The organism is Actinomadura nitritigenes (assembly GCF_017573545.1).
Lineage (GTDB): Bacteria > Actinomycetota > Actinomycetes > Streptosporangiales > Streptosporangiaceae > Spirillospora > Spirillospora nitritigenes.
Genome location: NZ_JAGEOK010000053.1, coordinates 1 through 48,872, shown reverse-complemented (window position 1 = coordinate 48,872; position 48,872 = coordinate 1). Strand labels below are relative to the sequence as shown.

The following is a 48,872-nucleotide window of genomic DNA, read 5'->3' as shown; positions in this document are numbered from 1 at the left end:
CACCGGCACCCGCGCCCGCGGCCCCGCCCCCGGCCCGCGCCGCGGCCGCACGTGCCGTCCGGACCGCGCACCGCGCGCCCGGCCGCGCCGTCGTGGATCGGCCCGGAGTGCCGCCGCAGGTTCCCCGGCGACCCGGCCCGCCAGGGCGCCTGCGTCGCCGCCCTCACCCGCTACTACGCGAAATGATCGCGATCACGGGAACCCCGGCGGCCCGGGACGGGTCGTACATGACCATGAACCCGAACGACGCCATCGCCGCCGCCCTCATCGACGCCTTCGCACGGCGCGGATACCCGTGCTCGCTGCCCGACCCGAACACGCTCGCCATCACGTTCAAGGACGGCTCGCAGGCGCGCGCGGACATCTCCGAGTGGCGGGCCCACGCCGGCCGCAACTCGCGCGCCGACCTGCCCGGCCTCGCCGCGCAGTACGCCGACCGGGCCGTCCAGGCGTTCGAGCGCGGGCCCGCCGCCGCGCCCGCCGGCGGGGGCGCGCGGCGCATGCTGGAGCAGGGGAGCCTGCGCGTCCGCCTCTACCCGGAGAGCGCGCTCGACGAGCGGATGCGGGCCGCGCTGGTGACCCGGCCGCTCGCCCCCGGGCTGCTGGAGACGGTCGTCGCCGACCTGCCCGACTCGATCGTCCCGCTGAACCGGGCCGACCTCGGCGACGTGCCCGAGCACGAGGCGTTCGGCGCCGCGCTGGCCCGTTCCATCGAGGCCGAGCCGCACTACGTGCAGGCCACCGACATCGACGGGGTGAAGATCGCGCACATCGGCGAGCAGCACCGCTACATCGGCGCCCACGCGCACGTGCTGCGCCGCCACTTCCCGGGGCCGCTGCCGTTCGGCGCCCTCGTCGCCTTCCCGCTGCCCGAGTACGTCGCGGTGCACGAGATCGGCGGCGACCAGCACCTCGTCCTCGCGCTCAAGACGATGCAGGAGGCGGCGGCCCGGCTCGCCGGGAGCGGGGAGCGGCCGATCAGCCCGCAGGTCTACTGGTGGCGGCCGGGGGAGTACGAGCGGATGGAGGAGCGCGCCGGCCTCTACAGCGGCCGCGTCCCCGACCTGCGGCCGGTCGGGGTCCAGGTCGAGCAGGGCGAGGACGGGCGGCTGAGGGTCGGGCTGCTCGGCGACGCGACCGCCGAGCTGGTCCAGGGCTGGGAGGCGGCGCGCGGCTGAACCGGCCGCGAGGCGCCGGCCGCCTCCCGCCGCGCCCGGCTCAGGGCGTCCCGAACACCTTGCCCGGGTTGAAGACGCCCGCCGGGTCCAGCGCGTCCTTGACCGCGCGGTGCATGGCGATCACCGCCGGCTCCAGTTCGGCGTGCAGGCCGCGCCGCTTGAGCAGGCCCACCCCGTGCTCGCCGGTGACGGTGCCGCCGAGGTCGAGGGCGTCCGCCACGATCCGGTCGAACGCCCGCTGGGCCCGCACCCGCGCGTCGTCGTCGCCCGCCGGCGCGATGATCAGCGGGTGCAAGTTGCCGTCGCCGGCGTGCGCGATGTTGGCGATGTGGGTGCCGGTATCGGACGCGGCGGCCTCGATGCGGACCAGCATCTCCGGGACGAGCGCGCGCGGCACGCACACGTCCTCGGTGAGCACGGGGCCGAGCCGCTCCAGCGCCGGGTAGGCGAGCCGCCGCGCGGCGAACAGCGCCTCGGCCTCCGCCTCGTCGGACGAGCGGGCGCTCCAGGTCGCGCCGGCCTCCTTGAACAGGGCGACCATCGCGTCGGCCTCCGCCTCGCCGGCCTCGCCGGGAAGGTCGGTGCGGCCGAGGAGCAGCACGTTCGCGTCGGCGGACAGCCCCATGTTCCGCCACGCGTCGACCGCCTCCAGGCAGTGCCGGTCGACCAGCTCCAGCGCGCTCGGCACGATCCCGGCGGCGGTGACGCGGCTGACCGCCTCGCCCGCGTCCCGCAGCGCGTCGAAGTACCCGACGACGGTGTGCTCGGGGGAGCGGGCGCCGCGCAGCCGCACCGTGACCTCGGTGATCACGCCGAGCGTGCCCTCCGAGCCGACCATCAGCCCGCACAGGTCGTACCCGGCGACGCCCTTGGCGGTGCGGCGGCCCAGCCGCACCACCTCGCCGCGCCCGACCACGGCCTGCACGGCCAGCACGTAGTCGCGGGTCACGCCGTACTTGACGCAGCAGACGCCGCCGGCGTTGGTCGCCACGTTGCCGCCGATCGTGGACCACGGCGAGCTGGCCGGGTCCGGCGGGTACCACAGGCCCCGCTCGGCGGCGGCGAGCCGCAGCGCGTCGTTGACCACGCCGGGCTGGACGACCGCGAGCCGCTCGGCGGCGTCGATCTCGACGATCTCGTTCATCGCCTCCAGCGACAGCAGCACGCACCCGTCCAGGGCGTTGGCGCCGCCGGACAGCCCCGTGCCGGCGCCGCGCGGGACGACCGGGACGCCGTGCTCGGCGCACGCCGCCACCACGGCCCGGACGTCCTCGGTGGACCCGGCGCGGACGAGCGCGGCGGGCGTCCCGTGCGGCGCCCACTCCGCCTCGTCGTGCGCGTAGGAGGCGACCACGTCCGGGTCGGTGACGAGCCGGGCGGCGGGGACGGCGGTGCGGAGGGCGTCCAGAAAAGCGGGCATGTCCCCACGAAATCACATCATCAGGCGCGGGCGGGCGCGTGATCACGCCGCCTCGGCGGTCAGCAGCCGAGTGATGTCGGCGCGCAGTCCCGGGACGTCGACGCCCGCCTCGGTCGCCAGCCGCACCGCCAGGAAGTCCTCGTCGTGCAGGACGCCGAGCAGGATGTGGCCGCTGCGGATCTGCTTCTGCTTGAGCCGGACCGCGTGCCGCAGGCTCAGCTCCAGGGCCTTCTTGGCCTTCGGCGTGAACGGGATGTGGCCGGTCGGACGGCCCCGGCGCCCGGGCGGGGCGTCGAGGGCGCCCTCGCCGAACGCCTCCTCCGTCGCCTCTCGGACGGCGTCGAGGTCGATGCCGAGGGTGCGCAGGGCCTCGGGGTCGAGGCCGCCGCCGTGGCGGGCGATCCGGGCCCGCAGGTCGGACGCCTCCAGCCCGTGCGCCCGCAGCGTCCCGCTCAGGGCGTGGCCGTGCGTGCAGAACGCGAGCAGCAGGTGTTCGGTGCCGATGTGGTGGTCGTTCAGCATGCGGGCGTCCTCCTGGGCGAGGACGACGACCCGCCGCGCGTCCTCGGTGAAGCGCTCGAACATCTCCTACTGCTCCTTCTTCGCTTGTCCGAGGGGGGACGACCCCCCACGCCCCCCTGCCGACTTCGTCGGCAGGGAGAGGCGGCGCCCGCCGCCGTGCTTCTTGTGGACGGCCTGCCTGCTCACGCCGAGGCAGACCGCGATGTCCTGCCAGGACCAGCCCTGGTCCCGGGCGCTGGCCACCTGCAGCGCCTCCAGCCGCTCGGCCAGCTCGCGCAGCGCGCGGACGGCCCGCAGGCCGACCGCCGGGTCCCTGCTGCTCGCCTCCTGGGCGAGCGTCACTCCATCGCTCATGCTGTCAATGTAGGTTGACACTCCGGACGCTGTCAACCCATGTTGACGTACGACCCGTGGCGCGACCCCGCCCCGACCGGCGCGGCCTCGGCGCCGGGACCGGATCAGGCGAGCTTCAGCAGCGTGGTGAGCAGGTCGTCGAGGCTGACCAGCCCCGCCACCTGCCCGTCCGGCCCGACCGCCAGGCCCAGCTGGCTGTGCCGCGCCCGCAGCGTCGCGACGGCCTCGCCGACCGGCGTGCCCACCGGCATCGCCGGCACCGGATGCGCCAGCTCCCCGGCCGTGGTGTCCCGGCCGCGCGCCCGCGCCAGGTAGGCGTCGCGGACGTGCACCATCCGCGCCTGCCCCCGGCCGGAGTCGCGCAGCATGATCCGGATCCGGCCGGTGCGCGCGGCGGTGTCGATGACCTCCTGCGGGGACGCCCCGGGCGGCACCGACACGATCTCCGACACCGGGACCACCAGCCCCGACAGCGGCGCGCGCGGCGCGTCCAGCGCGGCCGTCAGCAGGGTCAGGTCGCGCTGCCCGATCAGGCCGAGCCGCCGCGAGTCCTCGGCGATGCTGCGCAGCTGCTCCGGCGTCCGCGACACCTCCCGCGTCTCGCCCGGATGCACGCCCGCCGCGCGCAGCAGCAGGTTCGTCGCGCCGTTCAGCGCCGCCAGCAGCGGCCGCACGACCGCCGTGAACGCCCGGAACGGCAGCGCCAGCACCGTCGCCGACCGCTCCGGCCCCGCGATCGAGAACGACTTCGGTGCCATCTCCCCGACGACCATGTGCAGGAACGTCACCACGCCGAGCGCGATCACGAACCCGAACACGTGCGCCACGCCGCCCGACAGGCCCGCGGCGTGGAACAGCGGCGCCAGCGCCTCGGTGAACACCGGCTCGGACACCACGCCCAGCCCCAGCGAGCACATCGTGATGCCGAGCTGCGCGCCCGCGAGCGTCAGCGACAGCTCGCCGATCCCCGCGACCGCCGCCCCCGCGGCCCGGCTCCCGCGCGCGGCGGCCCGCTCCAGCCGCGGCCGCTTCGCCGCCACCAGCGCGAACTCCGTCGCGACGAAGAACCCGTTGCCGGCCAGCAGCGCCAGCGTCACCGGGACGCCCAGGGTCAGGTTCACCGGTCCCCGCCGTCCCGCCCGCCGGGCGCCGTGACGACGGTCCGGATCCGGATCAGCTCCGGGACGTGCCGGTGCACGGTCAGCACCTCCACCACGGCCGTGCGCGGCGGCTCGTCCAGCCGGGACTGCTCCAGCTCCACCCGCACCACGTCGCCCGGGCGCGCCACCCGGCCGAGCCGCTGCAGCAGCAGGCCCGCGACGGTCTCGTAGTCGCCCTCCGGCAGCGCGATCCCGGTCTCGTGCGCCACCTCGTCCACCCGCAGCCCCGCGTCGGTCGTCCACCACTCGCCGCGCCGGATCGCCAGGTCCTCGTCCGGGTCGTGCTCGTCGGCGATCTCCCCGACCAGCTCCTCCGCGACGTCCTCCCAGGTGATCAGCCCGGCGAAGCCGCCGTACTCGTCGACCACGCACGCCACGGGCGCGTCGGCGGCGCGCAGCCGCGCCACCACGTCCGGCAGCGGCAGCGACGACGGCACCAGCAGCGGCGGCCGGGCGATCGCGCCCACCGGCGTCCGCTCGGACTCCTCCGGGCCGAGCAGGATCAGCTCGTCCAGCCCGACGATCCCGACCACGTCGTCGACCCCCTCCCCGACGACCGGGTAGCGGGAGTGCCCGCTCGCGGTGATGACCTCGCTCAGCTCCGACGCGCGCGCCGCCGCGGGCACCGTCACCACGTCCACCCGCGGCACCATGACCTCCTCGGCGTCCCGCTCGGAGAACACCAGCGCCCGCTCCAGCAGGTCGGCGTGCGCCTCCTGGAACTGCTCGCCGGACTCGCCGATGATGTGCCCGAGCTCCTCCAGCGTCGCGCCGTGGTGCAGCTCCTCGACAGGCTCGATCCCGACGGCCCGGACGAGGCGGTTCGCCGCCGCGTCGAACAGCCGGATCACCGGCGCCGCCACCATCAGGTACACCAGCGTGGACCCGGCCAGCCACCGTGCCATCGGCTCCGCCCGCGCCAGCGCCAGGTTCTTCGGGAACAGCTCGCCCAGCACCATCTGCAGCACCGTCGCCAGCACGAACCCGAGCGCGACCGCGACGCCGCCGGCCGCGCCGCGCGGCACCCCCGCCGCGGACAGCACCGGCGAGATCAGGTCGGCCAGCGCCGGCTTGGCGATGAACCCCACCACCAGCGCGGTCACGGTGATGCCGAGCTGCGCGCCCGACAGCATGAACGACAGCCGCTCCATCACCCGGACGGCGCGCGCCGCCGCGCGGTCGCCCTCCGCCGCCCGCTGGTCCAGCAGCGGGCGGTCCGCGGTGACGAACGCGAACTCCTGCGCCACGAAGTAGCCCGTCGCGGCGGTCAGCACCAGCACCGCGAGGAGGCCCAGCGCACCGTTCACCGGCCCCCCGCGCCGTCCGGGACCGAACCGTCGGCCGGCGGCCCGCTCTGCCCGGGCACCATTCCCCCTCCACGCGTCCCTGCAAGATCCCTTCTACCCTGCCAGGAGCCGGCATGCGCCGCGAGACCCGCCCGCCCGTCCGGTTCGGCGGGCGGGCCGCACGGCCCGTCTACCGGGCGGTGATGAGGACGACGCCCGCCGCGACCACGCAGGCCGCCGCGATCCGGCGCGGGCCGAGCCGCTCGGCGAAGAACACCGCGCCGATGACCGCGCCGGAGATCACCCCGGTCTCGCGCAGCGCCGCCACGGACGCCAGCGTGCCGCGGGTCTGCGCCCACAGCACGATCCCGTACGCCGCCATCGAGATGAGGCCGCCCGCCAGGCCGCGCAGCGCGGCGGCCCGGTCCAGCCGGGTGAGCGTCGCGCGGCCGCGCAGGGCCAGCACGAGCGCGACCGTCACCGGCGCCTGGATGCCGAACATCCACGACGTGTACGACAGCGATCCGCCCGCGTGCCGCACCCCCATGCCGTCCAAGAGCGTGTAGCCCGCGATGGACACGCCGGTCAGCAGCGCCGCCGCGACGGCGCGCGGGTCGCGCTCCCGCGTCACGCCGGCTTCCCCGTCCGCGCCTGCCTCCCCGTCCGCGCCGCCTTTGCCGGCGCCGTCGCGGCGGCCCGCGAGGGCCAGCACGCCGAGCCCGCCGCATACCGCCGCGACGCCCGCGTCCTGCGCCCACGTGAGCCGCTCGCCGAGCGCCGCCGCCGCCACGGCCGCCACCAGCAGCGGCGCGCTGCCTCGCGCCAGCGGGTACACCTGGCTGAAGTCGCCGAGCTGGTACGCCACGAGCAGCAGCCCCATGTAGACGATATGGACGGCGACCGACGCCAGGAGCCACGGCCACGCCGCCCGGTCCGGCGGGCCGACGACCGCGCCCATCGGGACCACGACCAGCGCCTCCCCGAGGCCGATCAGCGCGAACGAGGCCCACCGGTCGGGAGCGCCCTTCGCGATCGCGTTCCAGACGGCGTGCAGCACTCCGGCGAAGATCACGGCGAGGGCGACGGTCATGCGCCCACCCCACCGCGAACGGGCCGTCACCGGCATCGATTTAGGTGAGGGCTAAAGGGTCTCAGAGCCCCGCCGGGGGCCCGAATTTCCGGATCTCGTGACATTCCGGGGATGGCTGGGCACAAGTGATAGCAAGTGATGGAAGGCAGAACGGGCAGATCTCCCGCGGGGCGGCACCGCCCGGCCGCGGGACGTCCTGAGGCGGTGGGGAGCGCCGATGAACGATGAGAGCCGTCCCCGTCCGGTGTTCGACCCGGGCATTCCCGTCGCGGACCGCGCCGTGCTCGCCGCCGCCCCGGAGCGGCTGGTCGCGGCGAGCCTGCCGGCGCCCGCGCCGCCGGCCGTGACCGCCGCCACCGTCGCCGCCCGGGTGCTGTGGATCCCGGCGTTCGCCGTCTTCTACGGCGTGCTCCCCGGCGGCTGGCTGCGGGTGTTCTTCCTCGCGTCGCTCGACCAGGACGACCTCGTCGGCGGCGCGCTGCGGTGGGGGAGGCTCCCCGTCCTGGCGATGATGCTCACCCCGGCGCTGCAGGTCCTCCTGCTGCTGCTCGGGCAGCAGGAGGCCGCCGTGCTGCTGGCCGCCGTCAGCTTCACCGGCTGGGTCATCGGCGCGCTGCGGCATCTGCGCGAGCCCGCCGCCGCCCGCGCCGCCCGCGAGCATCACGGCCGCTACCTGCTGCCCGCCGACTTCGACCGGCCCGCGGCGCGGCTGCTGGTCCGCGCCCAGCGCGCCGTCGACGCCGTCCTCCGGTCGCAGTCGCACCGCACCGGGCTGCTGGACGACGTCGGCAACACGGTCGTGCTGCCCCGGCAGGAGTGGGCGATCGCGTCCACGCTCGCCGAGCACACCCGGCTGCGCCGGGAGCGCGTCGTGCAGCAGACCGAGCGGCTGTCCCCGCGGGTCCGGGCCCTCCTCGAACCGCAGGAGCGCGCGCTCGCGCTGTCGGCCCGGTCCGTCACCGTCCGGATCGAGGCGCTGGAGGCGTACGCGCGCCGCGCCGGCGAGGCCGACGACGCGTTCCACGAGTCGCGGGTCCTGGCCGCGCTGCCGGAGCAGAACGCCCGCTACCGCGACCTGCTCGCCGGCACGGTCGGCGACGAGATGGCCGCCGCCGAGATCCGCGGCATGGCCGAGGACGCCCGCCGCACCGAACGCGCCCTCCGCGAGGAGGTCGCGGACGCCCTGGACACAACCCCCGAACTCGCCCTCCCCAAGGACCAAGAAGAGACGCGCTAGAACCCAGCCGCCGCGCGAGCGCGCCATCTGACCGGTGGGGGCGATGCCGAAGGCGAGCCCCCACCGGGAAGCTCGCGAAGCGAGTTCGCGCTCGCCCCAAGACCGGTCAAGGACCGAGCCGCTAGGCGAGGCCCTTGGGCCGGGATTGCGAGAACACAGCGATGATGCGGTCGGCGGTGCGCTGGGTGCCGGCGATGCGTCGGCGCAGGCGCGTCCTGCCGGGACGCGTTCCGGCGGTGCGCCGCACGGGCCGCGCAGCCCGGTCCGCCTCCTCGGCCAGCAGGGCCCCCGCCCGTGCCAGCTCGGCCAGCAGCCGGCGCGCGGCGCGGCCGTCCCGCTCGTCCAGCGCGCAGCCGTACAGCGCCTCGATCTCGGCTATGCGCGCTCCCAGCCGCAACATCTGATCGCCCACGATTGATCACCCCGTCGGTCCAATTGTGGGCGATCCGCGGCCGTTCGCGCACCGGCATTTCCCCGGCATCGCATTCCGGACGGGCCGTAACCGGGGGGCGTGCGCGTGCGGTGTCAGTTCTCCGCGAGGACGATGACGCGGTCGTGCGCCGACAGCACCAGCGGGGCCGTCTTGCCCGGGTTGAGCACCACGCCGTACCCGGGCGGCTCGTGGTACCGGTCGCTCAGCCGGTAGCCGAGCGCGACCTCGCCGCGCCGCCGCGCCGACTCGATCAGCGTCGCGAAGTCGGCGGTGCCGCCCGGCACGAGGTAGTCGCAGGCGGGCTTGAGGTAGATCTCCGACCCGGCCGGGTCGAGCAGGTCGGCGAACACGTCGTACAGGTGCCGGTTCTCGCTCAGCTGGGTCAGCATCAGGCTGATCAGCTTGTCGCTGACCACGAAGTCGTCGGCCTTGGTGACCTGCGCGACCTCCCGGTTGGCGTCGTCGTTGATCTCGCTGACGATGGAGAACGGGTCGCCGAGGGCGTCCTCCATGTCGCGCAGGTGCAGCAGCGTCACCAGCGTGCGCGCGTCGGCGTGCTCGCGGTCGTAGCCGGCCTCCGACAGCACGATGACGTGCTGGTAGGACCCGACGTCCAGGGACTCCAGGGACGGCCGCTCCGTCGGCTCGGCGCGCACGAACCCGACCTTGAGGTTGGCGAACGGGCCGAGCCCGCCGGTCGGGTCCTCGCGCGGCGCGGCCACCGTCAGCGCCGAGCCGGGGGCGAGGAAGTCGTCCAGCAGCTCGATGATCTTCTGGGCGCGGTGGTTCCAGCCGAGCAGCAGGGTGCGCTCCGGCACCGGCTCCCGCGCGGTCGCCGTGGTGATCGCCCGCTCCCGGACGGGCGGCGGCGGCCCGGACGCGAGCCGGATCAGCAGGTCGTCCTCGGCCAGGACGATGATCTCGTCGTCGGCGCGGACCGCGGTGTCCATCGGCGGGTTCAGCGCGACCGTGCCGTCGCTGCGCCGCAGCCCCGCCGGGACGCCGAGGTCGTACCGCGACAGGGTCTCGCCGAACGTCATCCCCGCCAGCGACGGCTCGGCGCGCATGTAGAACTCGTGCCCGGCGAAGTCCAGCAGGTCGGTGCAGACCTGCGACAGGCCGGACTGCCGGTGCGACTGGACGATCAGCCGGATCGCGATGTCGTCGGCGTCGATGACCCGCGCGGCCTCGCCGCCGGCCAGCCGGGCCGCGGGCAGGTTCGCCGAGTCGTGCACCGCGGCGACGACGTGCGGCCGGCGGCGCTCCCATGCGCGCGCGCCGAGCGACAGCAGCACCTTGATGACGTGGGTGTCGGCGTCCTCGACCTCCGGCGAGATCACCATGATGGACCGCGCGGTGCCGGGGCTGACCAGGTCCAGGTCCGCGACCTTCAGCGGGTTGCCGGTGCGGCACACGATCCGGGTCCGGCCGAACTCGCCGACCCGCGCCCTGATGGCGTCCTCCATCTCGACCTTGTCGCGGTCGGCGAGGATCGCCACGCACGAGCGCCGCTCGCTCTGGTTGGCCTCGACCAGCTCGGCGACGACCGTGAACACCTGCTCCGACCAGCCGAGCAGCACGGTGTGGCCCTGCTCGACGATCCGCGACCGGCCCTTCCGCAGCTCGGTGATCTTGCTCTCCAGGCCGGTGGTGAGCACGCCGATCAGCGAGCTGACGATGAAGAGGCCGCCGACCGTGGCGACCAGCATCAGGCCGAGGAACGCGACGCCGCCGCTGTCGCCGCCCATCGTGCCGGGGTCGAGCGTGCGCAGCAGGCTGCGCCACACCATGCCGGGCCAGTGCCCGTTGCGGTCGCTGTCGCGCGGCGCGAGGACGACCGCGGCCGTCGCCACCACGAGCACGAGCGCCGCCGACGCGAGCCCGAGCCAGCCGATGAGCGCCGGCGTCCCCTTCGACATCGTCGTGTCGAACCAGTACCGGACACGGTCCCGTCGCGTCGCGTGCTTCAACCCCGCTTGCCCCCTTTGCCGGACCCCCCGGGCGTCACCCTACCGACTTGCGCGCCGATGATGTCCACCATGCGGAATTCGGGGAATGCCGAGCGAAAGGCGATTTGCCCGGTGCGCACTAATGCGTGAGGGGCCGGAGTGAGAATTTCACTCCGGCCCCTCGGCGCTCTGCCGGAACACGGCCGGCCGCGCGGGGCGCTAGTGCGCGGCCTCGTACTGCTCGATCACATTGGCGGGGATACGGCCCCGCTCATTGACCTTGATGCCGTGGTTCTTCGCCCACTCGCGAATCTCGGCGGACCGCTCGCGGCTGCCCGCGGTACGCGTGCCGCGGGCCTGCCTGCCCGCGGGCTTGCGCGCCTTGCGGGCACCGGCCACGAACGGCTCCAGCCCGTCGCGCAGCTTCGCGGCGTTCTTCTTGCTCAGGTCGATCTCGTAACTGGTGCCATCGAGTGAAAAGCTGACCGTCTCGTCGGCCTCGCCACCGTCGATGTCGTCCACGAGAAGGACTTCGACCTTCTGTGCCATGCGGGGACTCCCTCTAGCTATGCGTCCGGCTTCGCGTCCGGATGAGCGTCGATGAATGCAGCATAGACCTCATCCGATATCTTGCCACGCTCGGAGACTTCGACGCCCTCGCGCAATGCCCACTCGCGGACATCGCCGTTCGTGTAGCCCTTGATCTTCGCTACCCGAGGCTTGCGGCCCTTCCCCGCGGGCTTCACCTCCGCGGCGTTCTCGATGAAGGGCGCGAGCGCGTCCAGCATCTCGTTCAACCGCTTGTAGTTGTCCTCGCTCAGGTCGATCGTGAACGTCCGACCCAGGACCTCGAAGTCCCGCTTGGTGACATCGTCCCCTTCGGAGCCGTCGATGTCGTCGACTCGAATGACCTTCTCGGCCATCTGTACCTTGTGTTCCTTCCCCTCGCCAACGCGGCGCCCCTGACCGTAGCGGATTCCGCGCCCCACCATGACGTCGCGGCGCGGCGCGGCACCGGAAAAGGCGCGCGGATCGGCACGCCGTTCGCGCGGGAGGCGGTCAGGAAGAGGAACGGGCCCGGATCCAGGTGCTGAGCAGCAGCATCATCTCCAGGCGGAGATCGGGGTCCTCGATGTCGAAGTCGAACATCTCGTGGAGTTGCGCGAGCCGGTACCGGACGGTCTGCGGGTGCACGCACAGCACCTCGGCGGCGCCCGTGGCGTTGAAGCCGTGCTTCATGCACTCCAGCAGCGTCTCCGCCAGCCGGACGCCCTGCCGCGGGCCCGCCGCCTCCAGCGGGGCCAGCCGCCGCGCCGCCACCAGGGCCGCCAGCGAGCCGCCCTCCTGCAGCAGCAGTTCCGGCAGGTGCTCGTCGGCGCGGACGAGCAGCCCGCCGCGCCGGGATCCGCGGCCCGCGCCGTTCGGGCGGCCCGCGCCGTTCGCGCCGCCCGCCGGGGTGCCGCCCCCGGCGCGGCCGCGGCGCGGCGCGGCCGGTGCGAGCTCGAGCGCGCGCCGCGCCCACTGCAGCGACGTCCGCGCCTGGTCCGCGGGGACGGACGGGCCGACCGCGCCCGTCCAGCCGGCCAGCGTCGCGGTCAGCTCGTCCATCCGGCCGGGGCCGTCCGGGTCCGGCATCACCAGGCAGGGCCGGCCGTGGTCCAGCCCGGTCAGCAGCGACGGCGGCAGCCCGGCGGGGCCCTCGCCGCCGCTGCCCGGCCGCGGCCGCAGCACGATCACCGCGAGCCGGCGCGGCAGCGGCCAGCCCGCCCGCGCGGACTGCTCGCCGACGACCTCGGGCGGCGCGGCCGGGTCCGACAGCAGCAGCGCCAGCAGCCGGCCGCGGCGCTGCTCGCGCTCCCCGGCGGCCTTCTCGCGCGCCCGCGCGTACCCGTGCGCGGCGGCGGACGCGAGCGCGTCCAGGTAGGCGAAGTTGGCCTCGGCGAGCAGGCTGACCAGGGCGCGCGGGCGGCCGAGCCGCTCCGCCTCGACCGCCAGGTGCCGCCAGGCCAGCCGCGACGCCACCCGCATCGCGTTCTGCAGGTGCTCCAGGCTGCGCCCCTCGACGGCCTCGCCGTACCCGACGTCGAAGAAGACCTGGTACACCTCCTTCCAGGAGGCGTCCGGGTCGGCGATCATCTGGACGAAGTGCTCCATCGCGTGCGCGACCGCGGCCTCGGCGACGCGGACGTAGGCGGCGTCGCCCGGCCGGTCGTACTCGGGGACGTGCCGCAGCACGCCCTGCACCATCGGGCCGAGCAGGTCCGGCAGCCGCGGGCGCATCCAGCGCGCCTCCTCGGCCGGGACGTCCCGCCACGGCTCCTCCGTCAGCCCGTCCAGAACCGGCGATCCGGTGTGCGCGTCCTCGTATGCCGTCGTCATGGCGACACCTCCTCGACCGAGCGCCCGGTCGTCTCAACCTAGGCACCGGGGCGGGAGCGCGACACTCATCCGTCCGCACCGCCGGGCGGGGCCGATTGTCAGCTGTTTGACAACGTCCGCGCCCGCCGGCGGCCGTCCCGCGGCGGCGCGGCGGGGCGTGCTCAAGTTCCGGTCAAAGCGTGCATGGCGGGTGGTTCGCCGGGTAGCGGCCCCACCGAGTGCGATCACCGAGCAGCCACGAGGAGCTGGATCATGGCCAACCCGGCCGGCCACGAGGACCGTAAGCAGGAGCTGTTGGAGCGGCGGCGGGTGAGCCCGGACGGGGCGGCCGGGCTCACCACCGACCAGGGCGTCCGGGTCGACGACACCGACAACTCCCTGACGGTGGGCGAGCGGGGTCCATCGCTGCTGGAGGACTTCCACCTCCGCGAGAAGATCACTCACTTCGACCATGAGCGGATCCCCGAGCGGGTCGTGCACGCGCGGGGGTCCGGGGCGTACGGGCGCTTCACGCTGACCGAGTCGCTGGCCGAGTACACCACCGCCGACTTCCTGTGCGACACCTCGCTGACGACGCCGGTGTTCGTGCGGTTCTCCACCGTCGCCGGGTCGCGCGGGTCGGCCGACACGGTCCGCGACGTCCGCGGCTTCGCGACCAAGTTCTATACGAACCAGGGCAACTTCGACCTGGTCGGCAACAACATGCCGGTCTTCTTCATCCAGGACGGCATCAAGTTCCCCGACTTCGTGCACGCGGTGAAGCCCGAGCCGCCGAACGAGATCCCGCAGGCGTCGTCCGCGCACGACACGCTGTGGGACTTCGTCCAGCTCCAGCCCGAGACGATGCACATGATGATGTGGCTGATGTCGGACCGGGCGCTGCCGCGCAGCTACGCGATGATGCAGGGGTTCGGCGTGCACACGTTCCGGCTCGTCAACGCCGAGGGCCGCGGCACGTTCGTGAAGTTCCACTGGAGGCCGAAGCTCGGCACCCACTCGCTCGCGTGGGACGAGACGCAGAAGATCGCCGGCAAGGACCCCGACTTCAACCGGCGCGACCTGTGGGACCGCATCGACGACGGCGACTTCCCCGAGTACGAGCTCGGCGTGCAGCTGGTGCCGGAGGAGGACGAGCACCGGTTCGGGTTCGACCTGCTCGACCCGACCAAGATCATTCCGGAGGAGGAGGTGCCGGTGCGGCCGGTCGGCCGGATGGTGCTGGACCGCAACCCCGACAACTTCTTCGCCGAGACCGAGCAGGTCGCCTTCCACATCGGCAACGTCGTGCCCGGCATCGACTTCACCAACGACCCGCTGCTGCAGGCCCGGCTGTTCTCCTACCTGGACACCCAGCTGATCCGGCTGGGCGGGCCGAACTTCCCGCAGATCCCGGTGAACCAGCCGGTCGCCGACGTCCGCAACCACCAGCGCGACGGCTACCACCAGATGAAGCTGCACCAGGGGCAGGCGAGCTACCACAAGAACTCGCTGGGCGGCGGCTGCCCGGCGGTCGGCGGACCCGGGTCGTTCACCCACTACCAGGAGCGGGTGGACGGCGAGAAGATCCGCAAGCGGAGCGAGAGCTTCAAGGACCACTACTCGCAGGCGACACTGTTCTGGAACAGCATGTCCGACTGGGAGAAGGACCACATCGTCGGCGCGTTCCGGTTCGAGCTCGGCAAGTGCGACCACAAGCACATCCGGGAGGGCGTGGTCGCGCAGCTCAACCACGTCGACCACGACCTCGCCGTTCGGGTCGCCGAGGGTGTCGGGGTGGAGCCGCCGGCGGACGCCCCGATCGCCAACCACGGCCGCACCTCGCCCGCGCTCAGCCAGGACAACGCGCCCGCCGGGCCGGTGCGGGGCCGCAAGGTCGCGATCCTGGTGGCGGACGGCGTCGACTCGGCGGCCGTCGGCGCGGTCGGCGACGCGCTGGCCGAGGCGGGCGCGGTGTGCGAGGTGCTCGCCGCCAGGGACGGGCACGTCCAGGCCGCCAACGGCGCGCAGGTCTCGGTGACCCGCGCGATGCCGACCGTCGCGTCCGTGCTGTACGACGCGGTGCTGGTGCCCGGGGGAGAGGCGAGCGTGCGGACGCTCGCGCAGGACGGCGACGCGGTGCACTTCGTCGCGGAGGCGTTCGTGCACTGCAAGGCGATCGGTGCGCTGGACGAGGGCGTCGCGCTGCTGGAGCGGGCCGGGATCACCGGGGTGAAGACCTCGGAGGACGGCACCGTCGAGGACTTCGGCGTCGTCACCGGGCGCGGGCCCGGCGGCGACTTCAGCGCCGCGCTCATCGAGGCGATCGGCAAGCACCGGCACTGGCGCCGGCAGAAGGACCACGTTCCGGCCTGACCGGACGGTGCCGGGCGGGGCCCGGCGCGGTGGCACGCTTCGAGCGGGCGCCGCGCCGGGCCCCGCTCCGTGTGGCCGCATTCTGCCAAATGAATTGTGGGCCATGTCACAAGAACGGCGGCGCGAGGAATCATTGAAACGTGATCTGAAAATCTACCTTGTGCGACTCCCCGTTTAAAGCGCGCGGCCGGAAGGGCGGGAATCGCGCGCATTCCGCCCGCATTCCGGCTGGACGGGGCCGGGCCCGCCGCCGGCCGGCCGCCGCGACCGTCTCTGCAAGTGGCTCCTGACATGCGGGTTCCGGGCGGCCCGGGGCTGCCGCGCGGTGCGTCCGGCGGGCCGCGGCTTGCCGGTCTGGGAAGACCCGCGCTGCCCGGACTGCCCATGGGTGCAGTTCATCCGGGCGCATTTCTGTAGCAAGATGACGGCCGTCCCGCTGGATTTCCTGTGCTTCCGGTAAGGGTGCCGGGCGGCCTTTTTCCTCGCCGCCGGGCAAGGGCATGGGGCCGATTATGGAGGGAGGGCGCATGGCCGCGTCCGTCGTCGAACGATTCCGCGAGCCGGCCGTCGACGAGTCCGCCCCCTTCCACGTCGGCCACCCCCTCGACCGCGTGCCGGGAATGCTGCTGTTCAGCGGCCTGCTGGACCTCGCCGTCCGCGCGGACTCGGCGCGATCGTGCGGACGGCGGGCCGGGCGGGTGGTGGCCGGGCTCGACTTCCCCTGGTCCTGCGAGTTCGAGCGCGGCACCACGCTGTCGTGCCGTCCCGTCCCCGGCCGCAACCGTGCCTGGACGGTCGCCGCCCGGCAGGACGCCCGGGAGGTGTGCGCCGGCTCCATCGCGTTCGCCGACGACGACGGTCCTGCGGCCGGCCCGCCGGGCCCGGCGCGTCCGCTCGCCGCGATGCCGCCTCCCCGGCACGCGCCCGTGGACCTCGTGCACAGGCACCGGCCGGAGAACCTCCAGGTAGGAGAGCCCGTGCGGCGCGGTCGAGGCGCGGTCGAGGCGGCCGTGCTGCGGCCGCCGGGCCGGGACCGGGCCGCCTGGAGTCCCGTGGAGATCGTCGAGGCGGGCCGCCAGTTCGCCGCGCTGCTGGAGCACGGCGAGCACGGCGAGCACGGCGAGCACGGCAGGCCGATGGACGTGCGGCTGCTGTGGGCGCCCGTGCGGCTGGACGTCCCGTTCCGGCTGGGCGGGGCCGTCCCGCTGCTGCTGCGCTGGCAGGTCGCGCGGATGCCGGGGCCGAGGTCCCGATGCGCGGCCACCCTCGCGGACGCCTCGACGGGCGCCGGCCTCGGGTCGCTGGCCTACGAGGCGTACGCGGTCGATGCGGAGCGCTGCGAGCGGACCCGGTCGTCATGAACGGTCCGCTCCGCGACACGGCCCTGCTGCTCGCGCCCCGCCCGGGCTTCGCCGCGGGCGCGGGCCTGCTCGCGGCAGGGCTCGCCGTCCACGCGCCGCGCGACGGCGCCGGGCCGGCGGTCATGCTCGCGCTGTACCCGGGGTGGCTGCTGGCAGAGGCGCCGGTGACGTTCCGCCGGGCCGCCGCGTCCCCGTCGGACGCGCGGACCCCGCCGCCCTACGCGCTCACCGAGGCGCGCCGCAGGCAGCGCGGATCCTGCCGAGGCCCGGCCAGACGGGCCGTCCTGCGCGTACTGCTCGGCATGATGCGCTGGTCCGTGCGCGCGCGGGAGGACGCCCGGTTCTGCCGCACGCAGCTGTTCGGGCTGTCCCGCGAGGTGATGTGGCGGCTCGAGCGCCGCGTCCGGGCCGGTCGTCGAGCGCGGCACCCTGCTCCCGCACACCGCCGTCGAGGTCGGCGCCGTCGCCCGCGTCCCCGCCGGCGCCCGGATCGAGCCGTACGGGCGGTCCGGCACGGTCCGCGTCCTCGGCGCCCCGGCGGGCGCCGCCGCCGGCCGACCCCGGCACCGCCCGAGAACCCCGCGAAGAAGGAGGAGTCGGCACGTGGAAGAAGGAGCGTTCGGCCAGGCCGCGCAGGAGCGGGCCGCCGCCGAGGTCGAGGCGGAGATCGGCCGGCTGTGCGAGCGGCTCGCCGAGGGCCTGGCGATGGGCCTGGACGAGGGCCGCGAGATGGTCGGCGGCGCGATGGCGGAGTTCCTGCTGGACTTCTTCGAGGTCGTCCGCGCCAGGGGCTCGCGTCCCGGGATGCGGGGGACGGTCGCGCTGCCGATGCTCGTCCACGGCGCGGAGACCGGCGACCCGGCGCCCGCCCGGCCGCTCGCCGTCGTCCACCTGCTGTGGTGGGCGGCGGCCCGCTACCTGGACGACCTGACCGACGCGCCCGGCGCCCCGCCGGCCGGGAACACCGCGGTCGCCAAGCGGGTGCTGACCGCGCTGGCGGTGGGCGGCCACCTGCCCGTCCGGCTCGTCGCGGACCTGCCGGTGCCCGACGCCGTCCGCCGCGGGCTCGCCGACGAGGTGTCGCGCGCCTGGCTCGACGCGGTGGACGGGCAGCTGCGCGACCTCACCGAGCGCCCGTCCGCCGCCACGCCCGCGTCGGTGCTGCGCGCCTACGCGGGCAAGACGGGCGCTCCGTACGCGATGGCGGCGGCGTCCGCGGCCCGGCTCGCCGGCGCGGGACCCGGCCGGGCCGGCGGCTGGCGCGCGTTCGGCCGCCGCCTCGGCGTCCTCCGCCAGCTCGTCAACGACCAGCGCGACCTGGCGTCGGGACGGCACGAGGACCTCGCCAACGGCACAGCCACGTACCTGCTGGCGCACCTGCTGTCCGCGCTGCCGGCCGCGCGGCGGCGCGAGGCCCTCGCGCTGCACGCGGGCGCCCGCCATTCGGCGTGCGCCCGCGCCGAGCTGACCGCCTGGATGCTCGACGAGGACGTCCTGGACGGCTACGCCGCGTCCGTCGCGCCGCTCGTCCGGCACGCGCACGACCTGCTCGGCCTGCTCGGCGGGGACCCCGCGCACGTCCGGGAGCTGCACGACCTGGTCGACGAGACCGCCGGGCACCTGCCCGGACTGCGGCTGGCCGTGGCCTGAGAGGAGGACCCCGCATGACTTCGGCCGGCGGACTGCCGGACTTCCTCGCGGCGCAGGGCCCGCGGGTCGCCGCGGCGATCGGCGAGGCGCTCGGCGGCCACCCGGCGCACCAGCCGATCCGGCGCACGGCCGGGCCGCTGTTCGGCGGCCGGGAGGAGACCTCGGCGCGGCTGCTCGCGCTCGTCGCGGCGGGCGGCCCGCTGCCCGCCGACGACCTCGCCCGGTTCCGCGACCTCGGGGCGATGGCGGCGCGGCAGGGCATCCCGCTGCCGGTGCTGTCGGAGGTGTGGGACGCCGCGCTCGCCGCGGCGGCGCGGGCCTGCTGGGCGGCGGCGCCCGCCGGCCGCTTCACCGAGCTGGCCGAGGCGACGGGGCGCGCCGCGCGGCTCGCGGCACGGGCCCGGGAGGCGTGCATCCAGGGGTACGCGGACGCGCCGCGCGAGGGCGTCCGGTCCCGGCCGCTGCGCCGGCTGCTCGCCGAGACGCTGATCGACGGCGCGCCCGCCGAGGTCATCGCGGAGGCCGCCGGGGTCGCGCTCGCGTCCCGCTACCTGGTGCTGCGGTGCGAGGCGCCCGGCCTCGGCGCGGCCGCCGCCGCGCACTGGGCGCGGGCCCGCGAGCACCTGGAGGCGATCGACGGCGTGCTCTACTCCGGCGACCTCGCCGGACTGGTCGTGCTGTTCCCGGCCGGGGACCCGGTGCGGGCCGAGGTGGCGGCCGCCGAGTTCGTGGCCGTCCTCGCCACGTGGACGCGGGGGCCGGTGCACGCCGCCGAGTCCTGCCGGAGCGGTCTCGGCGGGATCCCCGACGCGCTGGAGGAGGCGTCCCGGGTGCTGACGGTCGTCAAGGCGATCCCGGACGCCGAGGACCGCCCCTACCGCGCCGACGAGCTGCTCGTCGAGCTGGCGATCCTCGGCCAGCCCGGCATCCGCGAGCGGCTCGCCGCGGTGCTGTCCCCGCTCGACGCCGGCACCGACCTGCGCCGCACCCTGGAGGTGCTGCTCGCCTGCAACCTCGACCGCGAGCGCGCCGCCCGGGAGCTGTGGATCCACCGCCGGACGCTGCACTACCGGCTGGACCGGATCCGGGACCTGTCCGGCATCGACCCGAGCTCCGCGCGCGGCATCCAGCTGTTCCGCGCCGCGCTCACCTCGGCGCGGCTCGCCGGACTCGAACGCGACGGCCGCCGGGCCGAGGAGGCGTCGCTGCCGCCGCCGCTGAGCGCCTGACCCCCTTCGCGGAACCCCGCCCGCGCTCCCCGTCCCGTTCCACGCCCGCCGGCCGCTCGCCCGCTTCGCCCCGCCGGGCCTCGCGAGATGGCGCGCGGGGCCGTCAGGTGAGGCCCATCTCCCGCTTGGCGGCCTCGAACTGCACCGCCATCGCCTCCGACAGCGCCTTCGCGCCCGACAGGGGGCGCACCATCACGCAGAACTCGTCGATCAGCCCGGAGTCGTCGTGGTGCAGGAAGTCGCAGCCGTGCACCTCGCGGTCGCCGACCCGCGCCTTGAACACGAGCGCGTGGTCCCGCCCGTCGCTGATCTCCCGGACGTAGCGGAAGTCGGTGAACACGCGGGTGACGGCGCGCAGGATCGCCGACACCACCGGGCGGCCGTCATAGGGCGCGAACGCCACCGGGCTGAGGAACCGCACGTCCTCGGCCAGCAGGTCGGGCAGGGCGTCGAGGTCGCCCGTCTCGATGGCCGCGCGGAAAGGGTGCATCGGGCCTGCCTCCATACCGGGTGTCGTCCCTGCTCGTGTGTCGGTGCTCGTCGGTGCTCGCGGTCCGTGCTCGTCGTCCTCGCTCGGGCCGCCGAGGCGCCGGCCGGCGTCCCGCCGAGCCTAATGTGATCTCCGTCCGGCGGGCGTGCCGGGGGCACGCCGACCTGACCGGCGTGACTCCTTTTTCTCATCCCTTCGCCTCTATCGGTAAATTTCGGTCTTCGCGGAGAGTGATGCTGGTCTCATTCTCCGTCGCGGTTCCCCGGCGGGGAATGAAACCGGCCCCTCATCGTCTTGATCACGAGGTGCGCCGCCGCCCCCGAGCGCGGCGCCCACCCCGCCGCACGGACCGATCCATCCTCCCGGAGGCGTACCAGCGTGTCCCAGCCCGCCACCGCCCAGTACCCGCGCACGGCCGCCCCCGCCGGCACCGCGGCCGCCGGCCACGAACCCGACCTCGGCCTCCCCGCCGAGCGCGGCTCGGGCCTGCTGATCGCCGTCCTGGCGTTCGCCGGCATCGTCGTCGCGGTCATGCAGACCCTGCTGATCCCGGTCATCGGGCAGCTGCCGCAGCTGCTGCACACCTCGCTGTCGAACGCGACGTGGGCGATGACCGCCACGCTGCTGTCCGGCGCCGTCGCCACCCCGATCATGGGGCGGCTCGGCGACCTGTACGGCAAGAAGCGGATGACGCTCGTCAGCATCGGGGCCGTCGTCGTCGGCTCGCTGGTCGCCGCGGTCAGCTCGGAGCTGCTGCTGGTCGTGACCGGCCGCGCGATCCAGGGCTTCGCGATGGGCGCGATCCCGCTCGGCATCGGCCTGATGCGCGACTCGCTGCCGCGGGAGCGGCTCGGCTCGGCGCTGGCGCTGATGAGCTCCTCGATCGGCGTCGGCGGCGCGCTCGGCCTCCCGGTGGCGGCCTACATCGCCCAGCACTTCAGCTGGCACATGCTCTTCTACGGCGCCGCCGCGCTCGGCGTCGTGTCGTTCGCGCTGGTGGCGTTCGCCGTCCCCGAGTCGAAGGTGCGGGCGAAGGGACGCTTCGACATCGCCGGGACGGTCGGGCTCACCGCGGGGCTGCTGGCCGTGCTGCTGCCGATCACCAAGGGCGGCGACTGGGGCTGGACGAACGCCCGCACGCTCGGGCTCGGCGCGGCGGGCGTCGCGATCCTCGTGCTGTGGGGCGTGCTGGAGCTGCGGCTGCGCGACCCGCTGATCGACCTGCGCACCACCGCGCGCCGCCAGGTGCTGCTCACCAACCTCGCCGCGATCACCGTCGGCGTCTCGTTCTACGCCATGTCGCTGGTCCTGCCGCAGCTGCTGGAGCTGCCGAAGGCGACCGGGTACGGCCTCGGGCAGTCGCTGCTGGTCGCCGGGCTCACCGTGGCCCCGATGGGCATCGCGATGATGCTGGTCTCGCCGCTGTCGGCGCGCGTGTCGGCCGCGTACGGCGCCAAGACCTCGCTCATCCTCGGCATGATCGTGATCGGCGGCGGCTACGCCGCGGCGCAGGGCCTGATGGGCGCGGTGTGGCAGGTCGCGCTGGTCTCCACGATCGTCGGCGCCGGCATCGGCCTCGCCTACTCGGCGCTCCCCACGCTCATCCTCGGCGCCGTCGACCCGTCCGAGAGCGGGGCGGCCAACGGCGTGAACACGCTGATGCGCTCCATCGGCACCTCGGTGTCCAGCGCGCTCCTCGGCACCGTCCTCGCCCGCAACACCCTCCACTTCGGCGGGGCCGAGGTGCCGGACATGACCGGCTTCCGGATCTCGTTCGCCATCGCGACCGGCGCCATCGCGGTCGGCGTCCTGCTCGCGGCCTTCCTGCCGTCCGGGCGCCGCGCGGTGCGGCACGCCGGTCGTCCGGCCCGGCCTTCCGCACCGGTCGCCGCCGAGGTTCCGGCCGCCTCCCCGGGCCCGGTGGAGAGCCCGGCGGTGCCCTCCGCGGAGAGCGAGCCGTCCGCCGAGAGCGAGGCGTCCGCCGTGGCCGGGCCGACCTCCGCGGGCGAGGGCCCGGCGGTGCGCGGACGGGTGCTGCGCCCGGAGGGGACGCCGCTCTCCGGCGCCACCGTCACCCTGATCGACGCGAGCGGCCGCCAGCTCGGCGTGGTCGCCACCGGCGACGACGGCGGGTACGCGGTCGCGGCACCCGCGCCCGGCGGCTACGTGCTGGTCGGGTCCGCGCCCGGCCACCAGCCCGAGGCGGCCACTGTCACCGTTCTCGACGGCCCGGCGGGCGCCGACCTCGTGCTCGGCGGCATCGGCGGCGTGGCCGGCACGGTCCGCGACGAGGCGGGCGCGCCCGTCGCCGGCGCCGTCGCGGTCGCCACCGACCAGCGCGGCGAGGTCGTCGCCTCCGCCGTCACCGGCGGGGACGGCGCGTTCGCGCTGGCCGACCTCGCGCCCGGCGGCTACACGCTGACGGTGAGCGCGGCCGGGCGCAGGCCCGCCGCCCGCCCCGTGCGGGTCGAGGGCGGCGAGCCGGCACCGGTGGAGATCGAGCTGCCCGCCGGGCCCGCGCTGCGCGGCACCGTCCGCGGCCGCGGCGGCGAGGCGCTCGGCGACGCGCACGTGTCGCTGGTCGACCAGGCCGGGAACGTCGTCGCCACCGCCCGCACCGGCCCGGACGGCGCCTACGCGTTCGACGGCCTCGCCCCCGAGGACTACACCGTCGTCGCGTCCGGGTACCCGCCGGTCGCGGTGCCGCTCGACCTGTCCGGCGCCGGGCGCGACGACTTCGACATCGCGCTGACCCACCGCCGGAGCGAGTAGCCGCCCGCGGCCGCGCCGCGGCCCGGCGCGTCAGGCGCCGGGCTGCACGAGCACCTTGATGGCGCCGTCCTGCTTCTTTTGGAACATCTCGTACGCCTCCGGCGCCTTTTCCAGCGGCACGCGGTGGGTGGCGAGGTCCATGACGCCGAGCGGGTCGGCGTCATCGGTCACGAGGGGCATGACGTCGTCGATCCAGCGCTTGACGTGCGCCTGCCCCATCCGCAGCGTGATGCCCTTGTCGAACATCTGCAGCATCGGCAGCGGGTCGGTCATGCCGCCGTACACGCCGCTCAGCGAGATCGTCCCGCCCCGGCGCACCACCTCGATCGCGGTCAGGAACGCCGCGAGCCGGTCCACGCCGACCCGCTGCATCAGCGGCGCGGCGGTGTTGCCCGGCATCAGCCCGGTCAGCGTCTGGGCCAGCTTCGCGCCCGGCGAGCCGTGCGCCTCCATCCCGACCGCGTCGATCACCGAGTCGGTGCCGCGCCCGCCGGTGATCTGCCGGACCGCGTCCGGCACGTCGTCGGCGGCGTCGGCGTCGATCACCTCGATCCCGTGCCGGCGGGCCATCTCCAGCCGCTCCGGGACGAGGTCGACGCCGATGACCCGGTGGCCGAGATGGCGCGCGATCCGCGCCGACATCTGGCCGATCGGGCCGAGCCCGAGCACCGTCACCGAGCCGCCCTCGGGGATCTCCGCCCACTGCACCGCCTGCCACGCCGTCGGCAGGACGTCCGACAGGTAGACGAACCGCTCGTCCGGCGGCCCCTCCGGCACCTTGATCGGGCCGAAGTGCGCCTGCGGCACCCGCAGGTACTCCGCCTGGCCGCCCGGCACCTGCCCGTACAGCCGGGTGTAGCCGAACAGCGCCGCGCCCATGTTGCTCTCGCGGACCTGCGTCGTCTCGCACTGCGCGTACAGCTTCATCTCGCACATGTGGCAGCGCCCGCAGGAGATGTTGAACGGGATGACCACCCGGTCGCCCGGCTTGACGTGCTTCACGTCCGGGCCGGTCTCCTCGACGATCCCCATCGGCTCGTGGCCCAGCACGTCCCCCTCGCTCATGAACGGCCCGAGCACCTCGTACAGGTGCAGGTCCGAACCGCAGATCCCGGACGAGGTCACCCGGATGACCGCGTCGTCCGGTTCCTTGATCTTCGGGTCGGGGACGTCCTCGACGCGGACGTCGCGCTTGCCGTGCCAGGTGAGCGCCTTCATCGTGTTCCTCCTAGAGCGGGTCTAGGGCGGCAACTACCCGGCGCACCAGCGTGAAACGTGGGCGGCGGGCGCCCCGGACTGGACGGGTAAAACCCGGGTAATCCACGTCCATGAACCCCCCTGCGGACAGCGACAGCCAAAGCGACACCGGCCCGGCCCGCCTGCGCCTGGGCGTCCTCGACATCGGCTCCAACTCGGCCCACCTGCGCATCGCGGACCTCAGCCCAGGCGAGGCGCCCGCGCCCGTCCGGTCGGTGAAGAGCGCCGTGCGGCTGGCCGAGTCGACCGACCGGCACGGCGTGATCGGGCGGCCCGCCGTCGGGCGGCTGATCGGCGCGGTCCGGGAGGCGTCCGCCGCCGCGTCCGCCGCCGGGGTGGGGGAGCTGCTGCCGCTCGCCACGTCCGCGCTGCGCGACGCCGCCAACCGCGACGACGTCACCGCCGAGGTCCGCGCCGCGACGGGCGTCGCGCTCGGGTTCCTGTCCGGCGAGCAGGAGGCGCGGCTGACGTTCCTGGCCGTGCGGCGCTGGTACGGCTGGTCGGCGGGGCCGCTGCTGCTCGCCGACATCGGCGGCGGGTCCCTCGAACTGGCCTACGGGGCGGGGGACGGACCCGAGATCGCGCTGTCGCTCCCGCTCGGCGCGGGCCGGCTGACGCGGCACCACCTGCCCGGCCGGCCGCCGGTCCGCAAGCGCACCCGCAAGGCGCTGCGCGCGCACGTGCGGTCCGTGCTGAAGGAGGCGACGGTCGAGATCGTCGAACGGCCCGCGCCGGTCCGGGCCGTCGCGACGTCCAAGACGTTCACGCAGCTGGCCCGGCTGTGCGGCGCGCCGAAGGCCAAGGCGGGGCCGTACGCGCCGCGCCGCCTCGACCGCGCGGACCTGCACGGCTGGATCCCGACGCTGGCGAAGCTGCCCGACGAGGAGCGCGCGAGGCTGCGCGGGGTGAAGGCGTCGCGGGCGCACCAGATCCTGGCCGGCGCGATCGTCGCCGAGGCGGTGATGGACGTCCTCGGGCTCGACGGGCTGGACGTGTGCCCGTGGGCGCTGCGCGAGGGACTCTTCCTGGAGCGGCTCGACGCGCTGGCCGCCGGGCGCCCGGCCGGGCCGCGGTTCGGGAGCTGCGAGGCCATCGTCCCGTGAACCTGCGGGACGTACGTCTGTGGTCCGACCGTCTTGACATGGCTCGAACGCGCCGTACACGCTTGTTCCGTTAATTTGCGGTACATAGATCCGCGATACGGTGCCCGGCCGGGCACGTCGGGAGGGACGTGAGCGATGAGGGCTCCCGGCAACGCCGTCGAACCGGACCCCGGCCTCGACGCCCGCGTGCGGCGCCTCCTCGGCGGCGCGCTGCGCGACGCCGTCCCCGCGATCGTCGCGGAGACCGTCGACGAGGTGCGGCGCGAGGTCCCCGAGTACGCCGCCCCCGGCTGCCGGGACGCGCTGGAGTTCGCCGCGGGATGCGCGATCGGCGCGTTCGCCGGCCTCGTCGAGCGGCCCGGCCCGCCGCCGGAGGACCTCCTCGCCTTCTTCCGCCGGGTCGGCGCCGCCGAGGTGCAGGAGGGCCGCGCCGCGAGCGCCCTGCAGAACGCGGCGAACGTCGCGACCCGCGTCGCCGTCCGGCACCTGTCCCGGGTCGCCGACGCGCTGGACGCCGAGGTGCCGCCCGGCCTGTACGGGCAGGTGGTCTCCGCGCTCTTCCCCTTCCTGAACCGGCTGGCGGCCGCCGTCGCGCAGGGCCGCGCCGAGGCGGCCCGCGACCCGGCCGCGCTGCTGCTGCGCCGCCGCCGCGCGCTGCTCGCCGCGCTGCTCGCCCGCCCCGGGACCGAACCGCGGCGCATCGCGGCCCTCGCGCAGGAGGCGCGGTGGCCGGTGCCGGGCCGCGCCGCCGCCGTCGCCCTCGCCCCCGGGACGGGACCGCCCCGCCCCCGCGTCCTCCCGCCGCAGGTGCTGGACGGCCGGCACCTCGCCGAGCCGTGCCTGATCGTCCCCGACCCGCGGGACCCGGTGCACCGCCGGACGCTGGAGCCGCTCCTGGCCGGCCGGGCGGCGGCCGTCGGCCCCGCCGTCGAACCGGCCGCGCTCGGCCGGTCGCTGGCCTGGGCGCGGCAGACGCTCGCCCTGGCCGCGGACGGCGCGCTCGACGACGGACCCTCCGGCGCGCCGCCCCGCGACGGACCGATCATCGCCGCCGAGCACGTGCCCACCCTCGTGGTGCTGCGCCACCGCGACCTCGTCGAGAATTGCGCGCGGCACCGGCTGAAACCGCTGCTGCGACTCCGGCAGAATCGCCGCACGCAGTATGCGCGGACGCTCCAGGCCGTGCTGGAATGCGGATTCAACGCCTCCGCCGCGGCGCTCCGGCTGCACGTCCACCCGCAGACCGTCCGGCTCCGGGTTCGCAGGCTCGACGAATTGTTCGGCCCCGAGATCCACGACCCGTCCCTGCACGTCGAACTGCTGATGGCGCTGCGCCTCTGGCTCGCGACGACCCGCCCCGACGGCCAGCCCGACTGGTTCGAGAACGGCCTCGCGAGCGGCCGCGCATAAACCTTCGAATGGGTGAGTGCCGCCCATCGTGATTCCGTCTCCGGTGCAGTTATCCGGCGGTCGCGGTGCTGGAATCGTCGGACCGGTGAAAGCGCCGCTTCGACCGGAGGGAAACGCCATGAGCGAGACCGTGCCCCACCTCGGGGACACCGAGCAGCTGAAGGCGATGCTGGAGGACGTCGCCTCGCCCGAGCAGCTCCGCGCGCTGCTGGACGCGCCCGGCGTGGACGACGAGCTGATCGACGGCTTCGTCGCCGCCGCCGGCGCGGAGGACGTCCTGGACCGGGTGTTCGGCCTGATGGGCGAGCACTTCGTCGCCGAGCGCGCCGGGAACGACGGCGGCGTGGTCCGCTGGGACGTCACCGCGCCCGGCGGGACGCTGTCCTACGGCCTGTCGATCCGCGACGGCGCCGCCATCGGCGAGCGCGGGGCGCCGGCCGGCCCGAAGGTGACGCTCACGCTGTCGGCGCCGACGCTGCTGCGGCTGTGCGCGGGCCGGCTGAACGGCGTGCAGGGCTTCATGACCGGCAAGATCAAGCTGTCCGGCGACATGATGTTCGGCGCCAAGCTCCCCGGCTGGTTCGACTACTGACCGGCCCCGCCCCCGATCCGGCCCCCGCCCGGCTCCTCGGGCGCGGGGCCGCGCGCGGCGGACGGCCGACCGGGCGCGCCGACCGGAACGCGCGGTTCAGACGGGCAGGTCCGGGACGGACTCCCCGGCCCGCCCCGCCGGGGCCGCGTCGCGCTCGGCGGTGCGCTCGGCCTGCTCGGCGGTGCGCTCGGCCTGCTCGGGTGTGTTCTCGGCATGCTCGGCGGTGCCCGGCGCCGGGGGAGTGAGGCCCATGCTCTCGATCTGCCGGGCGAACTCGGCCTGGATCTCGGCGTGCAGCGAGCGGGCCAGCAGCCCCTGCACCGCCTGCATGCCGATCGGACGCAGCCGCCGGATCACCTCGCCGACCTCGCGCACGTCCCGGTCGCCGGACCGCGCGTCCAGCCCGGCGTGCTCCACGGTCAGCCGGACGAACTGCCGGGCGATGGCGTCCACGTCGCCGCGCAGCCGGCCGGCGATCTCGAAGACGGCGTCCAGCTCGATGCCGGCCTCGACCAGTCCCGCGCCGACCTCCAGCAGCCGCGGGCTCGGCACCTCGTACTCCTCGCCCGTCCACCGGATGAACTCCAGCTCCTCCGCCCGCCTCAGCTTCGGGTGGTCGGCGGGCGTCCGGCCCCTGAGCGCCTCCTCCGGGATCTCCGGGTAGAACCGCCGCACGACCTGCGCGAGCGTCATCCGGGCCGGCTCCTCGTCCGACCACGGGTCGTGGATGACCCGCTCCAGGCCGAGCAGGTCGGCCAGGTTGTGGCCGCGCTCCCACGCCGACAGCATCTCGCCGATGCTGGCCAGCGTGTAGCCGCGGTCCTTGAGCCGGGCGATGAGGTGGATCCGCGCCAGGTGGCTGTCGTCGTAGAAGCCGACCCTGCCCCTCATCCGGGGCGGCGGGAGCAGGCCGCGCTCCTGGAAGCCGCGCACGTGCCGGACCGTGGTCCCGGCCGCGCGCGCCAGGTCGTCGATGCGGAAGTCAGCCATGCCCGTCTCTTCGAGTCGGCGGTCGGGCCCCTCATCGTACTCACGAACGCTGGCGCGGTTATCCGCGGTCCATTGAGTCATGGACCGCGGATCCGCGGCACATTGGGCGCGGCACAAGGGCGCGCCGTCGAGGCGGGTCAGCCCAGCGCGACCACGGCCTCGGCGGTGTACGTCAGGAACGTGAACGTCTCCTGGAGGTACAGCCGGACGCTCGTCGCGTCGTGGGACTCGTAGCCGACCGACAGGTCCTGCCCGACGCGCAGCTCGAAGTCGCCGCCCCGGGTGGACAGCAGGAACGCGCCGGTGATCGCGGGCGCCCAGACGATGTCGCCGCTGACCAGCCGGGCCAGGTGCTCGTGGATCGGGTAGCCGTGGTCGGAGGTCTCGTTCACCGCCGTGTAGGCGTCCGCGCTGAGCGCCAGCGAGTACGGGCCGTCCACCCCGGCCAGCCGCAGCGCCGTCACCGCCCGCGCCACCGCGTTCGGGTACTCGCGCGGCTCGTCCGGCAGCGCGATCGCCGGGTTGGCGGACGCGGCGCGCAGCCCCTCGATGCCGGCCGCGGCGTACCCCTCGAAGATCGCGCGGTCCTCGGCGCGGGCGATCAGCCGGGCCGCGTCCTTGGCGGGCTGCCAGTCCGGGTCCTTCGCGCCGCGCTCCACGTCGTCGACGGCCCGCCGGTCCACGGTGAACGGCACCCGCAGCTCCACCAGCGGACGGGCCCGCCGCACGTGCGCCGCCACGCCCTCGGCGGGCGCGTCGACGGGGTCGAGGTGCCCGGTGGCGACGGCCGCGAGCGCCGCGCCGCCCGGCTCCGGCACGTCCACCAGCCGCCGCCCGGCGAGGTTGCGGGTGACGGTGCGGCGGATCTCCGCCTCCAGGTCGTCCCAGGCGGCGGCGGAGATCGGGGCCAGTTCGCGGTGGAGGTTGTTCAAGGTGCGCTCCTCTTCAGGTCGCCGATGCCCAGGGATCCGTCGTCGCTGGGAAGCGGGGGCGGGTCGTCGAGAAAGTCGGCCGTGGGGACGTGGAACAGGGTCCCGGTCACGGCGGTCGAGAAGTCGAGCAGCCGGTCGTGGACGCCGGGCGGGTCGCCGAGGAACATGTTCCGCAGCATCTCCTCGGTGACCTCCGGGGTGGCGGAGTAGCCGATGAAGTAGGTGCCGAACTCGCCGTCGCGCAGGTTCCCGAACGGCATGTTGTCGCGCAGGATCTCCCGCTCCTCGCCGTCCGGGCCGGTGATCGAGGTGAGCGCGACGTGCGCGCCGGGGGCCTTCATCCCGTCGGGGATCTCGATGTCGGACAGCTTGCGGCGGCCGACCGCGTCCTCCTGCTGCTCGACCGTGAGAGCGTTCCACGCCCGCATGTCGTGCAGGTACTTCTGGACGATCACGTAGCTGCCGCCGGCGAACCCCGGGTCCTCGCCGCCGATGGCGACGGCGGCGCGGGCGTCCTCGCCGGTCGGGTTCTCGGTGCCGTCGACGAAGCCGAGCAGGTCGCGCTGCTCGAAGTAGCGGAAGCCGTGCACCTCGTCCCGGACGGTGACGGCCCCCGCCAGCCGCTCCATGATCTGCGCGGCCAGCTCGAAGCAGAGGTCCATCTGGTGCGCGCGGATGTGGAACAGCAGGTCGCCGGGCGTGGACGGGGCGGTGTGCACGTCGCCGCGCAGCTCGGTGAACGGGTGCAGCCCGGCGGGGCGCGGGCCGGAGAACAGCCGGTCCCAGGCGTCCGAGCCGATGCCGGTGACGCAGGTCAGGCCGCCGCCGGGCACCCGGAAGCCGACCGCGCGGACGAGTCCGGCCAGGTCGGGGAGCAGCTCGGCGACCACGGGCTCGCCGCCGGGGTCGACGGTCACCACGAGGAAGATGGCCGAGCCGGTCAGCGGCCCGAGCACCTGCTGGGACGCGCCGGCGCGGGGGGCGCTCACCGGCGGGCCCGGACGGGCCGGGATGGGCGTGTCATGGCCGACTCCTGACGTGGTCGCGGTCTGCGGCTTTCCATTATCCGGTGCGGGTCCGGCGAGCCGTACGGCAGGTGTCTGCATTGTCCATGTTTCTCCCGCGACCTGCGGGAAGGGCGGACGGGAACAGGTCCCGCGAGGGGAGGAGCAGAGCCATGAGGGCAGTGGTCTGGCACGACGTCGGCGAGATCAGCCTGGACGAGGTGCCCGACCCGGCCGTCCGCGACCCCGAGGACGCGGTCGTCCGGATCACCGCCAGCGCGATCTGCGGGACGGACCTGCACTTCGTCAGGGGCACGATGCCCGGCATGGAGCCGGGCACGGTCCTCGGCCACGAGGCCGTCGGGGTGGTCGAGGAGGTCGGGCGGGACGTCCGCAACTTCGTGCCCGGCGACCGCGTCGTCATCCCGTCCACGATCGGCTGCGGCCGGTGCTCGTACTGCCGCGCCGGGTACTACGCCCAGTGCGACGTCGCCAACCCGAACGGGCCGTCCGCGGGCTCGTCGTTCTACGGCGGACCCCGGTCGACCGGCCCGTTCGACGGCCTGCAGGCCGAGTACGCGCGCGTCCCGTACGCGCACACCAACCTCGTCGCCATCCCGCCCGGCGTCACCGACGAGCAGGCGCTGATGGTCAGCGACATCCTGCCGACCGGCTGGTTCGGCGCGCGGCTCGCCGAGGTCGGGCCCGGCGACACCGTCGCGGTGCTCGGCGCGGGCCCGGTCGGGCAGCTCGCCGTGCTGTCGGCGCGGATCCAGGGCGCCGGCCGGGTGTTCGTCGTGGACGGGCACGCCGACCGGCTGGAGACGGCCCGGCTGCAGAACGCCGAGACGATCGACTTCAACGCCGAGGACCCGGTCGAGGTCGTCCGGAACCTGACGGGCGGCATCGGCGCGGACCGCGTGATCGACGCGGTCGGCGTGGACGCCGAGAGCCCCGCGAGCGGTCCCGCCGCCGAGGCGATCACCAAGGAGGACCGGCGCGAGTTCGAGCGCGAGCAGGCGCAGGCCGCGCCGCGCACCGGCCAGCACGGCGCGCAGTGGCGCCCCGGCGACGCGCCCGGCGAGGCGCTGCGCTGGGCGGTGGACATGGTCGCCAAGGCCGGCACCATCGGGATCGTCGGGGTCTACCCGCCGAACTTCACCAGCTTCCCGCTGGGCCTGGCGATGAACCGGAACCTGACCGTCAAGGCCGGCAACTGCAACCACCGCCGGTACGTGCCGGGGCTGCTCAGCCGCATCGCCAAGGGCGGTGCCGACCCGACCACGATCCTCACCCAGCAGGCCCGCCTGCCCGGGGTCATCGAGGCCTACGAGGCGTTCGACCGGCGCGAGCCCGGCTGGACGAAGGTGGCGCTGGAGGTCGCCGGATGACGGCCGGCCGCGACAGGGGGGAGCACACCATGAAGATCGCCGACACGAGGCGGGTCGAGCAGCTGCTGGGCGACCTGGCCTTCCCGGCCAGCAAGGAGAGGATCGTCGAGCACGCGCACGCCGAGCGCCCGCTGAGCGAGGAGGAGCGGGTGCTGTCGTCGCTGCCGCTCGGCACCTACGGCAGCGCGGCGGAGGTGCTGCGCTCGCTGCCGGTCGACCCCGACCCGGGCCGCACCCCGGCGGAGCAGGCCTACCAGCGGCGGCACCACAACAAGCCGGGCCTCGCCGAGCACATGCGCGACACCGAGCGCCCGCCCGTCCAGGACGAGCTCCGCGGCGACGAAGGCCCCCACTGGCACCCCTGACCCGCCGCCCCTGAGCCGTCGGCGCCGGGCGGCGCGCGTTTGGAGGGTTTTTCTCCGGTCATTACCAGCCGTTGGTAGTGGACGAGGAGGGGAGCCCGGATGACGGCTGTGGACGGCGCGCCGGACACCAGCACCGCGGACGCGCTGGCGCGCCACCGCAAGGGGATCAGGATCGGCGACGTCCTCGCCACCACCGATCACAAGATGGTCGGCTACCTGTACCTCGGGACGTCGTTCGCGATGTTCCTGATCGCCGGGCTGATGGCGATGCTGATGCGGGCCGAGCTGATGCGTCCGGGCCTGCAGGTGATGAACGACCTGCAGTACAACCAGCTGTTCACCATTCACGGCACGATCATGCTGCTGCTGTTCGCGACGCCGCTGTTCGCGGGGTTCGCGAACGTGATCGTGCCGCTGCAGATCGGCGCGCCGGACGTGGCGTTCCCGCGGCTCAACACGCTCAGCTACTACCTGTTCCTGTTCGGCGCGCTCATGGTGCTGGCGGGGTTCCTGATGCCGGGCGGCGCGGCGGCGTTCGGCTGGTTCTCCTACTCGCCGCTCTCGTCGTCGACGTACTCGCCGGGGCTCGGCGGCGACATGTGGGTGATGGGGCTGATCGTCTCGGGGTTCGGGACGATCTTCACGTCGGTGAACCTGATGACGACGATCATCGGGATGCGGGCCCCCGGCATGGTGGTGTTCCGGATGCCGATCTTCACGTGGAACGTGCTGCTGACCAGCGTGATGGTGCTGATCGCGTTCCCGGTGCTCGCCGCCGCGCTGTTCGCGCTGGAGGCGGACCGCAAGTTCGGCGCCCACATCTACGACGGCGCGAACGGGGGCGCGCTGCTGTGGCAGCACCTGTTCTGGTTCTTCGGCCATCCCGAGGTGTACATCGTGGCGCTGCCGTTCTTCGGCATCGTCACCGAGATCCTCCCGGTGTTCTCGCGGAAGCCCGTCTTCGGCTACCTCGGAATGGTGTGCGCGACCATCGCGATCACCGGGCTGTCGATGACCGTCTGGGCGCACCACATGTTCGCCACGGGCCAGGTCCTGCTGCCGTTCTTCTCCATGACGTCGTTCATGATCGCGGTGCCGACCGGCATCAAGTTCTTCAACTGGGTCGGGACGCTGTGGAAGGGGCAGCTCACCTTCGAGACGCCGATGCTGTGGGCGATCGGTTTCCTCGTGACGTTCCTGTTCGGCGGCCTCACCGGCGTGATCCTCGCGTCACCGCCAATGGACTTCCACCTCACCGACTCCTATTTCGTCGTCGCCCATTTCCATTACGTGCTGTTCGGGACCGTGGTGTTCGCGATGTTCGGCGGGTTCTACTTCTGGTGGCCGAAGATGACCGGCAGGAGGCTCGACGAGACCTGGGGGAAGATCCACTTCTGGTCGCTGTTCGTCGGCTTCCACACCACCTTCCTCGTCCAGCACTGGCTCGGCGCCGAGGGCATGCCGCGCCGCATCGCCGACTACCCGAAGCAGTTCGCGGCGCTGAACCTCGTCTCGTCGATCGGCGCGTTCATCCTCGGCGCCTCCACCTTCGCGTTCCTGTGGAACATCTACCGGACGCACCGCCGCGCCCGTCCGGTCGAGACCGACGACCCGTGGGGCTACGGCGCCTCTCTGGAGTGGGCGACCTCGTGCCCGCCGCCCCGCCACAACTTCACGACGATGCCGCGCATCCGCTCCTACCGCCCGGCGTTCGACCTGCACTTCCCGCCGAAGGAGCCCCCGCAGGAGTCCGAGCCGGCGCTCCCGCAGCCCTCCGCCGGCTCCTGAGCGGCGCCGATCGCGGCCCTGCCCGCCGGCTCGTGAGCGGCGCCCGGCGCCGCGGGGTCAGGAGCCTTCCTTCTTCTCCTTCTCCACGGCGCCGTCGCGCTTGAGGTCGCCCTGCCCGCCGCCGTGCGACTCGGTCTGGTAGTTGAGGTAGAACCGGTTGGTGCGGGTCCTGACCTGCGTGCGGACGCGGCCGGGCGTCGGCAGCGGGATGATGTGGTGCGGGTAGGCCGCGACGAGCTCGCGGGGCTGCCGGGTCCGCAGGATGGCCGCCTCCTCCGGCGCGGACCGCTCGTGCCGCTCGACGTACCCGCCCTCCGGGGTCAGCGAGATCAGCCCGCTCTCCACGCCTTCCTCGCGTTTCTGCAGGTCGCGGCGTTGCAGGCTGAGGCAGACGCGGCGGGCGACGACGAACGCGAGCACGGGGAAGACGAAGAACCCGACGCGGAAGAACCACGTCGTCCAGAACAGCGGGATCTTGAAGGCGTTCGACAGGATGTCGTTGCCGCCGGCCGCCCACAGGTTGCCGTACCAGGCGATGACGGCGGCGCCGATCGCCGTGCGGGTCGCGGCGTTGCGCGGGCGGTCGAGCAGATGGTGAATGCGCTCGTCCCCGGTCGCCCATCTCTCGAAGAACGGGTACAGGCCGATGAGGGTGAAGAACGCCCCGGGCAGGACGACGGCGGGCAGCAGCACGTTCCAGCCGATGGTGTGGCCGGCGACGGTCGTCGAGATCCGCCCCATGATGCGCAGCGAGCCTTCGAGGAACGCGATGTACCAGTCGGGCTGCGACCCGAACGACACCTGGTCCGGATCGTAGGGGCCGTACAGCCAGACCGGGTTGATCTGCGCGAACGTCGCCAGGGCGGCCAGGAACCCGAAGGTGTAGAGGAAGTACGCGCCGCTCTGCGCCATGAAGCTCGGGAAGGTCGGCTCGCCCTGCACCGCCTGCTCCCGGCGTCCCTTGCCGGGCCACTGGGTGTGCGTCTGGTGCCAGAGGATCATCAGGTGCGCGGTGATGAGCGCGAGCAGGATCGCGGGGATCAGCAGGATGTGCACGGTGAACAGCCGCGGGATGAAGCTCTCGCTCGCCGGGAACTCGCCGCCGAACATCCAGAGCATCAGGTAGGTGCCGACGACCGGGATGGCGAGCACGATGCCCTCGGCGATGCGCAGCCCGGTGCCCGACAGCAGGTCGTCGGGCAGGGAGTAGCCGGCGAACCCCTCCAGGACCGACAGCGCGAACAGGGTGACCCCGATGACCCAGTTGATCTCGCGCGGCTTGCGGAACGCGCCGGTGAAGAAGATCCGCAGCAGGTGGACGCAGATCGCCGCGAGGAACAGGTTCGCGGCCCAGTGGTGGATCTGCCGCATCAGCAGCCCGCCGCGCACGTCGAACGACAGGTTCAGCGTCGACGCGTACGCCTCGCTCATCTTCACGCCGCGCAGCTGGGAGTAAGAGCCGCCGTAGACGACCTCCGTGCCGCTCGGCCGGAAGAACAGGGTGAGGTAGACGCCGGTGAGGATGAGGACGATGAAGGAGTAGAGCGCGATCTCGCCGAGCAGGAACGTCCAGTGCTTGGGGAAGGCCTTGCCCAGGTTGGTGCGCAGGAAGGTGGTCGATCCGAGCCGGTCGTTCACCCCGTAGACCAGCTTCCAGCCCGCCGGCATCCGCTGCTTCCCGCCGCCCCGGCCCCGCCCCGCCATCGCATTCCTCCTGATCAAGCGGACTGTCCGCTGGGCGGGTACCCGGGGGGGCGGGTCACAAACGGCGAGGCCGGGCGCTCAGCCGTCCCGGTACAGCTCGGTGAGCAGCTCGACGGCGTGCCGGGCGGCGGGGTGCGGGTCGTCGTGCCACCACGCGAGGCGGACGGCGATGGGCGCGGCGTCGCGCAGCGGCCGGTAGGCGACGCCGGGCCGCCGGTACTGGTCGACGGTGCTGCGGGCGGTGACGCCGACGCAGCCGCCGGCCGCGACGGCGGCGAGCCAGTCGTCGATGTCGGCGGTGTGCCGGGTCGCGGGGCGGGTGCCGGGCGGCCACAGGTCCACGGTGGTGGTGCCGGTGCGGCGGTCGACGAGCAGGGTGCGCTCGGCGATGTCGGCCAGCCGGATCGAGCGGCGCCGGGCCCACGGGTCGTCCGCCGCCATCGCGCAGTACCGGGGTTCGAGGCCGACGACCACGGAGTCGAAGCGGCGCGGGTCGGGGGCGACGCGCACCACGGCGATGTCGCAGGCGCCTTCGGCGAGCCCGCCCGTGGCGGTGTTGGTGCGGACGAGCCGCAGGTCGACGTGGGGCCAGCGGCGCGGCCAGAGCCGCTGGAAGGCGACGGTGTGCCGGCCCATCGCGGACCACGCGTACCCGATCCGCAGCCGGGCGTGCCCGCTCGTCGCCTCCGCCACCAGGTCGTCGGCCTCGGCGAGCAGCCGTCGCGCCCGCGCGAGGACGCGGACGCCGGTGGCGGTCGGGGTCACGCTGCGGCTGGTGCGGCGCAGCAGCCGGACGTCGAGGGCCCGTTCCAGGGACGCGACGGTCCGCGACACGGCCGCCTGCGAGACGCCGAGCTCGATCGCGGCGTCGGTGAACGTGCCCGCGTCCGCGATGGCGACGAGGACCCTCAGCTGCCGGAGCTCCACATCCATGACTCCAGCGTATAGATGGCCTCTCGCATGCATTTTGCGCAACTGACGGGCCGCCGCATGCTCGGGGCATGGAGACCGGCGGCTCGGTGGAGACCAGGGCGGAACCGCGGCGGGACGTGGAGGCCAGGGGCGCGCGCGGCCGCCTCGCGGGGGTCGCGATGATGCTGGGCAGCGCCGCGTCCAACCAGACCGGCGCGGCGGTGGGCGCGCTGGCGTTCCCGGTCATCGGGCCCGCCGGGGTGGTGGCGGTGCGGCAGTGGGTCGCGGCGGCCGTCCTGCTCGCGGTCGGGCGTCCCCGGCTGCGCTCCTTCACGGCCGCGCAGTGGCGGCCGGTGCTGGCGCTCGCGGCCGTCTTCGCCACGATGAACCTGTCGCTCTACACCGCGGTCGGGCGGGTGGGCCTCGGCCTGGCCGTCACCTTGGAGTTCCTCGGGCCGCTGTCCGTCGCGCTGGCGAGCTCGCGCCGCCGCGCCGACCTGGCGTGCGCCGCCGCCGTGGCCGCCGCGGTCGTCGTACTGACCCGGCCGCGGGCCACATCGGACTACCTCGGCATCGGCCTCGGGCTGCTCGCCGCCTGCTGCTGGGCCGGATACATCCTGCTCAACCGGAGTATCGGGCGCACGCTGCCGGGGGCCGAGGGGCCGGCCGCCGCGGCGGCGCTGTCCGGGCTCGCGTTCGTCCCGATCGGGGCGTTCGTCCTCGTCCGGCATCCGCCGACGGCGGGGGCGCTGGCCTGCGCGGGCGCGGCGGGCGTGCTGTCGTCGGCCGTCCCGTTCCTCGCCGACCTGCTGGCGCTGCGCCGCGTCCCGGCGCGGTTCTTCGGCGTGTTCATGAGCCTGAACCCGGTGCTGGCGGCGGTGGCGGGCCTGGTCGTCCTCGGGCAGGCGCTGCACTGGACGCAGTGGCTCGCGATCCTGGTCATCGTCACCGCGAACTCCGCGAGCATGCTGACGGCGCGCGCCCCCTGACCTCCGGCGGCGCCGGGCCGTCAGGCGCTCGCCGCGTACAGCACCTCGCGCAGGCCGGGCATCGTCTCCCGGTCGGTGCGCCACACCAGGCGGAGGCTGAGGTCCGGCGCGTCGAGCGCGATGCGGGCGAGGACGCCGGAATCGAGCCGGTCCCGGACGGCGAACTCCGGCAGCAGTGCGATCCCGAGCCCCCGCTCCGCCCAGGACGCCATGACCGTCACGCTGCCCGCCCGCACCCGCTCGACGCCGGGCCCGATGACCCGCTCGCCGGCCAGCCAGAACGAGCAGGCCGGCACGTTCACCAGCAGCCGCTCGCCCGCCAGGTCGGCGGCGGTCACCCGCGGCGCGGCGGCGAGCGGGTGGCCGGGCGCGGCGACCAGCGCGAGCGGGACCGGCTCCACGTCGACGAAGCCGAGCGGCGCGGGCGGCGGGGCGAAGCCGAGGTCGCCGAGCCCGGTGCCGGCGTCCAGCAGCAGCGCGGCCTCCAGGTCGCCGGCCGCGACGGCCCCGAGCAGCTGGTCGCGGGCGGCGTCCGCGCGGACCTCCACGCGCAGGCCGGGCCGCCGCTCGGCGACCCGCGCCAGCACCGAGGGCACGTGCGTCGCCGCGATCGTCTCCAGCGCGCCGAGCCGCACCACCGGGGGCCCGCCCGCGACCTCGCGGCGCGCCTGCTCGGCCTGCCCCAGCAGCCGCCCGGCCCAGCAGCGCATCCGCTCGCCCGCCGCCGTCAGCCGCATCCCCTTCGGGCCGCGGTCGAACAGCTCGACGCCGAGGGACCGCTCCAGCGTCCGGATCTGCTCCGACACCGACGACGGCGCGAGGCCGAGCGCGTTCGCGGCGTCGGTGACGGTGCCGTGCTCGATGACGGCCTCGAAGGTCCGCAGCTGGCGCAGTTCCATGCCACGGCAACCCGCGCGGAGCGTTCGGATATTCCGAACGCGGCGTGCGGGCGGGCCGGTGGAGCCCCGGACCCTCGGTGCCGAGACTGGGGCGTCATGAGCACGGTTCTCTCCCCGGACCCGGTGGCGGCGCCCGGCGCGCGGCGCCGCCCCGCCCTGTTCGGCATATCCCTCGGCTACTTCATGGTGCTGCTCGACACCACCGTCCTGTCGGTGGCCGAGCCCGACCTCGCCCGCTCCCTGCACGGGACGGTCGCGGGCCTGCAATGGGCCGTCACCGGCTACACCGTCGTGTTCGGCGCGCTGCTGCTGTCGGCCGGCGCGGTCGCCGACCGGTACGGCGCGCACCGCGCGTTCCGCGCCGGCATCGCCGTGTTCGGCGCCGCGTCGCTGCTCAGCTCGCTGGCGCCGGACCTGTGGACGCTGGTCGCGCTGCGGGCCGTGCTGGGCGCCGCCGCCGCGGCGTGCGTGCCCGCCTCGATGGCGATGATCAGCCGGCTCTACCCGGTGCCGGCCGAGCGCGCGAAGGCCGTGGCGGCCTGGGCGGCCACCAGCGGCGCTGCGCTCGCCGCCGGGCCGATCGCCGGCGGCGCCCTCGTCGGGCTCGCCGGCTGGCGGGCGATCTTCCTGATCAACGTGCCGCTCGCCGTCCTCGTCCTCGCCCTCGTCGCGGGGCCCCGGGTGCGCTGCCCGCGCGGCGACCGCACCATCGACTGGCCCGCCCAGGCCGTCGCGTGCGCGACGCTCGGCCTGTTCACCGACGCGCTCATCGCGCTCGGCTCCGGCGCCGCCGTCCACGCGGCCTGCTCGGCTGCCGGGACGGTCGCCGCGGCGGCCGCGTTCGCGGTCCTGGAGCGGCGGAGCGCGGCGCCCGTGCTGGTCCCGGCGGTCCTGCGCGCGCCCGGCATGCCGGGGTCGCTGGTCGCGGGCGCGGCGGTCAACTTCGTGATGACCGGGGTGCTGTTCGTGCTGCCGCTGGTCTTCCAGGAGACGCTCGGGATGTCGGCGCTGCGGACCGGCCTCGCGTTCCTGCCGATGACCCTGCCGTTCGCGTTCAACCCGCTGCTCACCGGCCGGATCGTGGCGAGGACCGGGCCGCGCCCGCCCGTCCTCGCCGGGCTCGGCCTGCTCACCGCCGGCGGCGTGCTGCTCGGCGCCGTCATGGCCGCGGGCGCGTCCTACCCGGCGCTGCTCGCGGGCCTGGTGTGCACCGGCTTCGGCGTCTCGTTCGCGCTTCCGGCGCTGGCGACCCTGGTCGTCACGGCGGCGCCCGACGGCACCGCGGGAGCCGCCGGAGGACTGCTCAACGCGGTCCGCCAACTCGGCGCCACCCTCGGCGTCGCGATCATGGGCGCGTTCGCGGCCGTCGGGCACCGGAGCGGCCAGGCCGCCGTGGCCCTGTTCGTCGCCGCCGCCGTGTGCGCGGCCGCGCTCGCGGCGGCGTCCGTCCGGCGGCGCACGGCCTGACGGCCGGGCGCCGTCCGGTCAGGCGCCGTCCGGTCAGGCGCTGTCGGGACGGGCGCTGTCGGGACGGGAGCCCGGAGGGACGGCGCCCGGACGGGACGTGCCGGCGCCCGGACGCGGCGGCCCCGCGCGGGCCGCCTCCAGTCGGCGCCGCAGGACGGTGATCTCCGCGCGGAGCCGGTCCGCCGCCTCCGGGTCCGGTTCGAGGCCGCCGAACCCGTCCTCGAGCAGGTCGAGTTCGGCGGTCCGCAGCCGGGTGAGCAGGCGCCGCGGCTCCCCGCCCGGCACGTCCCACCGCTCCTTGCGGCGCCACTTGCGGAAGGCCAGCACCCGGTCCTCGCCCGGCAGGAGCACGCCCCGCGCGGTCTCCGCGCGCGCCGCCCGCCGGAACCGGACGAGGTAGTGCCGCCGCGCCAGCCGGTACGTGACGACCGCCGCCAGCAGGATCGGCGCGCCCTTCACCGGCAGCAGCGCCGCGCCCGGCAGCAGCGGGGAGTCCCACCACGCGTGCAGGGCCATCGCGAGCAGCAGCGAGGCGAACGCGAGCGCGGCGGTGGCCCGGGACGCCCGGCCGAGCAGGCAGCCGAGGCCGGCGCCGCCGACCGCGGTCATCGCCCAGTGGCTCCACCAGGCGCCGCCGACCACCCGGCCGCCGAAGGTGAAGAACGCCGCGTTCGCGTCCTGCGTCCCGCCGGTCAGCACGATCGTGTTCAGCACGTACAGGAAGTCCTCGGCGATCTGGAACCCGAACCCGGCGAGCGCGCCGTAGCCCCAGCCGTCGAGGGGCCCGCGCACGGCGCACGGCGCCATCAGCGCCAGCACCGCCACCCCGGCGAGCTTCAGCAGCTCCTCGTCGACCGGCGCGGCGATCGACGCGCCCCAGTCGGCGTTGAACTCCGCTCCCGCGGTCTTGGCGATGATCGCCTGGAACGCGGCGTTGGCGGGCAGCGCGGTGCCGAACGCGGCCAGCCCGCCCCACGCGACCGCGATCAGCGCGTACCCGAGCGGGCGCGGCCGGACCGGATGCAGCCGCCGCAGCCCCCACACCCCGGCCGCGAGCACCGGCGCCATCAGGACGAGCCCGGCCACCGCGCCCGCCGGGAACTCACCGATCTGCGCGTCCATGGCGCGCACCGCGATCCAGAGCCCGAGCGGGCACATCACCGCCCAGAGCCAGAACGCGGGACGGCGCGTCATGGCGAGATCTCGACGCTGAGGACCATCGCCCGCACCTCGCCCGCCAGGCGCCCGTAGGCGTCCGGCGGGCCGGACGCGGTGACCGTCGCACCGAGGTCGCTCTTGGTGAACACGGTGGCCGAGCCGATCTTGCCGTGCCCGGCGAGCGGGCCGGTCAGCCCGGCCGTCCCGTGCCTGGTGGTGACGGCCGACGGGCCGCCGGGCAGCCGCCCCCCGCCCATCGCGACGATCCGGCCGAGCCCGTCCCACAGCCGCCGGTTGTCCAGCGACCCCAGCGGGATCACGAGGTTCAGGTCGACCCTGACCTCGCCGCGGGTCACCTCGGCGTTGCTGGTCAGCGACGACCGCGCCTCGTCCAGCGCCCATCCGGCGGCGGGGACCGTGAACGTCACCGGGCGGGCGCCCGCCCGCTCGGTGCCGACGGCGATGACCGTGCCCGCCGCCAGCGCGGTGCCGCCGCTGCCGAGCGCCTTGTCGACGAGGGGCAGCACGAGGCCGAGGATCAGCAGCACCAGGACCACGAGCCCCGTGCCCCACCATCTCACCCGCGCCACATGGCCCCCCCGATGCCGTGCGCTGCGGAAATGCCCCCTCGAACGGGGACTAAACAAGATCATGCGGGCATCGGGGGCGACGGGGTCAGACCGGCGCGGACGTCCAGCGGGCCGGGGCGGTGAGCGCGTCCGGCAGCCGGGTCGCGGCGTCGCCCCGCGCCGCGTCGGCCTGCGCCTGGGTGAGGAACAGCGCGCCGGTCAGGTCAGCGCCGGACAGGTCGGCGTCCCGCAGGTCCGCGCCGATCAGGTCGGCGTCGCGGAGGTCGGCCCTCCGCAGGTCGGCCGCGATCAGGTAGGCGCCGCGCAGGTTCGCCCCGCGCAGGTCGGCGCCCTTCAGCCGGGCGCCGATGAGGTCGGCGCCGCGGTGGTTCCGCTTGCGGCCCGGGACCTTCGCCCGGACCTCCTCGCTGGCGCGCAGCAGCAGGACGTTGACCTCCTCCCGCACCGCGGCGACGTCCACGGCGGCGACCTCGGCGGGCGCGCCACGGGTCAGCGCGTCCGTCGCGTCCAGCGCCGTGCGGATCTCCGGGTGGACGGGCGCGGCGGCGGGCATCTCCAGCGCCTCCGCCAGGTACCAGAGGAGTTCGTGGAGCTGCCGCATCACCGGGAACACCCGGAACATCGGCCCCGACACCTCGGGGCCCTGCCGCCAGTCCCGCCCGCCGAAGGTCTCCTGCGACACCTTCTGGCCCGCGCCGAAGCAGTCGAAGACCGTGCAGCCCTGGAACCCGCGCTGCCGCAGCTCGGTGTGGACGCCGCAGCGGAAGTCGGCGAGCAGGTTGCGGCACGGCCGCCCCGCCTCCTTGTCGAACGCGAAATCGGCCGACTCGGCGAACGGCAGCGCGACGCAGCACAGCCCGAAGCAGGCCCCGCAGTCGGCCTTCAGCGCGCTCTTCTCCACCATGGGCGACCCCCCGTCCTGGTCAGCACTCCATTGTCGCGCCTCGGGGACGGTGCCCTGACCTGTCCCGGTGACCGGTCGCGTGACCGGTCTCAGGCGGCGTCGTGGAAGACCAGGCCGAGCGTCCGCCGGCGACCCGACCGCACGACGCTGACGCCGTGCCGGACCGGCGACGCCGACCAGCCGCGCCGCGTCCGCACCGGACGGTCCCGGGTCGTGAAGACCAGGCCGCGGCCGCGGGGGAGGAGCGTCGCGGTGCCCCGCGACTGGGCACGCGCCCGCTGCTCGACCATCAGGAACTCGCCGCCGGTGTAGTCGGCCCCAGGCTCGTCCAGGCCGATCACGACCTGCAGCGGGAACACCAGGTCCCCGTAAAGGTCGCGGTGCAGCGCGTTCCAGTCGTCCCTGCCGTAGCGCAGCAGGATCGGCGTGGGCTTCCGCTGGCCCGCGCGGTGGCACAGGGCGAGCCATTCGGGCAGCGTCCCCGGCCAGGGCGCGGGACGGCCGAGCCGGGCGGCCCAGTCCCGGGCGATCGGCAGCAGCCGCGGATAGAGCGCCTCCCGCAGCGCGGCGACGGGCTCGGGGAACGGCTCGGCGAAGTACCGGTACTGGCCCGCCCCGAAGCGGTACCGCTCCATGTCGATCGTCGAGCGGAACCGTCCCGCGTCGTCGTACAGATCGGCGATCTCGGCGCACTCCTCCCCGGTCAGCAGCGGCGGGGTGAGCGCGCAGCCGTAGGCGTCCACCTCCGCGCCGATCGCCGCCCAGTCGCCGTCCGCGACCCTGTCCGCGTAGCCGCCCATGATCCGGGGCCTCCTTCGTCCGTCCCGTGCTTCGTCCGTTCCTTGCCTTTCTGAGGCAACACCGGTGCGGCCGGGGAGGTTGCACCCGCCTGCGGTAGCCTTTCCGGAGTCCGTTCCGGAGCGACCGAGGAGGTGAGTCCCGTTCCTGCCAGTCCAGTCCGGGTGCTCCCGCCTCGCACGCGCGCGGCCGCCCGCCGTTAGGCGGCCGGGGAGCGCCCACCGGTCTCCCCGAAAGGCGCCCATGTCCGCTCATGCTTCACCGCTCCTGCCTCCCGGCCCCGTCGTCTCAGCCCTCCGCGCCGCCGGCTGCGTCTTCGCCGAGGACGAGGCGGAACTGATCCTCTCCACGGCCCGCACGCCCGAGGAGGCGACCGCGATGGTCCGCCGGCGGGCCGCCGGGCTCCCTCTCGAACACGTCGTCGGCTGGGCCGCCTTCCGCGAGCTGCGGATCGCCGTCGAGCCCGGCGTGTTCGTCCCGCGCCGCCGCACCGAGTTCCTCGTCGAGCGGGCGGCCCGGCTGCTGCCGCCCCACCCGGTCGTCGTCGACCTGTGCTGCGGTTCCGGTGCGCTGGGCGTCGCGCTCGTCGCGGGCCTGGACGCGTTCGAACTGCACGCCGCCGACATCGAGCCGGCCGCGGTGCGGTGCGCCCGGCGCAACGTCGTCCCCGCGGGCGGCCGCGTCCACGAGGGCGACCTGTTCGACCCGCTGCCCGCCGACCTGCGGGGACGGGTCGACGTGCTGCTGGCCAACGTCCCCTACGTCCCGACGGGCGAGGTCGGCCTGCTGCCCGCGGAGGCTCGGGCCCACGAGCCCCTCGTCGCCCTCGACGGCGGCGCCGACGGCCTCGACGTGCTGCGGCGCGTGGCCGCCGAGGCGCCGCAGTGGCTGGCGCCCGGCGGGCACCTGCTGTTCGAGACCACCGAACGGCAGGCCGCGGACGCCCTGGACGCCGTCGCCCGCGGCGGCCTCACCGCGGCCGTCGCGCGGTCCGACGAGAACCACGCCACGGTGATCATCGGTGGGCGTCCCGTGTAAAACGCCATGTGCGGGTATGGGATTCACCAGGTCGACGTGAAGGAGTGAGTCCCATGCGCCGCATCAGTGCAGCGCTCAGCGCCATCTTCGGAACGATCGTGGACATCGTGACGCTGCCGTTCCGGGTGCTGGCCCGGCTGCTGACCCCCTCCCGCGGGGGCCGTCCGGCCCGTACCCGCCGGCGCGCCTGACGTCCATTCCGGGATCGCCCCGGGCCCCTTTCCAGGGGTCCGGGGCGTTTCGCGGGGAAAAGGTGTTGCGCATTCATTCCGCGTCCCGCACCATATGAGTGACGAACCGCACGGGACGAGCCGGAAGGGAGCCGCGGAGATGATCGGAACGGGCATCGCCAAGCAGGCGCAGCAGCCGCAGGGCCGCGCCTTCGCCGCTCGACCGCGGCAAGGTCTCGCCGTCCCGCAGGGCGCCCCCGGATAGGCCGAAAGGTTCCACCGGAGGCCGCCAGGGAGACGATCCGGCGGCCTTTTTCATGCTCACCGTTCCATTCGCCGAATGTTCTGCTCGTGCTGCGCGCATTCGCGGCCGTCCACAACTGAATCGCACATCCACGGGTCAGTAGCTCAATTGGGAGAGCGCCCGCCCCGCAAGCGGGAGGTTGCCGGTTCGAGTCCGGTCCGATCCACGGTGACGCCGGGCTCGCGCCCGCGCGGACCACGGGAAGAAGGGGATGCGGTGCCCCGCCCGCCTTGGGAGCGGGAGAGACGCGGTTCGAGTCCGTGCTTCCCGACGGCCTTCAAGCTCATGGGGATGAGCGCCCGGTTGAAAACCGGGAGGACGAGGTTCGACTCCTCGGATGGCCGCGCAGGCCTCTGTAGCTCAGTGGACAGAGCACCGCGCTACGAACGCGGGAGCCCAGGTTCGAGTCCTGGCAGGGGTACCGCGGAGCCGGCCGGCTCCGCCCGGCCGCACATGCCGAAATGGTTGAGGTACCTGGCTTCCACCCAGGAGTACCGGGTTCGATTCCCGGGTGCGGCTCGATGAGGACGCGCCGCTCTCGTTCAATGGGAGGACTCCGGGCTCTTACCCCGGATATGGAGGTTCGACCCCTCCGGGCGGCACGGTGCGGGACCCGTTCCCGCGATGCTGGATGGTCTAACGGAAGGACGCATGGCTCTGAACCACGAAAGTGCAGGTTCGAATCCTGCTCCAGCAGCCCGGCCCTTCGCCCGTGCGAAAGGCCCGATCCCCGGTGGCCCAGTCCGGTGAGGGCACCCGTATGATAAGCGGGCGATCGCTGGTTCGAATCCAGCCCGGGGGACGTCCGGAAACGGCGCACGGCCGTTTCTCATGGCGATGACCGGTAGCTCAGTCGGCAGAGCGGCTGTCTTACGAACAGCGGGTCGCAGGTTCGAATCCTGTCCGGTCAACCCGTCCGGTCGACCCTGCCGGCCGACCGGGGGCGGCTCACGGCCGCGCGCCGGCGCGGGCCCGCCGCGTCGTCCAGGCGCGGGCCTGCTCGCTGAGCGTGATGCCGAGCCCGGGACGGGCCGGGACGTGCATCCGGCCGCCGCTGATCTCGAGCCGCTCGTCGAACAGCGGGTCCAGCCAGTCGAAGTGCTCGACCCACGGCTCGGCCGGGTACGCGGCGGCGAGATGGAGATGGATCTCCATCGCGAAGTGCGGGGCGAGCCCGAGCCGGTGGTGGTCGGCGAGCACGGCGAGCCTCAGGAACTCGGTGATGCCGCCGATGCGCGGCGCGTCCGGCTGGAGGACGTCGGCGGCGCGCGCGTCGATCAGCGCCCGGTGCTCGGCGACGCTCGTCAGCATCTCGCCGGTCGCGATCGGGGTGTCGAGCGCGCGGGCGAGGTCCGCGTGGCCCTCGGCGTCGTGGGCGTCCAGCGGCTCCTCGATCCAGGTGAGGCCGAACCCCTCCAGCGCGCGGCCCATCCGCAGCGCCGCGGGCCGGTCCCACTGCTGGTTCGCGTCGACCATCAGCGGTACCGCGTCGCCGAGCCGCTCGCGGACGGCGGCCACGCGGCGCAGGTCCTCCGCGTGGTCGGGATGCCCGACCTTGATCTTGATCCCGCCGATCCCGGACGCCAGCGCCGCCGACGCGTTGTCGAGGACCTCCTCCAGCGGCGCGTGCAGGAACCCGCCGGAGGTGTCGTAGCAGCGGACGGAGTCGCGGTGCGCGCCGAGCAGCTTGGCCAGCGGCAGCCCCGCCCGCTTCGCCTTCAGGTCCCACAGCGCGACGTCGAACGCGGCGATCGCCTGGACGGCCAGGCCGCCGCGCCCGGCGGACGCGCCCGCCCATGCCAGCTTCGTCCAGATCCGTCCGATGTCGCTGGGGTCCTCGCCGATCAGCGCGGGCGCGATCTCGGCGGCGTGCGCGAACTGGCCGGGCCCGCCGGCCCGCTTGGCGTAGCCGAACCCGATCCCCTCGTGCCCGCCCTCGGTGCCGATCTCGGCGAACAGGAACACGACCTCGGTCATCGGGCGCTGCCGCCCGGTCAGCACCTTCGCGTCGCTGACCGGGACGGCGAGCGGCAGCGTGACCGAGGACAGCTCGACCCAGGCGACCCGGTCCAGCGTCGCCGCCCCGGCGCCGTGCACGTCAGAGCACCCTCTCCACGAGCGCCGCGAGGTCGGCGAACTCGGCGGCGGTCAGGTCGGTCAGCGGCGGGCGGACGGGCCCGGCGGGACGTCCGGCGGCCCGCATCCCCGCCTTGACGATGCTGACCGCGTACCCCTTGCCGCGGTTCCGGATCTCGCAGTACGGCAGCACGAACCCGTCGAGGCGGCGCCGCACCTCGTCCCGGTCGCGGGCGCGGACGGCCTTGTAGAACCCGAGCGCGAACTCCGGCGCGAAGTTGAAGATGGCCGAGGAGTAGGTCGTCACGCCCATCTCCAGGTAGGGCAGCGCGAACGTCTCCGCGGTCGGCAGCCCGCCGATGTAGACGAGGCGGTCGCCGAGCCGTGACCGGATCCGCGTCATCAGCTCCAGGTCGCCGACGCCGTCCTTGAACCCGACGAGGTTGGGGCACTCCTCGGCCAGCCGCGCGACGGTGCCGTCCTGGTAGACGGCGTTGGAGCGGCTGTAGACCGTCACGCCGAGCCCGGTGGCCGCGCACACCGCGCGGACGTGCGCGGCGAGGCCGTCCTGCGGCGCCTCCGTGAGGTACGGCGGGAACAGCAGGATCCCGCCGGCGCCCGCCCGCTCGGCGTCGCGGGCCATCTCGACGGCGGTGGCGGTGCCGTACCCGGCGGGCGCGACGAGCGGGACGCCGTCCGGGGTCTCGGCGGCGGCCGCCCGGACGACCCGTCCCACCTCGGCGGGGGTGAGGGAGAAGAACTCGCCGGTCCCGCCCGCGGCGAACAGGCCCGCGACGCCCTCGTGCCCGATGCGCGCGATGTTGGCGCGGTAGGCGTCCTCGTCGAAGGACAGGTCGTCGCGGAAGTGGGTGACGGGGAACGACAGCAGCCCGGAGCCGAGCAGCCGGGCGGTCTCGTCGGGCGCGAGCTGGCTCATGCCCCGAGGCTAGGATGGCCGATCGATCCAGGTCCAACACGAATTTCGGATCCACTGATACCCGTAGGGAATCGTTTGTTCACCCTCACCCAGCTCGCGAGCTTCGTCGCCGTCGCCGAGGAACTGCACTTCGGCCGGGCCGCCGAGCGGCTGCGGATGACGCAGCCGCCGCTGAGCCGGCAGATCCAGCTGCTGGAGAGCGAGCTGGGGGTGCGGCTGTTCGACCGGACGAACCGCTCGGTCCGGCTCACCCCGGCGGGCCGCGCGTTCCTGGACGAGGCGCGCCGCCTGCTGCACCAGGCCGACCACGCCGCCCTGTCGGCGCGGCGCGTGTCGGCGGGGGAGGCGGGCCGGATCGCGGTCGGGTTCACCGCCGCGAGCGCCTACGCAGCGCTCGGCCGGCTGCTGGACGCCGCGCGGTCCGCGCTGCCGGACGTCGAGATCGTCCTGCGCGAGATGGTGACCCGCGACCAGGTGCGGGCCCTCACCGAGGGCGGCCTCGACCTCGGCCTCGTCCGCCCGCCCGTCGCCGCGCCGGAGCTGGCGGAGCGGGCCGCCGGCCGGGAGGCGCTGCTGGCCGCCGTGCCCAACGGGCACCCGCTCTCCCGTGGCGGCGGACCCCTGCCGCTGGACGCCCTCGACGGGCAGCCGCTGATCATGTACTCGCCGGTCGAGGCGCGGTACTTCCACGAGCTGCTGGTCGGGCTGTTCCGCCGGGCGGGCGTCTCCCCGGTGTACGTGCAGTACCTCAGCCAGGTGCACAGCATCCTCGCGCTGGTGGACGGCGGATGGGGGCTCGCGCTCGTCCCCGAGGCGGCGGCGCGGCTGCGGTACGCGGGCCTGACGTTCCGCCCGCTGGACCCGCCCGATCCGGCTCCGGTGGAGCTGAGCCTGGCGTGGCGGCGCGGGAACGACAACCCGGCCCTGGCGCGGCTGCTGGGGCAACTCTGAGGGAGTGCGGCGACCGGGAGACTGTGGCGACGGCCACCGTCCGGTGGCCCGCCGGCGCCTTGACCGGCCGTGCCCGGCTCGCTTACTTTGGCGTCCAAATATTGGTCGTCAAAGTAACGGCCGCGAGCACCGGCAGCCCGGAGGAACGATGAGCGACTTTCCCGCGTACGCGCCGTCGGAGGAGCAGGAGTTGCTGCGGGCGACGGTGCGTGAGCTGGCGGATGCCAAGATCGCGCCGTTCGCGGCGGAGGTGGACGAGGACGCGCGTTTCCCGCAGGAGG

General features: G+C 74.5%; 44 protein-coding genes, 9 tRNA genes and 2 pseudogenes. 29 read left to right on the top strand and 26 right to left on the bottom strand.

Annotated elements, in window-relative coordinates; all coding sequences use genetic code 11:
• On the top strand, positions 1-186 hold a 186-nt coding region (locus J4557_RS45790; protein WP_208273657.1), incomplete at its 5' end, for a hypothetical protein.
• The gene (locus J4557_RS45785) at positions 183-1,178 is read left to right on the top strand and encodes a hypothetical protein (protein ID WP_208273655.1); all 996 of its coding nucleotides are present in this window, start codon (positions 183-185) and stop codon (positions 1,176-1,178) included. The genes J4557_RS45790 and J4557_RS45785, both read left to right, overlap by 4 nt.
• A 40-nt stretch (positions 1,179-1,218) precedes the next feature.
• Here J4557_RS45785 and J4557_RS45780 read toward each other — a convergent pair whose 3' ends face one another.
• From J4557_RS45780 to J4557_RS45755, 7 genes and pseudogenes are all read right to left on the bottom strand, one after another.
• Positions 1,219-2,598, bottom strand: a complete 1,380-nt coding sequence (locus J4557_RS45780) for an FAD-binding oxidoreductase (RefSeq protein WP_208273653.1) — start codon at positions 2,596-2,598, stop codon at positions 1,219-1,221.
• A 42-nt stretch (positions 2,599-2,640) separates the two neighbouring features.
• Positions 2,641-2,835 (bottom strand): annotated as a pseudogene (locus J4557_RS52545) (Clp protease N-terminal domain-containing protein); the annotation flags it as partial.
• Between the two features lie 3 nt (positions 2,836-2,838).
• Positions 2,839-3,183, bottom strand: a pseudogene (locus J4557_RS52540) (Clp protease N-terminal domain-containing protein); the annotation flags it as partial.
• Between the two features lie 3 nt (positions 3,184-3,186).
• Positions 3,187-3,474: an RNA polymerase subunit sigma-70 gene (locus J4557_RS45770; protein ID WP_243777405.1), complete on the bottom strand. Its 288-nt coding sequence runs from the start codon at positions 3,472-3,474 to the stop codon at positions 3,187-3,189.
• Positions 3,475-3,578: 104 nt separating this feature from the next.
• The gene (locus J4557_RS45765; protein ID WP_208273648.1) at positions 3,579-4,595 is read right to left on the bottom strand and encodes a CNNM domain-containing protein; all 1,017 of its coding nucleotides are present in this window, start codon (positions 4,593-4,595) and stop codon (positions 3,579-3,581) included.
• Entirely contained in the window at positions 4,592-5,941 is a 1,350-nt protein-coding gene (locus tag J4557_RS45760; protein WP_208273644.1) for a hemolysin family protein, read from the bottom strand. Before J4557_RS45760 ends, J4557_RS45765 begins: the two co-directional genes overlap by 4 nt.
• A gap of 169 nt (positions 5,942-6,110) precedes the next feature.
• On the bottom strand, positions 6,111-7,010 hold the full coding sequence (locus tag J4557_RS45755; protein WP_208273642.1) for an EamA family transporter: 900 nt from the start codon (positions 7,008-7,010) through the stop codon (positions 6,111-6,113).
• A 217-nt stretch (positions 7,011-7,227) separates the two neighbouring features.
• Between J4557_RS45755 and J4557_RS45750 the strand changes: the two genes are divergently transcribed.
• Positions 7,228-8,247: a hypothetical protein gene (locus J4557_RS45750; RefSeq protein WP_208273640.1), complete on the top strand. Its 1,020-nt coding sequence runs from the start codon at positions 7,228-7,230 to the stop codon at positions 8,245-8,247.
• 121 nt (positions 8,248-8,368) lie between these two features.
• Here J4557_RS45750 and J4557_RS45745 read toward each other — a convergent pair whose 3' ends face one another.
• The 5 genes from J4557_RS45745 to J4557_RS45725 form a co-directional block, all read right to left on the bottom strand.
• Positions 8,369-8,659: a hypothetical protein gene (locus J4557_RS45745; protein ID WP_208273638.1), complete on the bottom strand. Its 291-nt coding sequence runs from the start codon at positions 8,657-8,659 to the stop codon at positions 8,369-8,371.
• 113 nt (positions 8,660-8,772) lie between these two features.
• Positions 8,773-10,650, bottom strand: a complete 1,878-nt coding sequence (locus J4557_RS45740) for a CASTOR/POLLUX-related putative ion channel (RefSeq protein ID WP_307800589.1) — start codon at positions 10,648-10,650, stop codon at positions 8,773-8,775.
• A gap of 198 nt (positions 10,651-10,848) precedes the next feature.
• Positions 10,849-11,178 carry a histone-like nucleoid-structuring protein Lsr2 gene (locus tag J4557_RS45735; RefSeq protein WP_151547238.1) on the bottom strand — a complete coding sequence of 110 codons (330 nt, stop codon included), beginning with the start codon at positions 11,176-11,178 and terminating at the stop codon, positions 10,849-10,851.
• A gap of 17 nt (positions 11,179-11,195) precedes the next feature.
• Positions 11,196-11,552, bottom strand: a complete 357-nt coding sequence (locus J4557_RS45730; protein ID WP_208273636.1) for a histone-like nucleoid-structuring protein Lsr2 — start codon at positions 11,550-11,552, stop codon at positions 11,196-11,198.
• A gap of 136 nt (positions 11,553-11,688) precedes the next feature.
• Complete coding sequence (locus J4557_RS45725) at positions 11,689-13,008, bottom strand: PucR family transcriptional regulator (protein WP_208273634.1); 1,320 nt, start codon at positions 13,006-13,008, stop codon at positions 11,689-11,691.
• Positions 13,009-13,260: 252 nt separating this feature from the next.
• Here J4557_RS45725 and J4557_RS45720 point away from each other — a divergent pair, with 252 nt between their 5' ends.
• The 4 genes from J4557_RS45720 to J4557_RS45705 all read left to right on the top strand — a co-directional run bounded on the left by J4557_RS45720 (position 13,261) and on the right by J4557_RS45705 (position 19,600).
• Complete coding sequence (locus J4557_RS45720) at positions 13,261-15,360, top strand: catalase (protein ID WP_208273632.1); 2,100 nt, start codon at positions 13,261-13,263, stop codon at positions 15,358-15,360.
• A gap of 527 nt (positions 15,361-15,887) precedes the next feature.
• Positions 15,888-16,721, top strand: a complete 834-nt coding sequence (locus J4557_RS45715; RefSeq protein ID WP_208273630.1) for a hypothetical protein — start codon at positions 15,888-15,890, stop codon at positions 16,719-16,721.
• Positions 16,722-17,324: 603 nt separating this feature from the next.
• Positions 17,325-18,371 (top strand): polyprenyl synthetase family protein, encoded by a 1,047-nt coding sequence (locus tag J4557_RS45710; protein WP_208273621.1) that lies wholly within the window; start codon positions 17,325-17,327, stop codon positions 18,369-18,371.
• A gap of 14 nt (positions 18,372-18,385) precedes the next feature.
• Complete coding sequence (locus tag J4557_RS45705) at positions 18,386-19,600, top strand: PucR family transcriptional regulator (RefSeq protein WP_208273619.1); 1,215 nt, start codon at positions 18,386-18,388, stop codon at positions 19,598-19,600.
• Between the two features lie 103 nt (positions 19,601-19,703).
• On the opposite strand, the gene J4557_RS45700 is transcribed toward J4557_RS45705, so the two are convergent.
• Positions 19,704-20,090 (bottom strand): nuclear transport factor 2 family protein, encoded by a 387-nt coding sequence (locus J4557_RS45700; protein ID WP_208273617.1) that lies wholly within the window; start codon positions 20,088-20,090, stop codon positions 19,704-19,706.
• 378 nt (positions 20,091-20,468) lie between these two features.
• Here J4557_RS45700 and J4557_RS45695 point away from each other — a divergent pair, with 378 nt between their 5' ends.
• Positions 20,469-22,862, top strand: a complete 2,394-nt coding sequence (locus J4557_RS45695; RefSeq protein ID WP_208273615.1) for an MFS transporter — start codon at positions 20,469-20,471, stop codon at positions 22,860-22,862.
• Between the two features lie 30 nt (positions 22,863-22,892).
• On the opposite strand, the gene J4557_RS45690 is transcribed toward J4557_RS45695, so the two are convergent.
• Positions 22,893-24,080, bottom strand: a complete 1,188-nt coding sequence (locus J4557_RS45690) for a zinc-dependent alcohol dehydrogenase (protein WP_208273613.1) — start codon at positions 24,078-24,080, stop codon at positions 22,893-22,895.
• Positions 24,081-24,190: 110 nt separating this feature from the next.
• Here J4557_RS45690 and J4557_RS45685 point away from each other — a divergent pair, with 110 nt between their 5' ends.
• The 3 genes from J4557_RS45685 (at position 24,191) to J4557_RS45675 (ending at position 27,224) form a co-directional block, all read left to right on the top strand.
• Positions 24,191-25,222: a Ppx/GppA phosphatase family protein gene (locus J4557_RS45685; protein WP_243777404.1), complete on the top strand. Its 1,032-nt coding sequence runs from the start codon at positions 24,191-24,193 to the stop codon at positions 25,220-25,222.
• Between the two features lie 135 nt (positions 25,223-25,357).
• Positions 25,358-26,632: a PucR family transcriptional regulator gene (locus J4557_RS45680; RefSeq protein ID WP_208273611.1), complete on the top strand. Its 1,275-nt coding sequence runs from the start codon at positions 25,358-25,360 to the stop codon at positions 26,630-26,632.
• A 118-nt stretch (positions 26,633-26,750) separates the two neighbouring features.
• On the top strand, positions 26,751-27,224 hold the full coding sequence (locus tag J4557_RS45675) for an SCP2 sterol-binding domain-containing protein (RefSeq protein ID WP_208273609.1): 474 nt from the start codon (positions 26,751-26,753) through the stop codon (positions 27,222-27,224).
• 96 nt (positions 27,225-27,320) lie between these two features.
• On the opposite strand, the gene J4557_RS45670 is transcribed toward J4557_RS45675, so the two are convergent.
• The 3 genes from J4557_RS45670 to J4557_RS45660 form a co-directional block, all read right to left on the bottom strand.
• Positions 27,321-28,214, bottom strand: a complete 894-nt coding sequence (locus J4557_RS45670; protein WP_208273608.1) for a MerR family transcriptional regulator — start codon at positions 28,212-28,214, stop codon at positions 27,321-27,323.
• A gap of 137 nt (positions 28,215-28,351) precedes the next feature.
• A complete protein-coding gene (locus tag J4557_RS45665) occupies positions 28,352-29,146 on the bottom strand; it encodes a family 1 encapsulin nanocompartment shell protein (RefSeq protein WP_208273606.1) in 795 nt (264 codons plus the stop codon).
• Positions 29,143-30,135 carry a Dyp-type peroxidase gene (locus J4557_RS45660; protein WP_307800588.1) on the bottom strand — a complete coding sequence of 331 codons (993 nt, stop codon included), beginning with the start codon at positions 30,133-30,135 and terminating at the stop codon, positions 29,143-29,145. The genes J4557_RS45665 and J4557_RS45660 overlap by 4 nt, the downstream gene beginning before the upstream one ends.
• A gap of 188 nt (positions 30,136-30,323) precedes the next feature.
• On the opposite strand from J4557_RS45660, the gene J4557_RS45655 reads away from it, so the two are divergent.
• From J4557_RS45655 to ctaD, 3 genes are all read left to right on the top strand, one after another.
• The gene (locus J4557_RS45655; protein ID WP_208273602.1) at positions 30,324-31,541 is read left to right on the top strand and encodes a zinc-dependent alcohol dehydrogenase; all 1,218 of its coding nucleotides are present in this window, start codon (positions 30,324-30,326) and stop codon (positions 31,539-31,541) included.
• A gap of 29 nt (positions 31,542-31,570) precedes the next feature.
• Positions 31,571-31,906 carry a DUF2795 domain-containing protein gene (locus tag J4557_RS45650; RefSeq protein ID WP_208273600.1) on the top strand — a complete coding sequence of 112 codons (336 nt, stop codon included), beginning with the start codon at positions 31,571-31,573 and terminating at the stop codon, positions 31,904-31,906.
• Between the two features lie 99 nt (positions 31,907-32,005).
• On the top strand, positions 32,006-33,694 hold the full coding sequence (gene ctaD / locus J4557_RS45645; RefSeq protein WP_208273598.1) for an aa3-type cytochrome oxidase subunit I: 1,689 nt from the start codon (positions 32,006-32,008) through the stop codon (positions 33,692-33,694).
• A 57-nt stretch (positions 33,695-33,751) separates the two neighbouring features.
• On the opposite strand, the gene qcrB is transcribed toward ctaD, so the two are convergent.
• Together qcrB and J4557_RS45635 are read right to left on the bottom strand one after the other, a co-directional pair.
• Positions 33,752-35,398: a cytochrome bc1 complex cytochrome b subunit gene (gene qcrB / locus J4557_RS45640; protein WP_243777403.1), complete on the bottom strand. Its 1,647-nt coding sequence runs from the start codon at positions 35,396-35,398 to the stop codon at positions 33,752-33,754.
• Between the two features lie 78 nt (positions 35,399-35,476).
• Positions 35,477-36,331 (bottom strand): LysR family transcriptional regulator, encoded by an 855-nt coding sequence (locus J4557_RS45635; RefSeq protein ID WP_208273596.1) that lies wholly within the window; start codon positions 36,329-36,331, stop codon positions 35,477-35,479.
• A gap of 68 nt (positions 36,332-36,399) precedes the next feature.
• On the opposite strand from J4557_RS45635, the gene J4557_RS45630 reads away from it, so the two are divergent.
• Complete coding sequence (locus J4557_RS45630; RefSeq protein WP_208273594.1) at positions 36,400-37,299, top strand: EamA family transporter; 900 nt, start codon at positions 36,400-36,402, stop codon at positions 37,297-37,299.
• Between the two features lie 20 nt (positions 37,300-37,319).
• Here J4557_RS45630 and J4557_RS45625 read toward each other — a convergent pair whose 3' ends face one another.
• Complete coding sequence (locus tag J4557_RS45625) at positions 37,320-38,198, bottom strand: LysR family transcriptional regulator (protein ID WP_208273592.1); 879 nt, start codon at positions 38,196-38,198, stop codon at positions 37,320-37,322.
• A 96-nt stretch (positions 38,199-38,294) separates the two neighbouring features.
• Between J4557_RS45625 and J4557_RS45620 the strand changes: the two genes are divergently transcribed.
• Positions 38,295-39,665 carry an MFS transporter gene (locus tag J4557_RS45620; RefSeq protein WP_208273590.1) on the top strand — a complete coding sequence of 457 codons (1,371 nt, stop codon included), beginning with the start codon at positions 38,295-38,297 and terminating at the stop codon, positions 39,663-39,665.
• 33 nt (positions 39,666-39,698) lie between these two features.
• Here J4557_RS45620 and J4557_RS45615 read toward each other — a convergent pair whose 3' ends face one another.
• The 4 genes from J4557_RS45615 to J4557_RS45600 all read right to left on the bottom strand — a co-directional run bounded on the left by J4557_RS45615 (position 39,699) and on the right by J4557_RS45600 (position 43,117).
• Positions 39,699-40,859: a PrsW family glutamic-type intramembrane protease gene (locus tag J4557_RS45615; RefSeq protein WP_208273588.1), complete on the bottom strand. Its 1,161-nt coding sequence runs from the start codon at positions 40,857-40,859 to the stop codon at positions 39,699-39,701.
• Positions 40,856-41,413 carry a hypothetical protein gene (locus J4557_RS45610; protein ID WP_208273586.1) on the bottom strand — a complete coding sequence of 186 codons (558 nt, stop codon included), beginning with the start codon at positions 41,411-41,413 and terminating at the stop codon, positions 40,856-40,858. Before J4557_RS45610 ends, J4557_RS45615 begins: the two co-directional genes overlap by 4 nt.
• A gap of 85 nt (positions 41,414-41,498) precedes the next feature.
• On the bottom strand, positions 41,499-42,317 hold the full coding sequence (locus J4557_RS45605; RefSeq protein ID WP_208273584.1) for a pentapeptide repeat-containing protein: 819 nt from the start codon (positions 42,315-42,317) through the stop codon (positions 41,499-41,501).
• Positions 42,318-42,406: 89 nt separating this feature from the next.
• A complete protein-coding gene (locus J4557_RS45600; RefSeq protein ID WP_208273582.1) occupies positions 42,407-43,117 on the bottom strand; it encodes a 2OG-Fe(II) oxygenase in 711 nt (236 codons plus the stop codon).
• 241 nt (positions 43,118-43,358) lie between these two features.
• On the opposite strand from J4557_RS45600, the gene J4557_RS45595 reads away from it, so the two are divergent.
• From J4557_RS45595 to J4557_RS45545, 11 genes are all read left to right on the top strand, one after another.
• Positions 43,359-44,153, top strand: coding sequence for a putative protein N(5)-glutamine methyltransferase (locus J4557_RS45595; protein ID WP_208273580.1), 795 nt, complete (start codon positions 43,359-43,361; stop codon positions 44,151-44,153).
• A gap of 53 nt (positions 44,154-44,206) precedes the next feature.
• Entirely contained in the window at positions 44,207-44,344 is a 138-nt protein-coding gene (locus J4557_RS45590; RefSeq protein WP_190868011.1) for an LPFR motif small protein, read from the top strand.
• 376 nt (positions 44,345-44,720) lie between these two features.
• Positions 44,721-44,793, top strand: a tRNA-Ala gene (locus J4557_RS45585).
• 32 nt (positions 44,794-44,825) lie between these two features.
• Positions 44,826-44,898, top strand: a tRNA-Pro gene (locus J4557_RS45580).
• Position 44,899: 1 nt separating this feature from the next.
• Positions 44,900-44,971: transfer RNA gene (locus tag J4557_RS45575), tRNA-Phe, on the top strand.
• A gap of 5 nt (positions 44,972-44,976) precedes the next feature.
• Positions 44,977-45,048, top strand: a tRNA-Arg gene (locus tag J4557_RS45570).
• A 25-nt stretch (positions 45,049-45,073) separates the two neighbouring features.
• A tRNA-Gly gene (locus J4557_RS45565) sits at positions 45,074-45,146 on the top strand.
• Positions 45,147-45,158: 12 nt separating this feature from the next.
• Positions 45,159-45,229 (top strand) — tRNA-Lys (locus tag J4557_RS45560).
• Positions 45,230-45,252: 23 nt separating this feature from the next.
• A tRNA-Gln gene (locus J4557_RS45555) sits at positions 45,253-45,324 on the top strand.
• Positions 45,325-45,354: 30 nt separating this feature from the next.
• Positions 45,355-45,429, top strand: a tRNA-Ile gene (locus J4557_RS45550).
• A 36-nt stretch (positions 45,430-45,465) separates the two neighbouring features.
• A tRNA-Val gene (locus J4557_RS45545) sits at positions 45,466-45,538 on the top strand.
• Positions 45,539-45,575: 37 nt separating this feature from the next.
• Here J4557_RS45545 and J4557_RS45540 read toward each other — a convergent pair.
• Both J4557_RS45540 and kdgD read right to left on the bottom strand, forming a co-directional pair.
• Positions 45,576-46,724 (bottom strand): L-talarate/galactarate dehydratase, encoded by a 1,149-nt coding sequence (locus J4557_RS45540; protein WP_208273578.1) that lies wholly within the window; start codon positions 46,722-46,724, stop codon positions 45,576-45,578.
• A 1-nt stretch (position 46,725) separates the two neighbouring features.
• Complete coding sequence (gene kdgD, locus J4557_RS45535) at positions 46,726-47,640, bottom strand: 5-dehydro-4-deoxyglucarate dehydratase (RefSeq protein WP_208273576.1); 915 nt, start codon at positions 47,638-47,640, stop codon at positions 46,726-46,728.
• Between the two features lie 75 nt (positions 47,641-47,715).
• Between kdgD and J4557_RS45530 the strand changes: the two genes are divergently transcribed.
• Both J4557_RS45530 and J4557_RS51380 read left to right on the top strand, forming a co-directional pair.
• On the top strand, positions 47,716-48,591 hold the full coding sequence (locus J4557_RS45530; RefSeq protein ID WP_208273574.1) for a LysR family transcriptional regulator: 876 nt from the start codon (positions 47,716-47,718) through the stop codon (positions 48,589-48,591).
• 148 nt (positions 48,592-48,739) lie between these two features.
• The coding region (locus J4557_RS51380) for an acyl-CoA dehydrogenase family protein (RefSeq protein ID WP_208273668.1) at positions 48,740-48,872 on the top strand (133 nt) is incomplete at its 3' end.

Bases quoted from the DNA above. Each gene is read 5' to 3' on its own strand.
- J4557_RS45630 (WP_208273594.1), top strand. From the start codon at position 36,400: ATGGAGACCGGCGGCTCGGTGGAGACCAGGGCGGAACCGCGGCGGGAC.
- J4557_RS45595 (WP_208273580.1), top strand. From the start codon at position 43,359: ATGTCCGCTCATGCTTCACCGCTCCTGCCTCCCGGCCCCGTCGTCTCA.
- J4557_RS45735 (WP_151547238.1), bottom strand. From the start codon at position 11,178: ATGGCACAGAAGGTCGAAGTCCTTCTCGTGGACGACATCGACGGTGGC.
- J4557_RS45675 (WP_208273609.1), top strand. From the start codon at position 26,751: ATGAGCGAGACCGTGCCCCACCTCGGGGACACCGAGCAGCTGAAGGCG.
- J4557_RS45750 (WP_208273640.1), top strand. From the start codon at position 7,228: ATGAACGATGAGAGCCGTCCCCGTCCGGTGTTCGACCCGGGCATTCCC.
- J4557_RS45730 (WP_208273636.1), bottom strand. From the start codon at position 11,552: ATGGCCGAGAAGGTCATTCGAGTCGACGACATCGACGGCTCCGAAGGG.
- J4557_RS45620 (WP_208273590.1), top strand. From the start codon at position 38,295: ATGAGCACGGTTCTCTCCCCGGACCCGGTGGCGGCGCCCGGCGCGCGG.
- J4557_RS45655 (WP_208273602.1), top strand. From the start codon at position 30,324: ATGAGGGCAGTGGTCTGGCACGACGTCGGCGAGATCAGCCTGGACGAG.
- J4557_RS45670 (WP_208273608.1), bottom strand. From the start codon at position 28,214: ATGGCTGACTTCCGCATCGACGACCTGGCGCGCGCGGCCGGGACCACG.
- J4557_RS45780 (WP_208273653.1), bottom strand. From the start codon at position 2,598: ATGCCCGCTTTTCTGGACGCCCTCCGCACCGCCGTCCCCGCCGCCCGG.
- J4557_RS45600 (WP_208273582.1), bottom strand. From the start codon at position 43,117: ATGGGCGGCTACGCGGACAGGGTCGCGGACGGCGACTGGGCGGCGATC.
- J4557_RS45690 (WP_208273613.1), bottom strand. From the start codon at position 24,080: ATGAAGGCGCTCACCTGGCACGGCAAGCGCGACGTCCGCGTCGAGGAC.
- J4557_RS45715 (WP_208273630.1), top strand. From the start codon at position 15,888: ATGGCCGCGTCCGTCGTCGAACGATTCCGCGAGCCGGCCGTCGACGAG.
- J4557_RS45720 (WP_208273632.1), top strand. From the start codon at position 13,261: ATGGCCAACCCGGCCGGCCACGAGGACCGTAAGCAGGAGCTGTTGGAG.
- J4557_RS45705 (WP_208273619.1), top strand. From the start codon at position 18,386: ATGACTTCGGCCGGCGGACTGCCGGACTTCCTCGCGGCGCAGGGCCCG.
- J4557_RS45625 (WP_208273592.1), bottom strand. From the start codon at position 38,198: ATGGAACTGCGCCAGCTGCGGACCTTCGAGGCCGTCATCGAGCACGGC.
- J4557_RS45700 (WP_208273617.1), bottom strand. From the start codon at position 20,090: ATGCACCCTTTCCGCGCGGCCATCGAGACGGGCGACCTCGACGCCCTG.
- J4557_RS45755 (WP_208273642.1), bottom strand. From the start codon at position 7,010: ATGACCGTCGCCCTCGCCGTGATCTTCGCCGGAGTGCTGCACGCCGTC.
- ctaD (WP_208273598.1), top strand. From the start codon at position 32,006: ATGACGGCTGTGGACGGCGCGCCGGACACCAGCACCGCGGACGCGCTG.
- J4557_RS45615 (WP_208273588.1), bottom strand. From the start codon at position 40,859: ATGACGCGCCGTCCCGCGTTCTGGCTCTGGGCGGTGATGTGCCCGCTC.
- J4557_RS45680 (WP_208273611.1), top strand. From the start codon at position 25,358: ATGAGGGCTCCCGGCAACGCCGTCGAACCGGACCCCGGCCTCGACGCC.
- J4557_RS45725 (WP_208273634.1), bottom strand. From the start codon at position 13,008: ATGACGACGGCATACGAGGACGCGCACACCGGATCGCCGGTTCTGGAC.
- J4557_RS45590 (WP_190868011.1), top strand. From the start codon at position 44,207: ATGCGCCGCATCAGTGCAGCGCTCAGCGCCATCTTCGGAACGATCGTG.
- qcrB (WP_243777403.1), bottom strand. From the start codon at position 35,398: ATGGCGGGGCGGGGCCGGGGCGGCGGGAAGCAGCGGATGCCGGCGGGC.
- J4557_RS45770 (WP_243777405.1), bottom strand. From the start codon at position 3,474: ATGAGCGATGGAGTGACGCTCGCCCAGGAGGCGAGCAGCAGGGACCCG.
- J4557_RS45635 (WP_208273596.1), bottom strand. From the start codon at position 36,331: ATGGATGTGGAGCTCCGGCAGCTGAGGGTCCTCGTCGCCATCGCGGAC.
- J4557_RS45650 (WP_208273600.1), top strand. From the start codon at position 31,571: ATGAAGATCGCCGACACGAGGCGGGTCGAGCAGCTGCTGGGCGACCTG.
- J4557_RS45785 (WP_208273655.1), top strand. From the start codon at position 183: ATGATCGCGATCACGGGAACCCCGGCGGCCCGGGACGGGTCGTACATG.
- J4557_RS45605 (WP_208273584.1), bottom strand. From the start codon at position 42,317: ATGGTGGAGAAGAGCGCGCTGAAGGCCGACTGCGGGGCCTGCTTCGGG.
- kdgD (WP_208273576.1), bottom strand. From the start codon at position 47,640: ATGAGCCAGCTCGCGCCCGACGAGACCGCCCGGCTGCTCGGCTCCGGG.
- J4557_RS45685 (WP_243777404.1), top strand. From the start codon at position 24,191: ATGAACCCCCCTGCGGACAGCGACAGCCAAAGCGACACCGGCCCGGCC.